This window comes from Demequina sp., from assembly GCF_049841215.1.
Taxonomy (GTDB): domain Bacteria; phylum Actinomycetota; class Actinomycetes; order Actinomycetales; family Demequinaceae; genus Demequina.
The window spans coordinates 114,027-170,809 of sequence record NZ_JASGEO010000005.1; the positions used below are offsets into that span (position 1 = coordinate 114,027).

At 64.3% G+C, this 56,783-nt stretch carries 59 protein-coding genes (2 of these 59 cut by a window edge); 21 read left to right on the forward strand and 38 right to left on the reverse strand.

What is annotated here, in order from left to right:
- From QM618_RS01395 to QM618_RS01410, 4 genes are all read left to right on the forward strand, one after another.
- On the forward strand, positions 1–460 hold the 3' end of the coding sequence (locus QM618_RS01395; RefSeq protein ID WP_428093827.1) for a pyruvate carboxylase. 2,957 nt of this gene lie to the left of the window's left edge; the window shows 460 of its 3,417 coding nt (coding positions 2,958–3,417); its start codon lies off the left edge, out of view; its stop codon occupies positions 458–460.
- Between the two features lie 68 nt (positions 461–528).
- Positions 529–1,026 carry a flavodoxin domain-containing protein gene (locus QM618_RS01400; protein ID WP_428093831.1) on the forward strand — a complete coding sequence of 166 codons (498 nt, stop codon included), beginning with the start codon at positions 529–531 and terminating at the stop codon, positions 1,024–1,026.
- A complete protein-coding gene (locus QM618_RS01405) occupies positions 1,023–1,862 on the forward strand; it encodes an aminoglycoside phosphotransferase family protein (protein ID WP_428093834.1) in 840 nt (279 codons plus the stop codon). Before QM618_RS01400 ends, QM618_RS01405 begins: the two co-directional genes overlap by 4 nt.
- Positions 1,863–1,896: 34 nt before the next feature.
- Positions 1,897–2,451, forward strand: a complete 555-nt coding sequence (locus QM618_RS01410; RefSeq protein ID WP_428093837.1) for a cysteine hydrolase family protein — start codon at positions 1,897–1,899, stop codon at positions 2,449–2,451.
- Here the strand turns inward: QM618_RS01410 and QM618_RS01415 are convergent.
- Positions 2,448–2,894, reverse strand: a complete 447-nt coding sequence (locus QM618_RS01415) for an N-acetyltransferase family protein (RefSeq protein ID WP_428093841.1) — start codon at positions 2,892–2,894, stop codon at positions 2,448–2,450. The genes QM618_RS01410 and QM618_RS01415 overlap by 4 nt on opposite strands.
- Positions 2,895–2,970: 76 nt before the next feature.
- On the opposite strand from QM618_RS01415, the gene QM618_RS01420 reads away from it, so the two are divergent.
- Both QM618_RS01420 and QM618_RS01425 read left to right on the forward strand, forming a co-directional pair.
- Positions 2,971–4,155, forward strand: a complete 1,185-nt coding sequence (locus QM618_RS01420; RefSeq protein ID WP_428093845.1) for a benzoate/H(+) symporter BenE family transporter — start codon at positions 2,971–2,973, stop codon at positions 4,153–4,155.
- Positions 4,156–4,187: 32 nt separating this feature from the next.
- Positions 4,188–4,316, forward strand: a complete 129-nt coding sequence (locus QM618_RS01425; protein ID WP_428093849.1) for a hypothetical protein — start codon at positions 4,188–4,190, stop codon at positions 4,314–4,316.
- Positions 4,317–4,359: 43 nt separating this feature from the next.
- Here the strand turns inward: QM618_RS01425 and QM618_RS01430 are convergent, their stop codons facing one another.
- Positions 4,360–4,626, reverse strand: a complete 267-nt coding sequence (locus QM618_RS01430; protein WP_428093852.1) for a hypothetical protein — start codon at positions 4,624–4,626, stop codon at positions 4,360–4,362.
- A 423-nt stretch (positions 4,627–5,049) separates the two neighbouring features.
- On the opposite strand from QM618_RS01430, the gene QM618_RS01435 reads away from it, so the two are divergent.
- Positions 5,050–5,346, forward strand: coding sequence for a hypothetical protein (locus QM618_RS01435; protein ID WP_428093855.1), 297 nt, complete (start codon positions 5,050–5,052; stop codon positions 5,344–5,346).
- An 844-nt stretch (positions 5,347–6,190) separates the two neighbouring features.
- Here QM618_RS01435 and QM618_RS01440 read toward each other — a convergent pair.
- A complete protein-coding gene (locus QM618_RS01440; RefSeq protein ID WP_428093858.1) occupies positions 6,191–7,486 on the reverse strand; it encodes an SAVED domain-containing protein in 1,296 nt (431 codons plus the stop codon).
- An 89-nt stretch (positions 7,487–7,575) separates the two neighbouring features.
- Between QM618_RS01440 and QM618_RS01445 the strand changes: the two genes are divergently transcribed.
- From QM618_RS01445 to dgt, 7 genes are all read left to right on the forward strand, one after another.
- Positions 7,576–8,808, forward strand: coding sequence for a hypothetical protein (locus QM618_RS01445; protein ID WP_428093861.1), 1,233 nt, complete (start codon positions 7,576–7,578; stop codon positions 8,806–8,808).
- A gap of 159 nt (positions 8,809–8,967) precedes the next feature.
- A complete protein-coding gene (locus QM618_RS01450) occupies positions 8,968–9,942 on the forward strand; it encodes an SMODS domain-containing nucleotidyltransferase (RefSeq protein ID WP_428093864.1) in 975 nt (324 codons plus the stop codon).
- The gene (locus QM618_RS01455) at positions 9,932–11,338 is read left to right on the forward strand and encodes a ThiF family adenylyltransferase (RefSeq protein ID WP_428093868.1); all 1,407 of its coding nucleotides are present in this window, start codon (positions 9,932–9,934) and stop codon (positions 11,336–11,338) included. Before QM618_RS01450 ends, QM618_RS01455 begins: the two co-directional genes overlap by 11 nt.
- The gene (locus QM618_RS01460; protein ID WP_428093872.1) at positions 11,332–11,820 is read left to right on the forward strand and encodes a Mov34/MPN/PAD-1 family protein; all 489 of its coding nucleotides are present in this window, start codon (positions 11,332–11,334) and stop codon (positions 11,818–11,820) included. The genes QM618_RS01455 and QM618_RS01460 overlap by 7 nt, the downstream gene beginning before the upstream one ends.
- Positions 11,821–12,015: 195 nt before the next feature.
- Complete coding sequence (locus QM618_RS01465; protein ID WP_428093875.1) at positions 12,016–12,750, forward strand: DUF6602 domain-containing protein; 735 nt, start codon at positions 12,016–12,018, stop codon at positions 12,748–12,750.
- A 1,795-nt stretch (positions 12,751–14,545) separates the two neighbouring features.
- Positions 14,546–14,827, forward strand: coding sequence for a hypothetical protein (locus QM618_RS01470; protein ID WP_428093878.1), 282 nt, complete (start codon positions 14,546–14,548; stop codon positions 14,825–14,827).
- Positions 14,828–14,882: 55 nt separating this feature from the next.
- Complete coding sequence (gene dgt / locus QM618_RS01475; RefSeq protein WP_428093881.1) at positions 14,883–16,388, forward strand: dGTP triphosphohydrolase; 1,506 nt, start codon at positions 14,883–14,885, stop codon at positions 16,386–16,388.
- 399 nt (positions 16,389–16,787) lie between these two features.
- Here dgt and QM618_RS01480 read toward each other — a convergent pair whose 3' ends face one another.
- From QM618_RS01480 to QM618_RS01495, 4 genes are all read right to left on the reverse strand, one after another.
- On the reverse strand, positions 16,788–18,071 hold the full coding sequence (locus QM618_RS01480; protein WP_428093884.1) for a hypothetical protein: 1,284 nt from the start codon (positions 18,069–18,071) through the stop codon (positions 16,788–16,790).
- A gap of 429 nt (positions 18,072–18,500) precedes the next feature.
- Positions 18,501–19,007: a hypothetical protein gene (locus QM618_RS01485; RefSeq protein WP_428093887.1), complete on the reverse strand. Its 507-nt coding sequence runs from the start codon at positions 19,005–19,007 to the stop codon at positions 18,501–18,503.
- The gene (locus tag QM618_RS01490; RefSeq protein ID WP_428093890.1) at positions 19,004–19,558 is read right to left on the reverse strand and encodes an RNA polymerase sigma factor; all 555 of its coding nucleotides are present in this window, start codon (positions 19,556–19,558) and stop codon (positions 19,004–19,006) included. Before QM618_RS01490 ends, QM618_RS01485 begins: the two co-directional genes overlap by 4 nt.
- Positions 19,559–19,663: 105 nt before the next feature.
- Positions 19,664–20,221 (reverse strand): peptidase inhibitor family I36 protein, encoded by a 558-nt coding sequence (locus QM618_RS01495; protein WP_428093893.1) that lies wholly within the window; start codon positions 20,219–20,221, stop codon positions 19,664–19,666.
- 337 nt (positions 20,222–20,558) lie between these two features.
- Between QM618_RS01495 and QM618_RS01500 the strand changes: the two genes are divergently transcribed.
- From QM618_RS01500 to QM618_RS01520, 5 genes are all read left to right on the forward strand, one after another.
- The gene (locus QM618_RS01500; RefSeq protein ID WP_428093896.1) at positions 20,559–20,960 is read left to right on the forward strand and encodes a hypothetical protein; all 402 of its coding nucleotides are present in this window, start codon (positions 20,559–20,561) and stop codon (positions 20,958–20,960) included.
- Between the two features lie 112 nt (positions 20,961–21,072).
- Positions 21,073–21,675, forward strand: coding sequence for a hypothetical protein (locus QM618_RS01505; RefSeq protein ID WP_428093899.1), 603 nt, complete (start codon positions 21,073–21,075; stop codon positions 21,673–21,675).
- 146 nt (positions 21,676–21,821) lie between these two features.
- Complete coding sequence (locus tag QM618_RS01510) at positions 21,822–22,745, forward strand: peptidoglycan-binding domain-containing protein (protein ID WP_428093902.1); 924 nt, start codon at positions 21,822–21,824, stop codon at positions 22,743–22,745.
- Complete coding sequence (locus QM618_RS01515; RefSeq protein WP_428093910.1) at positions 22,736–23,389, forward strand: ABC transporter ATP-binding protein; 654 nt, start codon at positions 22,736–22,738, stop codon at positions 23,387–23,389. Before QM618_RS01510 ends, QM618_RS01515 begins: the two co-directional genes overlap by 10 nt.
- Before the next feature lie 680 nt (positions 23,390–24,069).
- On the forward strand, positions 24,070–24,435 hold the full coding sequence (locus QM618_RS01520; protein WP_428094486.1) for an FtsX-like permease family protein: 366 nt from the start codon (positions 24,070–24,072) through the stop codon (positions 24,433–24,435).
- Between the two features lie 116 nt (positions 24,436–24,551).
- On the opposite strand, the gene QM618_RS01525 is transcribed toward QM618_RS01520, so the two are convergent.
- From QM618_RS01525 to QM618_RS01580, 12 genes are all read right to left on the reverse strand, one after another.
- On the reverse strand, positions 24,552–24,815 hold the full coding sequence (locus tag QM618_RS01525; protein ID WP_428093914.1) for a hypothetical protein: 264 nt from the start codon (positions 24,813–24,815) through the stop codon (positions 24,552–24,554).
- A gap of 58 nt (positions 24,816–24,873) precedes the next feature.
- Positions 24,874–25,359 carry a type IV toxin-antitoxin system AbiEi family antitoxin domain-containing protein gene (locus QM618_RS01530; protein WP_428093917.1) on the reverse strand — a complete coding sequence of 162 codons (486 nt, stop codon included), beginning with the start codon at positions 25,357–25,359 and terminating at the stop codon, positions 24,874–24,876.
- A complete protein-coding gene (locus tag QM618_RS01535) occupies positions 25,359–25,937 on the reverse strand; it encodes an HAD domain-containing protein (protein ID WP_428093920.1) in 579 nt (192 codons plus the stop codon). The genes QM618_RS01530 and QM618_RS01535 overlap by 1 nt, the downstream gene beginning before the upstream one ends.
- Positions 25,934–26,347 (reverse strand): hypothetical protein, encoded by a 414-nt coding sequence (locus QM618_RS01540; RefSeq protein ID WP_428093923.1) that lies wholly within the window; start codon positions 26,345–26,347, stop codon positions 25,934–25,936. Before QM618_RS01540 ends, QM618_RS01535 begins: the two co-directional genes overlap by 4 nt.
- The gene (locus tag QM618_RS01545) at positions 26,344–26,859 is read right to left on the reverse strand and encodes a hypothetical protein (protein ID WP_428093926.1); all 516 of its coding nucleotides are present in this window, start codon (positions 26,857–26,859) and stop codon (positions 26,344–26,346) included. The genes QM618_RS01540 and QM618_RS01545 overlap by 4 nt, the downstream gene beginning before the upstream one ends.
- A 2-nt stretch (positions 26,860–26,861) precedes the next feature.
- Complete coding sequence (locus QM618_RS01550) at positions 26,862–27,320, reverse strand: hypothetical protein (protein WP_428093929.1); 459 nt, start codon at positions 27,318–27,320, stop codon at positions 26,862–26,864.
- 726 nt (positions 27,321–28,046) lie between these two features.
- Entirely contained in the window at positions 28,047–28,892 is an 846-nt protein-coding gene (locus QM618_RS01555) for a hypothetical protein (RefSeq protein WP_428093932.1), read from the reverse strand.
- The gene (locus tag QM618_RS01560) at positions 28,889–29,965 is read right to left on the reverse strand and encodes a TniB family NTP-binding protein (protein WP_428093935.1); all 1,077 of its coding nucleotides are present in this window, start codon (positions 29,963–29,965) and stop codon (positions 28,889–28,891) included. The genes QM618_RS01555 and QM618_RS01560 overlap by 4 nt, the downstream gene beginning before the upstream one ends.
- Positions 29,966–29,980: 15 nt before the next feature.
- Positions 29,981–31,966, reverse strand: a complete 1,986-nt coding sequence (locus tag QM618_RS01565; protein ID WP_428093939.1) for a Mu transposase C-terminal domain-containing protein — start codon at positions 31,964–31,966, stop codon at positions 29,981–29,983.
- Positions 31,963–32,748, reverse strand: coding sequence for a TnsA-like heteromeric transposase endonuclease subunit (locus QM618_RS01570; RefSeq protein WP_428093942.1), 786 nt, complete (start codon positions 32,746–32,748; stop codon positions 31,963–31,965). The genes QM618_RS01565 and QM618_RS01570 overlap by 4 nt, the downstream gene beginning before the upstream one ends.
- Positions 32,749–33,094: 346 nt before the next feature.
- Positions 33,095–35,443 carry an ATP-binding cassette domain-containing protein gene (locus QM618_RS01575; protein WP_428093945.1) on the reverse strand — a complete coding sequence of 783 codons (2,349 nt, stop codon included), beginning with the start codon at positions 35,441–35,443 and terminating at the stop codon, positions 33,095–33,097.
- The gene (locus tag QM618_RS01580) at positions 35,427–35,939 is read right to left on the reverse strand and encodes a MarR family winged helix-turn-helix transcriptional regulator (RefSeq protein ID WP_428093949.1); all 513 of its coding nucleotides are present in this window, start codon (positions 35,937–35,939) and stop codon (positions 35,427–35,429) included. The genes QM618_RS01575 and QM618_RS01580 overlap by 17 nt, the downstream gene beginning before the upstream one ends.
- A gap of 67 nt (positions 35,940–36,006) precedes the next feature.
- Between QM618_RS01580 and QM618_RS01585 the strand changes: the two genes are divergently transcribed.
- A complete protein-coding gene (locus QM618_RS01585) occupies positions 36,007–36,915 on the forward strand; it encodes an EamA family transporter (RefSeq protein WP_428093952.1) in 909 nt (302 codons plus the stop codon).
- Positions 36,916–36,919: 4 nt separating this feature from the next.
- Here QM618_RS01585 and QM618_RS01590 read toward each other — a convergent pair whose 3' ends face one another.
- Positions 36,920–37,681 (reverse strand): SDR family NAD(P)-dependent oxidoreductase, encoded by a 762-nt coding sequence (locus tag QM618_RS01590; protein WP_428093955.1) that lies wholly within the window; start codon positions 37,679–37,681, stop codon positions 36,920–36,922.
- Between the two features lie 172 nt (positions 37,682–37,853).
- Here QM618_RS01590 and QM618_RS01595 point away from each other — a divergent pair, with 172 nt between their 5' ends.
- Complete coding sequence (locus tag QM618_RS01595) at positions 37,854–38,189, forward strand: RNA polymerase-binding protein RbpA (RefSeq protein ID WP_428093958.1); 336 nt, start codon at positions 37,854–37,856, stop codon at positions 38,187–38,189.
- A gap of 4 nt (positions 38,190–38,193) precedes the next feature.
- Here QM618_RS01595 and QM618_RS01600 read toward each other — a convergent pair whose 3' ends face one another.
- From QM618_RS01600 to QM618_RS01685, 18 genes are all read right to left on the reverse strand, one after another.
- Entirely contained in the window at positions 38,194–38,919 is a 726-nt protein-coding gene (locus QM618_RS01600) for a polyprenol monophosphomannose synthase (protein WP_428093961.1), read from the reverse strand.
- On the reverse strand, positions 38,919–40,451 hold the full coding sequence (gene lnt / locus QM618_RS01605) for an apolipoprotein N-acyltransferase (RefSeq protein WP_428093964.1): 1,533 nt from the start codon (positions 40,449–40,451) through the stop codon (positions 38,919–38,921). Before lnt ends, QM618_RS01600 begins: the two co-directional genes overlap by 1 nt.
- A 27-nt stretch (positions 40,452–40,478) precedes the next feature.
- Positions 40,479–43,205: a DEAD/DEAH box helicase gene (locus QM618_RS01610; RefSeq protein WP_428093967.1), complete on the reverse strand. Its 2,727-nt coding sequence runs from the start codon at positions 43,203–43,205 to the stop codon at positions 40,479–40,481.
- Between the two features lie 269 nt (positions 43,206–43,474).
- Entirely contained in the window at positions 43,475–44,407 is a 933-nt protein-coding gene (locus tag QM618_RS01615; RefSeq protein ID WP_428093970.1) for a diacylglycerol/lipid kinase family protein, read from the reverse strand.
- Positions 44,408–45,178 (reverse strand): twin-arginine translocase subunit TatC, encoded by a 771-nt coding sequence (gene tatC / locus QM618_RS01620; protein ID WP_428093973.1) that lies wholly within the window; start codon positions 45,176–45,178, stop codon positions 44,408–44,410. It abuts the gene before it with no gap.
- Positions 45,179–45,206: 28 nt separating this feature from the next.
- Positions 45,207–45,416: a Sec-independent protein translocase subunit TatA gene (gene tatA, locus QM618_RS01625; protein WP_428093976.1), complete on the reverse strand. Its 210-nt coding sequence runs from the start codon at positions 45,414–45,416 to the stop codon at positions 45,207–45,209.
- Between the two features lie 30 nt (positions 45,417–45,446).
- Positions 45,447–46,364 carry a helix-turn-helix transcriptional regulator gene (locus tag QM618_RS01630; protein ID WP_428093979.1) on the reverse strand — a complete coding sequence of 306 codons (918 nt, stop codon included), beginning with the start codon at positions 46,362–46,364 and terminating at the stop codon, positions 45,447–45,449.
- The gene (locus tag QM618_RS01635) at positions 46,357–47,322 is read right to left on the reverse strand and encodes a helix-turn-helix transcriptional regulator (RefSeq protein ID WP_428093983.1); all 966 of its coding nucleotides are present in this window, start codon (positions 47,320–47,322) and stop codon (positions 46,357–46,359) included. Before QM618_RS01635 ends, QM618_RS01630 begins: the two co-directional genes overlap by 8 nt.
- A 15-nt stretch (positions 47,323–47,337) precedes the next feature.
- The gene (gene hisG / locus QM618_RS01640; protein WP_428093986.1) at positions 47,338–48,180 is read right to left on the reverse strand and encodes an ATP phosphoribosyltransferase; all 843 of its coding nucleotides are present in this window, start codon (positions 48,178–48,180) and stop codon (positions 47,338–47,340) included.
- A 24-nt stretch (positions 48,181–48,204) separates the two neighbouring features.
- Positions 48,205–48,468, reverse strand: a complete 264-nt coding sequence (locus QM618_RS01645; RefSeq protein ID WP_428093989.1) for a phosphoribosyl-ATP diphosphatase — start codon at positions 48,466–48,468, stop codon at positions 48,205–48,207.
- A 198-nt stretch (positions 48,469–48,666) separates the two neighbouring features.
- Entirely contained in the window at positions 48,667–49,131 is a 465-nt protein-coding gene (ribH, locus tag QM618_RS01650) for a 6,7-dimethyl-8-ribityllumazine synthase (RefSeq protein WP_428093992.1), read from the reverse strand.
- Positions 49,128–50,369 (reverse strand): 3,4-dihydroxy-2-butanone-4-phosphate synthase, encoded by a 1,242-nt coding sequence (gene ribB, locus QM618_RS01655; RefSeq protein ID WP_428093995.1) that lies wholly within the window; start codon positions 50,367–50,369, stop codon positions 49,128–49,130. The genes ribH and ribB overlap by 4 nt, the downstream gene beginning before the upstream one ends.
- Complete coding sequence (locus tag QM618_RS01660; protein ID WP_428093998.1) at positions 50,366–50,977, reverse strand: riboflavin synthase; 612 nt, start codon at positions 50,975–50,977, stop codon at positions 50,366–50,368. The genes ribB and QM618_RS01660 overlap by 4 nt, the downstream gene beginning before the upstream one ends.
- Positions 50,977–51,996 (reverse strand): bifunctional diaminohydroxyphosphoribosylaminopyrimidine deaminase/5-amino-6-(5-phosphoribosylamino)uracil reductase RibD, encoded by a 1,020-nt coding sequence (gene ribD, locus QM618_RS01665; protein WP_428094001.1) that lies wholly within the window; start codon positions 51,994–51,996, stop codon positions 50,977–50,979. Before ribD ends, QM618_RS01660 begins: the two co-directional genes overlap by 1 nt.
- Positions 51,989–52,648, reverse strand: a complete 660-nt coding sequence (gene rpe, locus QM618_RS01670; RefSeq protein WP_428094004.1) for a ribulose-phosphate 3-epimerase — start codon at positions 52,646–52,648, stop codon at positions 51,989–51,991. Before rpe ends, ribD begins: the two co-directional genes overlap by 8 nt.
- Before the next feature lie 9 nt (positions 52,649–52,657).
- Positions 52,658–54,010: an RsmB/NOP family class I SAM-dependent RNA methyltransferase gene (locus QM618_RS01675; RefSeq protein ID WP_428094009.1), complete on the reverse strand. Its 1,353-nt coding sequence runs from the start codon at positions 54,008–54,010 to the stop codon at positions 52,658–52,660.
- Positions 54,010–54,942 (reverse strand): methionyl-tRNA formyltransferase, encoded by a 933-nt coding sequence (gene fmt / locus QM618_RS01680; RefSeq protein ID WP_428094012.1) that lies wholly within the window; start codon positions 54,940–54,942, stop codon positions 54,010–54,012. The genes QM618_RS01675 and fmt overlap by 1 nt, the downstream gene beginning before the upstream one ends.
- Before the next feature lie 22 nt (positions 54,943–54,964).
- Positions 54,965–56,783, reverse strand: the 3' portion of a protein-coding gene (locus QM618_RS01685; RefSeq protein WP_428094489.1) for a primosomal protein N'. Its footprint extends 242 nt past the window's final position; 1,819 of the gene's 2,061 nt are visible here — the last part of the coding sequence; the start codon falls outside the window, past its right edge; it ends in the stop codon at positions 54,965–54,967.

The following is a 56,783-nucleotide window of genomic DNA, read 5'->3' on the forward strand; positions in this document are numbered from 1 at the left end:
CTCCGTTATCGACACGTTCCACTACCTCTACGGCCTCACCGTTGGCAGTGGGGAAGAGGTCACGGTGGACCTTGGGCCCGGCGTGCAGATGATCGCGACGCTCGAGGCGCTGGGCGAGCCGGACGACCACGCGGAACGCACCGCGATGTTCTCGTACAACGGCACCATTCGCCCCGTTCAGGTGCGCGACGAATCAGCCAAGGTGGAGGTGGTCTCTCGCGAGAAGGCCGACGCTAACACCCCTGGCAGTATCGGCGCACCGTTCTCTGGGGCCGTGTCTCCCGTGGTTGCGGTTGGCGACAAGGTCACCGTTGGGCAGGCCGTTGCGACGATCGAGGCGATGAAGATGGAGTCGTCGATCACGACCCCCATCGACGGCACCGTGACGCGCGTTGTGGTGAACAACGTGGAGACGCTCGCGGGCGGGGACCTGGTGCTCGAGGTGTCTGCGTCTTCCTGAGGGACCATCGTCCCCGGCGAATGCCTCGCCAGGGGCGCATGATGGGGGGAACCAAAGGAGGAGGCGTCATGAAGGTCTTGGTGACCGTAGGTTCCAAGTACGGAGCAACGCGCGAGGTTGGTGCAGCGGTGGCTGGCGTGCTGCGAGACAACGGCTTTGAGGTGGACTTCGCCGACGCATGCGACGTCGCATCCGTTCGCTTCTACGACGCCGCGATTATCGGCTCCGCTGTGTATGGAGGGCTGTGGCGCAAAGACGCGTCCGCGCTTGTGCGCGAGAATGCCCAGATGCTGCGTGGCCGTGATGTGTGGCTGTTCTCCGTGGGCATGACCCAGGTGACCAAGCCGGACCAGCCGCTTGATGAGGCCGAGGAGCTTGCGGTTGCCGCGGGAGCCATAGAGCACAAGCGGTTTGGCGGCACCATTCAGTTCGAGAAGCTGAACGTGGGGGAGAAGGCCCTTATTAAGGCGATCGCGCCGCCACCTGGCGACTTCCGCGACTTCGAGGACATTCGCGAGTGGGCGGAGACCATCGCCGAGCGGCTGAAGGAAGACGCGTTCGCTTGAGCGGTGGTCTGACGAGCGAGCAGGTGTCGCTGCTCGCAAAATCACTCCCCGGATATCGGATCGTCGCTGATCACTCGTGGGGCCTCATCGGCACAACCGTGCTTGAAGTAGCGGCCGCCGACCGACGCTACATCGTCAAGGCAGGCGACGGCGCAGACATTCACATAGCGCGTGAGACGCGTGCCCATCTGGAGTGGATGGCGCCGTTCGGTCAGGGGGAGGTGTCGCACCTGGTCTACGGCGAACCAAGTGAAAAGTTGCTGATTCTTGAGTATCTGCCGGGCGAACTTGTGCAGGGAAGCGGGGTCGAACGCGAACCGTGGGTGTACGAGTCTGCAGGGGCCTTACTCGCTCGGTTCCATGGTCAACGCAGTGTGCATGATGACGAGTACCCCACACGCTTGCTGGATCGCGCCGAACGGTGGCTTGCCGCACCCCAATCGACTCCCCACGCGTTGCGCGAAGCTGCTGCTCACGCGCTAGCCGCCGTCGCGTCGAACATTCCGACTCTCTTAGTGCCAACACACGGTGACTACTCCCCAAGGAATTGGCTGGTCCATGACGGACAGGTGAGCGTCATCGACTTTGGACGCGCCGATCTGCGGCCCGCCATGGCGGACCTCGTTCGGCTTAGTGCACGTTGCTTTCCTGAGCGGCCGGAACTCGAGAACGCGTTCATGGCCGGGTATGGCTCGGACCCCCGTGAACTGGCGGCGTGGCAAGCGATCACACTGTGCGAGGCGATAGGCACCATTGGCTGGGCACATATGGTCGGGGACTCAGGTTTCGAAGCCGAAGGCCTTCGCGAACTGGAACGCGCGCTGAGTATGTCCTAGTCGCGATGTCAGCCAGCAGCCGTAGGCTGGCCGCATGACTACTTTGGAGAACCGGCCCAACGGGGCCCTGCTTGTCGTTGACGTCCAGAAGGACGTGGTTGGCGGGGCGTATAACCGCGACGCTGTGGTCGCGAACATCGCCACGCTTGTGGACCGTGCCCGTGCGGCCGGCACGCCCGTGGTGTGGGTGCAGCACTCGGACAGCGAGGGTCTCGAGATTGGCAGCGACGGCTGGCAATACGTGGACGAACTTCCCATCGGCGACGACGAGCCGGTGGTTCACAAGATCCACGGCGACTCGTTCGAAGCGACAGACCTTGCGGACGTGCTTGAGCGCCTCGGCGTTGGGTCGCTGACGGTCGTGGGTGCGCAGTCAGACGCGTGCATCCGTAACACCATCCACGGCGCGTTTACCAGGGGTTACGATGTAACACTCGTGTCAGATGCCCACACCACTGAGGACCTCACGGAGTGGGGAGCACCGCCGCCAGAGCAGGTAATCTCCCACACCAACCTCTACTGGACCTTCACGAGCGGCGAGGGCAAGAGCGCCGACGTCAAGAAGACCGACGAGGTGGCGTTCGGCTAGTCCGCGAGCGGCTGCTCAAAGTGGATGAAGCCGGTGCGCTCGGCAACGCGATCGTAGAGAGCCTGCGCGGTGGTGTTGGTCTCGTGAGTGAGCCAGTACACCTTGTGCGCTCCTGACGCGCGGGCCGCCTCGTTGACGTGGTCGATGAGCGCGCGTCCCACGCCAAGTCCGCGGGCAGCGGGGGAGACGTACAGGTCTTCGAGGTAGCAGTAGTCCGTGAGAGACCACGTCGACGGGTGAAAGAGCCAGTGAACCAGGCCAACCGCCTCGCCGTTCTCACTCCATGCCATTGCTCCAAACACACCGTGCCCAGCGACGAGGCGAGAGAAGACGTCAGCCGTCACAGCGTCGGGCAGGCTTGACTCATAGAAGGTGACATAGGCGTCCCAGAGCGGGCGCCATGCCTCGTAGTCGCTGGCACTGACGGGGCGGATGGTCACCATGGCGCCATGCTAGCGGCGCGAACTCGGAGCCACGAGCTACCCACTGGCGCCGCGTACGCCCGCTACGTTGGTCACCATGTCTAGTCCCGAAAGCGTCGTGCGACCGGTCACCGCGGGTGTCGTCACCGCGCTGGTGGGTTTCACGAGCGCGTTCGTGGTGGTGCTGACGGGGCTCACCGCGGTTGGGGCAACCACCGCCCAAGCGTCGAGCGGATTGCTAGCCGTGAGCGCCACGATGGGGCTCGCCTCGATCATCTTGGCTCGGTGGTCGCGGCTACCCATCACGGTGGCGTGGTCCACCCCGGGCGCGGCGCTGCTTGCCTCCACCGGCGTCGTGGAGGGCGGCTGGAGCGCTGCCGTTGGCGCGTTCATCGTCGTTGGTGTGCTGATTGTGCTGACGGGCCTGTTGCCGCAGTTGGGCGCGCTCATCGCCAAGATCCCCACCTCGGTGGCGCAGGCGATGCTCGCTGGCATCCTGTTTCAGTTGTGCCTGGGCCCGGTGACCGGGCTCGCCGAGAATCCGCTCGACGTGGCGCCGGTGGTGATCGTGTGGCTGGTCGCGTTGCGATTTGTGCCCAGGTGGGCGGTGCCGCTCGCGTTTCTCACAGCTGCCGTTGTCATCGCCGTCGAAGTGGCCCGAGCGGGCGCTGACGTTCCACTTTCCTCACTGTCGCCGCAGGTGGAGCTCACGGCGCCAACGTTTACCGTGGCCTCGCTGGTCGGCATCGCGTTACCGTTATATCTGGTAACCATGGCATCGCAGAACGTTCCTGGGGTGTCCGTCATGTCCAGTCTTGGCTACACGGTGCCGTGGCGGCGCACCATGCTCGTCACGGGAGCGGGCACACTGGTGGGGGCGCCGGCCGGTGGACACGCGATCAATCTTGCCGCCATCAGCGCGGCGTTGGCTGCAGGCCCGGAAGCGGGGGAGAGCAAGGACCGACGCTGGATCGCCTCGGTGACCTCCGGCGCCGTGGTCATCGTGCTGGGTTTGGCGGCGAGCGCGTTTGGGATCCTCGTCAGCTTGGCGCCCGCGGGCGTGATCGCGGCCGTTGCTGGCTTGGCGCTGTTGGGTACTTTCGCGTCGTCGATCAAGGCGGCGATCGACGTGCCGGGGGAGCAGATTCCAGCGGCGCTCACGTTCGTCACTGCGGCGTCCGGCATCGCAATTCTTGGTGTGAGCGCGGCGTTCTGGGCGCTCGTGGTGGGCGTGGTGGCGCGGGCGGTGCTGCGGCGACCGCCAGTCGCAGAGAACGCGTAGCCTCCGATGTCGCTACACGTCATGCTGGAGTCATGGGTGACACTGAGCAAGACGAAGAGTTTCAGGATGTCCGCGCGGTCGACGCTGCGTGGCAAGAGACTGCGCGCCTCGGCGAGGAACCGATCCCGTGGGAAGACGTGAAACGCGCACTCGGGCTCTAGGTTTCAGCGTGCACGCGGCGCGACCGGCGCACCGCCCCAACGTCTACTGATTACGCTCAGGCAGCCTGTTGACGATGATCGAGCCGACGATGAGGAAGCTGCCGAGTGGGTAGCCGAGCTGAACGACGATGGACCACATGTGGAGGATGAAACTACTAAGCACGCCGCCGTGGTTCACATAAGTCGCCAGTGTGGTGTCGGTGAACGTCAGCAACACCGCGAGGGCGATGAAGACGCCTCCGAAAATCAGCATCGTGCGCGCAACCTCTGCGTTGGTCTTGCGGCCCGTGGTGGCTTCCACTGACGCCATGATTCACCCCTTGTCAGTCATGTGATGACACTGTATCGCCGTGTGCGGAGCAGTCCTGTCTCAAGTTATCTGGTCTGCCCCGCGCGCACGATGCCCAGGTAACTTGAGACACTACTGGTTCCAAAGTGTCTCAAGTATTCTGGTCTTTCCGTCGGACGTGTGCCTGCCGCGGTACCATCACCCACAAGCCAACCCTCCCACTGGGCGGTACGCCCTCTCGGGAAGTTGACTAGGCGTGTCGTGGCGTGTCGTGGCGTGTCGTGGCGAGTCGACTGAGTGTCACACCGTCGGCATAGCGTCCTGGCGACACGAACTCAATGTCCGAGTCCCTAGTGAAATCGGGCTACTCTGTAGGCGACGGGAGGGCGAGATCTGGTGAGTGCACGTGAGTTTGGCGAACGAACCGCGCGATACGAGGGTTCAGTGCGAATCCGTATCAACGGCACGCAGAAACATCGCAAGCACGTGGCCGACCGCCTTGTTGACTGCCTCAACGAAGTGATGCAAGAAAACTTCGCGGATGTTGAGGCGTACTCGATCGAAGTAGCCAAGGATGGCGCACGCGTCGTACTCACGTTGATCATGGATGCGCCCAACGAGGAGTCGCTCTATGCGGTCACCGACCGAGTCGTAAGTGACGCCATCGACAAGTGGAACGACACCAATCAGCGAGAGGCCGACGATTTGCGCCTGCTTGGCTCCGGTCTAGTTCCCGCATAGGCCTCGCCTTGGAAAATCAGGGGGGCGTTGATATTCGAACGTCGTGGCTAGCGCGGAGAGCAACACAAGTCACAGAAGTTCTCCAGGGTCGCGGCTCGACAGTCTTGTTGACCTTGAGTTCAATCGCTCTCGCGCTGATGGCAGTGTCTCTTTGGTGGGCATTCCCCGGAATATTGCTAGCAGGGGCGGCGATCGTCTTCGCGGTGCGCCTCAAGCCTTCGTACGCCAACCTTGTCGAACAGGTCCGCGCGTCCACGGAGGCGGAGAAGGCTACGTCGGATGCGTTACAGGTCGCGCTAGAGTCGATGCTGCGACGCGTCGCGACTCATTTGGAACTTAATGAGGCTCACCAAAGGATCTCCGTGTATTGCCACGTGGGTCATGAGTTCGTCATGCTGGCTCGGCATTCGCGAAGCCCACGGCTCGCGGCTCGAGGACGTTCTGTATACCCGGAGGACCAAGGAGTCATCGGCGAGGCGTGGGACCGTGGCTCGTGCACACAAATCAACTGGCCCGAAGAAAGAGACGTGTGGCTCGACACCCAACGCGACCTCGGTATTCCTGTTGAAGTCGCCCGCGCAATGAAGATGTGTTCTCGCAGCATGGTTGCCCGGCGCCTTGAGTGGGACGACACGCCTGTTGGAGTAATAGTCATGGAGAGCGAACACAGTCGCGGTGTTCAACGTGCAACCCTCGAACGAGCGGAGGGATCTCTTCTGCTGGACAGTCTCTCAGAGATCCTTCGGTCGGCCGCGCCCCGCTTGCCGGCCGTTGCCAACCATATTCGGGCGAGCACGTCGGAGTAGTCGGGCGTTCTCAGTGCGACGCCCTCGGCGGTCCCGCGTTAGGCGAGAAGCACCTCTTCAATCGCCCCGTTCGCCGCTGAAGCGCGGATCCGCAGCGTGGGCACATATCGAGCCCTGAAGTTGGTCCCGCCCCCACCTTCGGAGTCGTCCCATTCGTAGACGACACATCGCAGCGTGTTGGTGAGTCGGCCCACGAGCGACGCGAGAGGAAAGGGACACCGCAAGACTACGTGAACCAGCGCGTTGTTATTTGCGTAGGAGAGCCCGCGGATGTGCTGGGCTATCTCCTGCGCGACATCCCCAGCCTCCACCGGCCTAATACGCCGACCGTTGGCGCTAACGACGTGCCGCCATTCCACGAGTCCCGAGCCGGTTTCCTCGAGCAGCCGATCGAAGGCCGCGTCGCTGCGAACCGGATCCATGTCGACGTAGATTGCGACGTTTGGTCGGGCGGTGTTATCGGGTACGGAGCGACCGCCCTCTCGTTCAACCCGCAGGTGCGGTGCCGGGTGTTCGTCAGCAGCGGAGGAACTCGCCCACGGCGCTCCTTCCTGGTCGACGATCTCCATCACGCCCACACGCGAGGCCGGGATCGCGGCGCCGATGGCGAAAGCAACTGAGAGGTGGGCGCCTCCCCGAACTCTCACCCTGGTCGCACCCGACCTGGTGACTGCGTCGGGCAACAGACCAATGACGTCCTGCAGGTCCCGCAGACCTTCAGCGCTGGGCAGGCGTTCATGCGTGGAGGGCCTGATGCGAATGTCCAGTTCATCTCCGGTGCGGTCGTAGACCTGGGGCGTATTACGGGTCTGAACGCTCAGGCGGAACGTCTCATCAGAGTCTCTGACCCTCTCCCGTGACGAGGCGATCCGGTGCCAGACCATTCCACGAATGACTGCCAGGAGACCTGCACGGTCGGCGCTGTGCTGGTCGACATTGCGAAGAGATCCCGACGGACGTTCGAGGAGGCGGTCGGGTGCGTCGTAGTCTGTTCCGCCTTCCGCGGTAGTGACGGCGTTGGCGATGGCTAATGCGAACGCCACGTGCATCTCGTGGAGCGTGACCAGTCGTGGGGCCTCCACCTGTTTGACGATGCGACTGTTGGCGATGTCGGGTGTGACGACGAAGACCGCTCCGGAGATGCCGGCATCGATTGCCTGCTTGAGACGAGCGTCGGTATCCCCGGGAGGCAGATCGTCTCGGTCACGCCAAACCGGGATGCCCGCTGCGCGCAACAACCAAGCAAGTTCCGCAGTGATCTCTGTCCCGTCTGCTTGACGATACGAGATAAAGACGGGGTCAGCCGGGGCAGGGACGCCGGGTGTGGGTGCCATGCTGTCTCATTGTGCCTGCTTACCGCGTTGCTTGCCATGGTTCTGCGCGTGGGGCGCCGGGTGTGGGCGTGGCTCAATAGGGTGTGCACGTGACCAGTCAGAGCGACGTTGACCAGGCGTTCGGCCATGACTTCGCGGTCAAGGCACTCTTCCGCACATTCGAAGGGTTCGCCCAAACCGTGCACACCGACTTGCAAGTCGCGAGAATCGCAGCCGAGGGCGCGCTGAACGCCGACGACAGGTATGCGCACGCGGCACGGGTTATCCAGCGGCGTCGACCCGATCTCGGCGACACCCAAGCGCTCGCTCTCGTCACCGAGCCCCTGAGGCAACTGCTCGCCGCCGTAGACGCTGCGCAGGACCAACCGACCGAAGAGTCGCTGCTGCGCGTCTATGAATTGTTGGCGCGTATTGCTGAGCACGAGACCTTGCGTCCGCACCTAGCGGCGCCACTGAGCATCGCCGCCCAGCCGTCCGCATCTGATCGCGCACGCGCGGCGTTCCTAGTGCTCGCGATCGGCTTCTTCGAGCACGACCTCGGTGAGGTAGCGGTTGTCTTGGCATCGCTACCGCCGGGGCAAGCGGATCCCAGCGACGAGGACATGGCGGCTGCCGCCGACGCCATGTACTCGAAGATTGAGATGGAGGCTGCGGACAGGCGCCTTGACCTATTAGCGAAGGATTACGGCATTCGAGCCGCCGACCCCGCTCCAATCCTCGAACACCTTGCCCGTCGAAACACCCTCGCGCACACGCGTGGTCGCGCGACTGCCCGCTACTTCAACCGCTCGGGTTCCGCTGCTGACATGGTTGAGCAGAACGCCGTCTTGCGCGTCAGTGATCAGTACCTCGCCGGCGCCATTCAGGCCATCCAAACGACATTTGCGTCGGTCGTCCTGGAAGCCATCGACGCCTACGCACTAACGACCCGCGACGAGATTGTCGAAGGCGTGTTGGACTACGGGTACCGGCTCCTGACGGACGACCGCGACGCGCTGGCCTTCATCATGTTCGACTGGTGCATACGCCAACAAGTTAAGGATGTATCGATCGCTGACCGCGCGCGCGTGAACCGTTGGCTGGTGATCAAGCGCGCGGGCCGCTTGGACGAGATTGAGGAAGACGTCCGGGCATGGGATACGGGTGGACTCGCGCCCCTGTACCAGTTGGCGCGACATGCGCTGCTTGACAACCGCGATGAGATGTCGCGCGTCGCACAAGCGATGGTGGATGCCGAGCAGGCGACGTACGCCACACTCTCGGCACAACCCTTGTTCGCCTCGTTGCGCGTGGACTCCCAGCCGCCGTCTCCCGCGACCTGATGGCCCGTGTCGGCCCTGGCTAGTACGCTTTGGGAGTCACGACTCCTGGTCGTGAGCCGTGGCTTTCACTGCTCGAGATTGAGCGGAAGGACTCGGCCATCGCCCAGGGGCAAGGCTCCGCGCCGCGAAGCCTCGTGCACAACGAGCAGGGGGTACGTCATGGCTGACGGTTTCGATGGCGCGCTTGGAGTGATCAACCCTTCGCCAGGTGATCGAGCACAGGCAATCGAAGCGCATTTGTCAGTGCGCGCAACGCTCGAGAGAGACCCCCAACTCGTCGCATGGGGCATCGACTCAGTCCTCATCGGCTCGTACGCGCGTCGCGTATCCATCCATCGTGCCAAGGACGTGGACGTCTTCTGCAAACTACTCAGTCTCCCCGACGACATTCCGCCACAGCGTGTGATCAATGCCGTGTACGACCTCCTCGTCAAGCGCTACGGCAACGAGCACGTTGAACGTCAAGCGAGGTCGGTCAAGGTCACGCTTCCCAAATGGAACGGGCTTCACGTCGACGCTGTACCCGCGCGACCCTATGGAGACATCTGGCAGATCCCCGATCGAACGGACCCCGATGGTTGGCAGGAGACGAACCCAGAACGCCTCAACCGCCTGACCGAGGACATGAACGGGGTCATGAACGAGTTCTACGTCCCAACAGTGAAGTTGCTTCGACAAACCAAACGGGCGTTGATCCCCGACCAGCGGCCCGGCGGCCTCTACTTCGAGGCGGCCCTCTATCAGGCGTGCGAGCGTTCCGAGGTCGAGTACCAGTCCCAGCGGTTCGCATATGTCACCGCGCTAGAAGCGATCTCCGGCATGCTGTCTCGGCGTGACCCGATCAGGAACCCCACGTTGCCTGATAACTTCTACACGTTTCGAGTCACCGACGACGAATGGGAGTCGGCGGCGTCCGCCTTTGCCACAGCGGCGCGCCGAGCACGGGTTGCGCTCACGTCGTCGCGCTGCGACGCCGCGCGCATCTTCAACGCCCTTCTTGGAGAGAACTCGGACGGCACGACCGTGTACGCCATTCCGGCTGACTGTGACTCGTCGTCGAGCACCACAGTGACCACGCCAGGGGACTCTCGGGTGACGAGCGGCCATCAAAGGTTCGCGGTGGATGGACGTTGACCCGGCGTTTCTCGCCGCCCACGAGGACCTGGTCTATGAACTCGAGAACCTCGGGTTCGTAGAGAGGGAGCCGGGGCATTGGTGCGGCGCGCTCACGACGCCGACGGGTGACAACGACGTCGAGGTCCGATTCGAGTATCCATATCCGATGCGTCCGCCGCGGGTGAAAGTGCCGGCGTTCGAGTCGACCTGGCACCAAGAGGTCGACGGCGCGCTATGCCTGTGGTCTGAGTCCTCACCGGGACACTTTCCGTGGCTCGAGCCGGGCAAGTTGGTGGCAAAGGTCGTGGAGTGGATCGCAAATACGGAGGCCGGTTGGGCGGGCGGTACAGCCGACCTTGACCTGGAGCGGTACTGGACGCAGAGCACCCAATACCGCCTGCTGATACTGCCAGACATCGGCACCATTCCTGAGTGGATCCGCCTGGGGCATGACCAAAACCAGAAACTGCTCTCCTACAAAGGGAGTGATGCTCCGCGCCACGCGAAGTCCCGCGCCACGCGCCATCGGAATGGGTACGTTGTCGACATCGGGGAGCCTCCGCAGCCACCTCGCGATTGGGACGGTCTCGCGGCTTGCCTGCCGAACCCTGATGAGGTGCTAGAACTTCTTCAGTCGCGTCGGGTCGATGTGCTGGTCGTTCGCTATTCGTTGGCCGGCGAAGTCGGCGGGTTCGCGCTCGAAAACGCGGCGCAAGGCAGGTTGCAACCTTCGCTCCTTGGCCTGCCGGTAGCGCAAGACACCGAGGACGTACGGTTGCTCCGATCTGGTCACCTCGCTTCCGGTCTCGGAGACAAGACAGTCGCGGTTGTTGGCGTGGGGTCGGTCGGTTCCTTCGTGGCAGATGGCCTCGCCCGCGCAGGGGTGCGGAAACTCATTCTGATCGACGACGGCCGCCTCAGGCCCGGCCACTTGCCGCGCCACGCGGCGCGGGGACCGGTCGGGTGGCGCAAGGTCGATGCGATGGCAGCGATGCTCGAGCCCGAGATTGCGATTAACCGGGTGCCAACGCGTGTACTGGATCTCGACTCTGCGCGGAATCTCCTGGAAGTGGCTGACTGCGTCGTCGACGCTACCGCCAACGAGGTCACGACAGAGTTGCTCCGACTTGCCGCCGCCGAGCAAGGCAAGCAGTTCGTGTGCACGTACCTCGAGAACGACGGTCAGGACCTCATCGCCGACGTCATGCCCATCGAAAGCGGCGCCGCACACAAAAGCCCCCAGCGCCAGCCGCTGGCAGGCGCGGGAGTCGAGTCCGGGTGCGGAGATCTCGTGTCACCCACTGCACCGTACGCCGTCCAAGAAGCGGCGCTAATGGCCGTGCGGGTGACACTCCAGTTGCTCAGCGTCGAGGCCCCGCCGGCAAGGCGCATCGTGAGGGAGTATTCGTGGTGAGCAGTCGTCGCGGACTCGACATCTCCCACGACGTCGCCACCGAAATAAAGGCGGCAGCCGTCGGCGCGGTTCCCAACGAGACCGGCGGAATCCTGCTCGGCTGGCGGGCCGGTAGCGACGTCATCGTGGTCGGTTTCGCTGAGATTCCGCCACGCGACGTGCGAAGGGCCGCCTACGTGCTGGACGCGCGCGCTGCGAACGGTGCGCTGGAGAAGTTCCGTCGTCAAGCGCACGACTCGCGAGTAGGCTACGTCGGCTCTTGGCACAGCCATCCTCTGAATCTCCCGCCTAGTGCAACCGACCACGCAACCTTTCGTCGGGCGGCGCAGAGCACGAGCGCGCCCCTAGCATTCATCGTCGCCGTCGTGAACGGCGAGTCTGCGTCGCTACGCAAATTCTGGGTGGGCAGGAGATGTCGAAGCGCGAGGGATAGACGAATGTGCGACCTGAATGCGCGGGCGATCGACGTAGAGTCCGTCTAGTTGGCGTGGTCGGGTCGTGCTGCAAGGCACCTAACGGGGATGACGCTATGCAGGCGCGGCTGTTTTGTGTCACCACGAGTCGATATGGTGAGTGGCACTACCGATGGAGGGAGAGGCCATGGCTGCCAGAAGTTTTCTCGGCTTGGTGCCGGGCTCCATGGACCGTGATACTGCTACCGGGCGAGTCGGGGCGCGATGACGTCGGACTTTGACATCCGAGCGGCCTTCGCCGCGAAACAAGAGGTCTTGCTCGCATGTCTGGGGCTTCCCGGTAACTTCGTCACGCACCCAACCTTCAAAGGCGACGCGACGGAGGCCCATTGGATTCAAACTCTCCGCGACTTCCTGCCCGCTCGCTACGGGGTCGGAAGTGCGTTCGTCATCGACTCAAGCGGCAAGCGGAGTCAGCAAATCGATCTCGCGATCTACGACCGTCAGTACTCGCCTTTGTTCTTCACGCAGAAGGGCATTGATGTCCTGCCCGTTGAGAGCATCTACGCAGTGTTCGAGGTGAAGCCGACTGCCGACCTTACGCACGTTGAGTACGCTCAGGAGAAGATCGCCAGCGTCAAATCACTTCAGCGGACCTCCGTCGCGATCACGCACGCCGGCGGTACTTTTCCTCCACAGGATCCGGATTCCAAGCCGATTCTCGGCGGCCTCTTGACGACACGCTCGGAGTGGAAGCCCCTAGACGGAGTGGCCGCCCGCGCGGGACTGCTAAGTGACGCAGGCGGATGTCAGTTGGACTTCACGATCGCGGTCGACTCGGGAGCCGCGGAGAGGGTTGGAGACATCCTCGAGTACGCACCCGAAGGAACGCAGTTGATTTGGTTTGGACTTCGCCTATTGCGGCGCTTGGCCGCGATAGGAACGGTCGTCGCGTTGGATCTCGACGCCTACGCGCGACCGCTCGACTACGCCGATTGAGTTCCTATCCTGTCGCTCTTGCCGGACCCGGACCGGCGTGCCCAGCACTGAACCCCTCGGTGGGTCCCGTGGCGGCAAAACTCGTCCAAGGACTCGGCGACCATCACACCAGCGTCGCCTATCTACCTGCTGGACTTCGTGGTGAACAAGGATTGGCGATGACGTATCGCGCGGCGGCACGACCGCGGCTAGCAGATGAATCTGCGCGGAAATGGTCACGTTTCGAGATTTCCCGACATCTATTGGTAGGGCGTTGCTGACGCCGATTTTGCGAACGCGTGGGACTCGCGAGGAATGGCTCGGCAACCAGCACCGTGAAAGTCGACGACAGCGCGATTGGGTCGCCTCGCCCTAAGCACGAAGACGAGCCGATCTCTCTGTAAAACGTCGACAAGATCACAACATGTGGGGGTCATTGGCGATGTCGGACACAAGTATTAGTATGAGAGCACGGAAACACGACAAGCCCGGAGAAATCCTCCGGGCGGGCCGGGGGTCCGGGCTTGTCGGTACCTTTTCTTGCTGGAGCAGGTTCCGTCATCCTAACCCCATCGTCTACACGTGCTAGACGGCGCGCAAGGATTGGCCGGCTCTCGGTGCTCCGTACGACCCTCGAATGGGGTAGCACTATGAGTAAGCAGTTGAGGCCCGGACAGGCCGCTCCCGCATCCGGCCAGTACGAACAGATCGGCCCCCGCGGCGCCCAGACTGGCGTCGAGCGGACCGTCGTTCGCAATGAGCCGCTCCCTCCCACTCCGCGACCGAACATGACGTATCGGCTTGTGGACCGCACCAAGACTCGGGGCTGAGATGGGTGCGCGCGTTATCTACGTGCCGTGTCCGCGTTGTCACCGCCGCCTTGGACCCTTCTCAAGCGTCACGCCGGGAATGGCCAAGTGCGGGCATTGCGGCGCGGTGTTCCGCGTCCGGACCTGATTGAAGCCGTGGGGTGGTCAATCTCAGCGACCGCCCCACGGCGCCGCGGCATCAGTGCGGGCTGTGAAGCGCGGTGTTGGACCTGGCAATGCCGGCATCAGCGCCGTGACGTACTGAATGGTCGTGGGGTAGAGGCGGTTTCCCGTCCACGGCCGGGCTCCAACCGCTTGTTGCCGCGCTAGTGGGCCGCGGAGGGCGTCGCATCGCCGCCGTGCGAGCGACGGTACAGACAAGTCCGACGGGCGAGTACGAGCCAGCAAGCAATGGCCACACTCGAGAACGCTGCTGGAAGCCAGTGCTCAAGCAAGAGCGATGCCGCCGTCGCACACACAAACGCCACGAGGTTCGCCACGACGTCGTAGACGGGCGCAATAAATCCCTTGTTTATGACATGTGCGGCTGCGATTACGACGCCGCATGCGAAGGTTATTGAGAGAAGGAGGCCGACCACTGAGACAGGCTAGCGGTTCTCCAACTTCTGGTCTGCACGTCCGGTTGCGGCTCCAGGTGTTTGCCTAGCGCGGCTGGCGCTGAACGCTTGCGAGCCTCGCTCGCCTGCATCACCAGCGCACGCGGCCAGCATGATTCCGTCTCTTGGGAGAGTCTTCCGAGGAGTGGCGCCGCCTTGGGGCCGCGCGCAAGTGGGACACACCGCAGGTTGTCGCAGGGACTTGAACGGATAGGCGTGATGTTGCGCCGCTGCGCGCCCGGCGGGTTACGGCGTCGAAGTAGGTCGAATCCTCCGCTGACAGCGCTCACCCTAGTGCGACACGGACCACTAGTCCGTTCCCATGTCGGCTAGTGAGGGTAGAGTCACGTCTGTAGTCAGAAGTGGCTGACCGCAACTGGAGGATGACCCATGCCGGAGTTGCTCGAGAGAGTGGACGTTCGTACCCGAGATGCGCGCATCAACGCACTCGTGGGCGACCTGGTGGACATACTCAAGGCGCGAGGCGGAACAGGCCCCTGGCGCGATGTCTGTCAGGAACTCGCAACGACGCGCGACATGACGTTTGGGCAGGTCCAGTACGCCGTGGTTGCAGCGGAGAACTACCGGGTCATACGACTCGGGGACTGGGGCAAGGTCATGACTTTGCTGCGGCCCGAAGGAGTCACAATGCACCCGCGTCAGGGTGCCTAATCCGCGTTGATGTAAGAATCGCTGGCGCGAGAGCCGATTCAAACTGGGGGCAAGAGTGGCTCATGGCGAGCAGCAGCAATCTTCGTCGGACAAGTACGCGCGGCGGAGCGGGATACCGGCAGACCCCGACGACACCGACACCCGCACAGCCACGGAGCGTGATGTGGCGCGCCTGCACTACGCTCCCGCATTGCGCCGACTCGCCGGCGTGACGCAGGTTGTGTCGCCGGACCCGTTGCGCAGCCAGCGTCACACGCGCGAGTCGCATTCCCACAAGGTTGCCCTGCTCGCACGGGAGATTGGCGTCCACTTCGAGCGGCGCGCCTTGAAGGATAGGGATGTTGGGCACATCGTCGACGCCTTAGGCGGGCTAGATGTCGCGGCTTGCGAAGCGGCAGCGTTAGCGCACGATCTCGGCCATCCGCCTTTCGGCCATGCTGGCGAAGAGGCACTGAATCGGTTGCTGCGCCTCGTGGAACTCCCCGACGGATTCCAAGGCAACGCACAGACGTTTAGAATCGTCACACGTCTCGCGACGCACAAGCCCGGAACGCAAGAGTACGGTCTTGACCTCACGGCAGTGACTCTGGCCGCGATTCAGAAGTACCCGCGCGGGTGCCCGCCCAGTAGGCAGGCCGGGCAGTCAAAAAGGGCGACCAAGGCTTTGCACAAGTCACCGAAGTTCGGTTACTACGTCGACGACCGCGATGCGTTCGAGTTCGCCATGACTCGGCGGGGGATCCCGGTGAAGACCGAATCAGGCAAGTGCCCGATGCGATCGCTCGAGGCCGACGTTATGGACATCGCGGACGATTTTGCGTATGCCATTCATGACCTGGAGGACTTTCACCGTGAAGGAATCATCGATTTCTCCAGTGTGTGCGACGACCTCGCTGCCGCCGCCAAACGCATCCGAGAAAGTGCTTTGGATGAGGACAAGCACACCAACGCATTCCTTCATTGGGGCACCATCTTTGCTAAGGAGTACCCGGCATACTTCGATGCAGATATGTACGCAAACGCGCTCGGAGTTGTTCTCGACCGGTTCTCTGAAGATGAATTTCGTTCTCGCCATGATGGTTCCCCGGCCACGCAGGCCTTTGCGACAGGTCAACTCTCATGGCTCCTGGGGCAGTTGTACGAGGCGCTGTCGATCTCACAAACTCCGCCGAAGCGCATGAGCCACATTTACCTTGAAAGACCCGGTTGGCATCTGTTGCAGGTGCTGAAGACTGTGACGCGTCGATACGTGGTATCCACGGTGCAGATGGGAGTCATCCAGCAGATTCAGAGCGTCATGATGGAGGTTGTGTTTCGGGGGTTCGAAAGGTGGCTCAAGAGCGCCGGTGACCTCGACAGTCTTCCGCACCCGCTTTCTGACTGGATTCGCGATGGAGGCGAGCGACTGAAGAGCACCGTCAAGGGCGAACGCCACTCGCTCCTCCAGGCGCACTACCGCGCCATTTCAGATTTCATTTGCACCATGTCCGACGAGGAGTGCGTCCGCTGGTCGCAGAGGTTCGCTGGCGCTGCCTACCCGGGGCTAAGCGACACGGTGTGAAGTGTGGTTCGCCACGATCGCCGCTTGCTGCGTCAAAGGCATTGACGCCCGATCATCGAGTGGCTGGCAAACGGTGGTCGTCCTGCAGGAACCCCTTGGTGGTGCATCGAAGACGTGTGAAGGGTCTGTTTCGCGTCGGTGACGTACGTCGTGAAGATACGGGCCCCGCGTCACCGCGCCGCAACTAGCGCGCGGGCGGAGTCCGCACGATGTCCACAACATGCTCCACGAGCGCCGGCGAAGTGCGGTGGAGTGGGACGACCAAGAGAACAGAAAGCGGCCCGCGAGTCTCAGTGAGACCGCGGGCCGCTGATTGTCTTCGACTAGATGTCTGAAGTGCTCATTACACTCCTCCTTGCTAGTGCTGCAAGATTAGTGGCCCTAGGTGGCTTCGGCAAGTCAATCGGGTTGCGGCGCGCCGGGGAACAGGTTTCGCTCGTAGTTGCGAACGTCCTCGAACAGTGGCCACGCGATCCAGAACCGGTGTTCTAGTTCGCCGGTCTCGAGCATCGACTTGATCGCGACATATGCCTCTTCGATCTGGTCAGTGATGATCAACTTGGCAACTTTGTACTGGCGCTCGAGCGCGCTCACGTCCCAGTCAGTCACCAGCCGGGCGCATTCGTCGAGTCGACCCAGCCTCTTCATGGCCAAGAGATAGTTTGCTCGCACGATGTTGGCCGAGGTCTGGTCAATGAACTTCGCGTCGACGTAGCGCCCGCAGACGAGGCGCACCGCGTCGAATCGCCGTGACATGAGCATCCGGAAGCCAAGGTTGACGAATCCCGCTTCCGACGACTTGTTCATGCCGACCTTCATTGCAACGTTGACCGCAACCTCGAAAGCCAGGCTAAAGAGTTCATCCGCGAGCCGGTTCAGATAGTTCGCATCAACACCGAGGTAGGAGCCTTGGGGCAAGCAGTCGATCCCGTTGTCGGAGCAGCGCGCGATGTACTCGCGTGTCGCCCTACTTCCGCCATGGACCACTGTGTGACGGCGGAGGTTGCCTTCGAGAACGACTTTGGATATCACGATCGGCTTGGTCTGAAACTTGTCCTCGAAGAAGCCAAGCCACTTACTCATCTCGCCTCGCAGTTGCGTGTCGACAACGTCCTCAATCAGATCGTCTCGAAGAGCATCAAGTGAGGCTGCGCTGGCAACTTGGCTCCATCGGACCGAGGTCTTGTCATTCAAGACTGGACGAGGATCGTGATGGATGATCAACCGCATGATCTCGGCGATGTGGACTTCGAAGCCCGCGATGAGATTCACGAGTATTGACGTTCGCATGCGTTCAGAACTCGGCTTGAACGCCGACATGCGCATTAGGTCGCTCAACGCAGGTCCGTCGAGATCCGGCGAGGTCTTTCGCGCGAACTCATACACTTCCCCAATAAGACCGCGGAAACTATCGAAGTCCCCGTCCTCGCCGCGACTCTCCCGGAGCGCAGCGACGCCGGCCATCAACTCACGTGCCTGTTCGGCGGGAACTTCGGGATGCATCTTGGCGAACTCGGCGAGCGCCCCTTCAAACGTGTCATCGAGTTCTGCTTGGTTCTTCTCCACATACGCGAGAATTCGCAGGTCATCAACCTGACTTGCGGAGTACTCCTCAAGGGCAGTCCTCAAGACGAGCAGTGTCATCTCTGCTTGGGTGACGTCAAGGACCCGCTCTTCACTCATACGGTTTCCATTTCGTTGTCTGGATAACTCGGTACAACGATCCTCCGATTGCGGTCGCGGGCCGAGAACTATGGGGGCCGAGGGCGAACGGGCTCACGGATTCCTTCACGCTCGATGACTCCGGCGGCGCGGACGCGGCTCTCGTGCATCGGAACCATGCGGAGGCTTCGATGCAAAACAAAACTCCCACCGGCCAGCCGGGGGGTGGCGGGTCGGTGAGAGCGTCATAAGTATATGGAGAAGTTGACTCTGATGCCGCTGTACGACGAGTGGTGCGTCGCGGTTGGTGGGTGCAGACCGAAGCGCCCACGGGGGCCCGGCGCTTGCACGCCGGGCCCCCGTTCCCCCGAAAGGCATCCGGAGCCCCCCGAGAACCCCGGATCCCCCCGCTTATTGGTCTCACGCATCGGTCGGCGAGCGGCAGATCGCTCACTCCCATGGCGCGAGTCCAAGTTCATTGCAGAACTCCTTGTTGGTCGCCGATGACGTCTCCCGCGGGAATACCGCCGAGGAGCCGTCCGGGAGTTCACATGCGACGAGTTCAGGTACGTCAAAGGATGCGGAGTTTGGGTCGTCAGGGGGAGTGGGTTGGCCGACGAGTCCCGCGCGCCACAGTTCAGCACATTCAGTGGTCGGTTCGACTTCCGGCTGGCCTGTGTTCCCGTTGTCGTCAACCCACGGCGCGGATTGCACTTGCCCGTAGTCCGCATCTAGCGATGGTGCCTCGTAGCACCGCACTTCGTACTTGATTACGTTGCTAGCGGCGCGTACGACGAGGGCGGCGCCCGTTGCTGCGACGGCGGCTGCGACGACACCCGACACGATCCAAATCCGCTTGTTGCGGCGCTTGCGCTCGATTGGAATCTGGCGCGCGACGTTGTGTCTGATGGATCCGACGCGGCGCGCGATTTCTGCGTCGCTCAGTAGTTCGTTCATGTTTGTACCCCCTGGTTGTTGCCGTCGCGCCGTGCCCGCATGCTCTTGCGAGCCCGACTGATGCGTTGCGAGACGGTCGCGACCTGCAGTCCGAGGTCGTTGGCGACCTCTTGGTAGGAGCGGTCATCAAGTAGACATGCCTCAACTACGGTTCGCATATCGGGGGAGAGTTGCGCGATTCCGGCCGAGACCCAGGTGACCACTTCTTGGCTGAGCACCTGCTCAAGGGGAGAAGGTGCGGTGTCGACGAAGTCAGTCTCGCCGATATTGACAGTTGCCTTGCGTTTCCGACGTCGAAGGAGGTTGGAGGCGTGGTTCTTGCATGTAGCCAGCAGCCACGGCAAGGCCGAGTCGCCCACGATACGCACGTGGCGACGCTTGCGCCACGCCGTCACGAACGTATCCTGAACGACATCTTGAGCGTCGTCCGCGTCGTGGACGATGGCATACGCGTAACGCAACAGCGTCGGCCCATGCCGGTCTGCGAGGATGCCAAAGGCTTCTCCTTCACCGCTTGCGCGGTGGGCGAGAAGTTCGGCATCGCTGGCCACTCAAGACCTCCTTCGCTACTAGATGTCGCGGCGCGCGTAATCGTGACAAGAAAGCTCAGTGCGCCCCAGCGAGGCCTGGGGCGCACTGCGAACTGATGGACTTCGTCAACTCGTGGCGTACACCTGGTAGGACGACGCCTCGTCGTTCATGGAGCCGATGCTGCTCGAACTTGCGAACGGTCCGTACGTGGCGCCACCGTAGGCGGCGTCTTTATACAACTTGACCTTGCATGTTCCGTAGCCTTTAAAGGACGAGACGCGGTCATTCCACCCAGAAGGCATCGAGGACCCGTAGTAGTGGTACCCGACGCACAGCGTCGAGTTCGACGAGGTCACGTTGACGCTGGCACCACCGTAGGAAGCGTCCTCATAGAACGTTGCGATGTAGTACGACGCGTACGGCTCGATCGCGACTGCCTCGCTGGTGAGGCTCGATTTGGACTTGGGGCCAAGCGGTGCGGTCGCAATCGGCGCGACGCCGCTCGCGGCAACGAACTCCGCGTACGTATCGAAACAAGCAAACGCTCCAGTATCGGCATTCAGCCAACAGACTTGCTCGCCTTGAGTATCGGCAGCGGCCGGCGTCGCCATCAGGACAGCGGGCGCGATCGCGGCGGCGGCGAACGCGACGAGTCGCTTCGCTCGTGAACTTCCTTGTTGCATGGTTCATCCTCCTCAGTTTGACAGCGCGAACCTTTCGGTTGCGCGGGCGCGAGTCGCCCGCGAGCAGTATGAGGTTTCGCGCGCTGCTCGAGATACCCAATCACGCGTCGAGAGCGGCAAGGCGGTGTGAGATTCGCCGCACGGCTCTTCAGGCGCTCCGCCAGCATCGCGCGTATGTCCGAATGAGCCGATTCCTGACAATCTGTTGGCAATTCCACACTTTGAGCGATGGCGACAAAGTTGTGGTGGCCTCCAGTGGCTACCGCCCGTGGCAACTGGTAAATCTCGACGTGGCGGGCATCCGCCCGTCTCCGATATCAAGAGCAAGGGGGCAACAATGAAGAACCGACTACGTGCGCTTGGCGCACTGACCATTCTCGCGCTGGGGGTTGCAGTTGCGACGCCCGCATCTGCCGACCCGCCGGTCGGTTGCATCACCGCCGCTTATCTGCCACTGAGAGACGGTGACTACGTCAAGGCACGAACTGTGCTGACGTGCCCAAGTGGCTACGGACTGATCGCGTCTTACGCGGAGTCACGGGCGCAAGAGTCCGTGCTCGGCGTCTGGACCACTCGCAAGACGCAAAATGGTACGAGCACCACCACTACCAACACGGTCATCGCGTCGTACAACTGCAACGGCCACGGGACTGACTCGTACCGCACGCGAGGCGATGGGACGGACAATTTCACGCGCTCGTCAACCACGTTCTCCCCCAGCACCGGAATCACGTGCTGAGGTTGCCGATTCGTACGGCCTCGGCGTGTCACACTGGCACGCCGAGGACGTACGAGATATTTAGTGACCTAGACGCAATTCATCAGGGCGAGGTATCGAGGGGGCGCCAACCATGACACGACTGCAGTGCTACGCGGGTGTAGTGGGCATGTTCGTCGCGTTGGGTGCAATCGTTGGTTGCACGGCAACGGAGACGAACGGGCACGAGATAAATTCGTGGTCGGGTACGTCTCTCAACGACTACCAGCGCAAACTTGCAGCCGACGGTGAAGTCAGCGACGCGGAACTCCGTGACGCCTACGATCACGCAGCAGGCTGCGTCAAGAAGGACGGCTGGCAAGTGGCAGTGGTCAGCGCGAACTCCGGCGGATTTTCACTGACGGCCTCGTACGGCGTCGGTGACGACGCCAACGCCGCAGCGGCCAAGACAGACGAGTGCCTCGCCCAGTGGGTTGGCCCTCTCGACCAAATCTACCAGGCATCTCACTTGGCCCAGGGGGCCGAGCGGGAAGCCCAGTTCGAGAAGTGGAAGAGTTGCATGACCTCTTCGGGAGGACGAGTCGACGGAGTGAGCCTGGGTCAAGACCAGAAGGCGATGATGACGGCGCTCACCGCCGACAACGGCCCTTACGAAGAGTGGGACAACGCGTGGGCCCTCTGTGTTGACAAGTACTATTTCACTCTCTGGCCGGACGCCGCGGGTAGCGAAGGCTAATGCGCAGGCGCGCAAAATCGAGACCAGTCATCGTTGGGATACTGGGAATAGCCTTAGTGTTCGCACCGATCGCAGCGGCTGCGTACGTGGCGCATCGAGTCTCCGATGAAGTTGTGTCCGATAGCGCGCCCGACAGCGACAACGGGGTGCCAATCGAGACGACCTCGCTAACGATGAATGCAAGCGCGAAGGTCACTATTACGGCGCTCGCGCCCACGGTGGTCGCACCAGCGTCGGACCCCGGCACGATAAGTGCCGTTTACCTCAGAGCGGGCGACACCGTGGCAACCGGAGATCGGCTATACGGTCTTTCGGGTGTGACGCGCATCGCCTATCAGCCGACCTCCGAGGCGACGCTGTATCGCGACCTTTGCCGCGGCGACACTGGGCCCGATGTGAAGACCTTGCAGCGTCTGCTCAAGAGATTGACGCTCTTGGAAGGACGTGTGGATGGCCGGTTTGGCGCCGCCACTGAGAAGGGAGTTCAGCGGCTCAATGCTCGCATTCACGTTGGTAGATCCGATACGTGTTTCCACGTCGCCACCGTGACGCCCATTCCCCCAGGACATCCCATTGTCCAGAGCATCGGGCTTGAGCCGGGTTGGACGGGCACTATTGGCGAGGACTGGGTTACATGGGCTCCCGAAGTGTCGGGAGTACTCATCCAGGCGGAGGACGCGTCCAGGCTTCCTGACGGCGACTACTCGCTGCGGGTGAACGGGCACGTATTTGATGTCCGACTCGACGCCGGCGAGTTTACGGCACTGCATCCTGAAGACTTCGCGGTCCTCGGCCTCAGTCAGGACGGTTCACCGTTGACCGGTGCGCTTGAGTCTGCGGAGCCGGTGGACGTCCAGATTCTCCCTGCAAGTGCCGTCGTCGTCGCCGATGATGGCAAGGCTTGCTTGATGCTTCGAAGTCAAGAAGGTGGCGTGCCTAAATTCGTAGAGATTGTGCCGTTCCCCCTCGGGCTCGCGGAACAAGTCGCGATCGCTCCGCGCGAGGACCTGGAAGGCCGTGATGCGCTCATTCCGACCTCCGCGAGCCCGACAGTTCGCACATGTCACTAGTCCTCGACGCGGTTACGTTTAGGTATTCTAACCGGGGCCCGTGGGTGCTCACCGGAGTGAACCTCCAACTCGAAGCCGGTCAAACGTGTGCGCTAATGGCACCGTCCGGCGAGGGCAAATCCACCTTGTTGTCGATTGCCGCAGGGATGCTCCAGCCAACGGGCGGTACGGTGTCGGTAGGTCGTGACGCTCGCAACGGGCGGCCGGATGGCAATGAGAGCAACGACATCACCTGGATCTTCCAGGGTCCCTCTGTGCTCTCCCGGCGCACGGCGCTGGACAACGTCGCGTTGCCGCTGGTTGCCCGGGGTGCGACACATGCAGACGCGGCGCCAGTTGCGCGTGCTGCGCTATCGCGAGTTGGCCTCGCCGACTATGGCGGTCAGCAGGTGCGACACCTCTCAGGCGGGCAGGCACAGCGAGTCGCGATTGCGCGTGCACTGGTGACCCGCCCCGCAGTCGTGCTTGCGGACGAACCTACGGCAAGTCTCGATTACGACACCGGCCGAGCAGTCTGCGAGACCCTCTTCACGGAGATGAAAGAGGCAGCCGTTCTCATGGCCACGCACGATCTGCGCATTGCACAGTTGGCGGATACGATCGTGACCCTCCAACGTGGCAAGGTTATTTGGGGCACCACATGAGACCCACGAGCGCGATCCTCGAAGCCGCTCGCAACATGCGCCATCGGGCGCCAGTGGCTGCGTTAAGTGTTGGCATTGCCACAGCCGCCCTCGTCTGCGCGACAGCGCTGGTCGGTAACGGCGCCGCGAGAATGGACCGGGAGGAAGTTCTCGCAGGGCGGGATGTCGTGGTCGCCACCGCCTCGACAGAGAGCGGACTCTCTGTCAGACGTTGCGAAGCGCTAAACAACCGGGATTTCGTGGTGGCGGCCGGCGGTCAATACCTTTCCAGCGGACCCTCTTGGACCGCACTGGATGGCGGCGTGATTCCCACGACCGCGGTTTCGCCTGGTGCCTTTCGCGTTTGGATGGGAGACGCTGCGCCGACGTCTCCAGCGGTCGGTAGTGATGTCGCCTCAGTACATCAAATGTCGGGTCAAGGTCTGCTAGTCCTACGAGACGGCCATTTAGTGCGCTTGCGAGACAGAGTGCCGGAAAGCGTTCCGCTGTCCGCACTTCAGTCCAGCATCGCAGTTCCGAGCGCAAACTCGGGCGCGCTCGCAGAATGCTGGATTGCCGCGGCTCCCGGCCAGGTGGAGGCTGTCGAAGAGGCGGCGCGCGTCGCGTTCGCTGGGTCTCCAGTTGCGATCGGTCGTTTCCTAAACGACGGCACCTACGGTCTCTCGTCTCACCGCTACTGGATGCAGTTCGCCTCAGCCCTTCCTTGGCTTATTGCGGCGGTCGTGGCGGCCGCGGTCCTAGCAACCACTCTGCTCGCCAGGCGCAGGGAGATGGCTGTCTACCGGCTCAGTGGGTCGAATCGCCGCGCCACTGCGGGCGTGCTATGCGTCGAGTCTTTGGCACCGACCATTTGGGCAATACCTCTCGGGGTGGCGTGGGGCTTGGTGGCCGCGTTTGCATTGGCAGGCGGACCGCTCGATGCACGGTCTGTCGCCGTCTCCTTGGGTTACGCAGGCGCAGCATGGCTTGCTTACGCTGGATTTGCGGTCGGAATTTCCTATCTAGCACCGGTCTCCAACCCCTTCAGGGTCCTCAAGGATTCCTAACCTTCTCGAGGTCCAGCAAGTGGTTCGCAGCCTGGGAGAAGCGAGGCTTTGGACTCGCTCGCATCCATCAAGCCTCGGAACCCCGCCCGTATTTCCGCGCGATCGGTCTTCGAGAGTCATCTGACTAGAGCCCCACACACGCAGGGCCTGCACTTCGACAGCCGACCAACGGCACCGCGAGAGCGACTAGCATCGATCTGGTCGGTGTCCTCATAATTGCCGGGGGCCACGAGCGTCGTCTGTTCGTGCTTCACCAGCGTTGACTCAAGACGATCCCACATGAGGCCATCGGCGGCGCCCTGCCCGATGCCCATATCGCCGACCTGGATGATGGTGTCGATGCCCATGGTGGCGAACTCACGCAGGGCGTTGCGGATCACGCTCTCCCGGCCGTGGGTGCGCCGAGGAGGCCGACGAGTGTTGTGCGTTCGCGGGCGGTCATCTATCCGGGCCTTTGCCTGTGGCCATCGACGAAGGGAGGTCGCGGAGCAATTGGCGCAGCGTTGCGTTGGTCTGCATCGCCATCAGCATGAGGACGCCGACCTGCGTGTCGTCTGCGGGCCGCCACCGCGCGAGAGCCGCTGGTCCAGCCTCATGCCCCATGTAGCGCTTCAGCCGATACGCGTCGACGATGGCGCGCTCTGCGGAGTAGATGAAGACCGGGAAGCCATCGCCCTCCGCGTGCTCCTCGCGGCCAACCTCGAAGGACCGCCCGCCGAACGCGTGCCAGGCAATGCCATCAAGGCGGGCGCGGACGGGCACATGGATGCCCCGCGGTGCAGCCAGATCCATGGGCTGCTCAGGCACGGCGTCGCCAAGCCCGTGGTACGCGAGCGCGCTTGTCATGCACACGGCTGTGAGCAGGTACAGATCGGGGTGGAGCGCGTCCAGTCGGCGCAGAGCGGCGTAGGGGTCGTCAGTCATCAGTCGGGCCTCTCGCCGCTAGTGATCCACGTGAGGATCGCCTCGACGTGCTCTGGGAGTAGGCCCGAACCGCTTATCGGGCACACCATGAACAGCGAATCGGTGTGCATCCACTCGAGGCGATTCTCCGGCGCCGATTGACCCCTAACGGATCTGTGAGCGGCGATCTCGTCGTCGATCCAGACGACCCGATACCCGGCTGCGAGAGCCTCGCGCGCCGCCACCGCCTTCCACCAGCCGCGCCTGTGAGGCTCTCTGTTGCCGGCCTGGTCTGCGAAAGGCCAATCCTCTCCGATACCGACAAGCGGACCAAAGAGGTCGGACGCTTGCGTGCGCCAGGTGGTGCACCACATCATCTCTACGCCAGGGAGTGCCTCGATGCGGCGCAGAGCGCGGATAGCCTCACGCGACCAGACGATCGGCAGCGCAGACATGAAGCCGTCCACGCGGACACCTCGTCGCCGCCACGACGCCGCTGACCACTCATAGGGAAGGGTGCCACGGCCGGGTGCTTCGACGTTGAGCACTCCGTCGATGTCGAGGAGGACGCGGACGGGCTTCGGTGCCGACCCGCTCACGGCTCGGGCCACTCTGTCGCAAGTCCGATCCCGGTGAGCAGTCCCTGGGTCCACCACAAAGGGAGTTGCGCTGAGCGGCGCGGCAGGAAGCGGAGCCTGTGGACACGGCCCACTCGTAGCCGCCAGTCGACGTAGTCATCCCAGTTGACCTGTTCCTCACGGACGTAGGGGACTCCTCGCTCGTCCCTCCCACTTGGCCAGGAGGTTACTAGCAGGAGGTGCAGCCATCTGTCGTCGAGGTCGCTGTAGGGGTCGGACGGCGGTCCACCGTACGCCCGGAACAGCCGCGGCGCATCAACTTCCCGCGCGTCCACGTAATAAACGGTGCGGCGCGCCGAGTACAGCGCGTAGACCCCTGGGTCAGTGAGCAGGTCGACGTCCGTCAGCGCGCTTTCGGCAGCCCCGGTCATGGGCGGGACTCCTTCGGCGTCCACCGCTCCCTGATGGTCCACTCGCCCCCGTGTGGCATCTCATTGAGGCGCACGATCGTCTCGCATGTGCGTGAGATGAACAGCGGGATGGGTCCGCGGATGTCGGTCGCCCCTGAGATGTACGTCCACCGGTGGCGGCACCCCACGCTGACGACGTTCGGCACCATGTTGCTGAGCGCCCACATCTCTCCCTCGTCGTCTGGGTCGAGCAGGAACGCCGGGATGGCGGTCACGCTGGTGAGGGGCAGCCACTGGTCGTCGTCTTGCTTCACCAGCGTGTGCCCTACGCCGCGGGCGCGGTAAAGCATCGGCGACTCAGGGGTGCGAGTGTCCAAGTAGTAGACCGACGCAGAGTCGCTGTAGACCGCGTACAGTCCAGGCTCGTCGAGCCGGACGTCTGGCAGGTACGGCTCTGGCAGTGTCCAGGTGCGCGGCCGTACCCCGATGCTGGCGAGCCACTGGGTTGGCGTAGGCCACTCGATCTCGTCCACCACTACGCCCCTGGCGGATGTGGCACGCGCGCTTCGACAGTGCGTTCACCCTCGGGAGGCATCTCATCCAGGCGTTCGATGCGCTCAAGCACCCGCTGAATCCTCCAGAAGTCGGTGGTGTCGAGATAGCCGCCAGGCACGCGGAAGTCGAACTGGTGGCGGCGGCCGACGATCAGTTTCCAGTACTCAGAGTCCTTGAGCCCGCGACGCTGTGGCACCGCCTTGCCATCAATGTCCACCGACACGCAGATCGACTCCAGCGAGGTGAGTCTGACCCACGTGTCGTCGTGGGGGTAGGAGGCGGAGCCAACCGCGCCATGCGCGCGATACATCTCAGGGACGTATGGTCCTCGCGCGTCGACGTAGTAGACGGTGGACGAGGATGAGAGCAGTCGATACAGGCCGGGTTGTGTCGGCAGATCGACGACGGCGATGGGGGAGTCTTTGGTGTCTTGGGTCATGTCACTCACCTAGGTTCCGGATGTGCTCTTGAGACAAGCCTGAACCCTCAACCCTTGCTAGAGGAAGTATTATCATTCCTGCTAGATGCGTAATTGTGTGGTAGTTTTGATCAGGTCAATCGCGGCGTCCCGGCGGCCAAACTCGACCGCTGACCTGTTGCGCTGCGGTAGCCTCGCGTGCCGAGAAGACTTGGAATTCTTTCGCCGTCGACGCAACTTCCGCACACCGGCGAGACACCACGTTGCAAGTCGCGCCACATCGCGGTGCAGTTCGCGCATGCGGCGATCACGCAAAGGACCATCATCGCAGCGGGAGCACTGCTTTGCGATGGCGGGAGAGGCTCTCGGCTAAGACTGCAACCCCGCTGTCATCGGCACTCGGAAAGTTCCTGGTGCGACAGCCCGAAAGAGCACGAGCCAGCGCGGTGCTACTAGGTCGGCACGCTTCGCACGCCCTGGGAGTTGGCTTCCTCGGGTCGGCGCGAACTCACTCGGAGCATCTCGGACCGACCCTTTGCCAGGTGGTTGGCTATGCAGTTTGGAAATCCGGGGCGAAAGTGCGCGATCCGACGTGACGGTGTTCGGCCAGTGCTAGCGGCCCGGCCCAGGCCGTCCAACGGTCGTCAGGGGAGTGGTGCGGTCGTCAAGCCCCGGTCCATGTTGTTCACGATTTCCACCCAACGTGCGCGCACACGACTTGTCTCCAACCACGTGGACGCGCCACGGCTAGGACGCTGTTGCATGCGCCAGTGCGAAGCGGAGTATGCCGTACTCGTCTTGCTCATATGTGTCCGTACCGTCGCGGTAGGGTCGGCGCAATTCGGTGATCCGCGACAACGCAGTGTCAACCTCGCGATGCGCCGCCCACCCTCGGGCACCCCGGACGTCAGCGAGCGCCGCGTCGAAGGCTACGCGCGCCACTTCATGGCGCTCGTGGATGTCGAACTCTGGACTTGTGGCGGGTCCCACAATGTCTGGCCGGCACAGCATTCGAGCAATCGCGACCTGTTCGGCGTAGACCAGCGGGTGAACCTCTTCGACACCACTGACTTGGCGCCGGGCCTCGACCACATCTCCAGGCACTCCAGCAACCGCCGCATGTAGCGCAATCTGCATGATCGGGGCGTCGTACAGCACCCCGGAAGGCGCGATCTTCCGTCGGAAGAAACGCTCCGCTCTCCACGCCGCTTCTAGGTGCATTACCGAAGGTTCCGATGTCGACAGCCAGCGATGATGCTTGACGCACACAAGGCCGACCTGGGGCATGCGGCCATAGACCACTTCGCCGTGGGTGCACAAGAGACACAACTTCCTCACGCGCACGGGGTGGCGCTCAACGGACACAGCGCTGGCGAACGCATGCGGCGACAACACTCCGAGGTCTCGCCACACTTGGAGGCGAAGACGTCCGCGCTTGGGGCCCAACGATGACACGGCTCCTTCGGACTTGAGAGCGTGCTCGATGTCACTGACGGTGGTGTAGTTCCTTGCGGCGAGCCGCCGGGCATACGAGTCCACGTCTTCCCCTGCGAAGACGCGCACTCGCAATGGCAACGGCTGGACAGTAGTCACGCCGCCGCCTGTGGTCCTGTGCCCGATCTCGTGGCGACAGGTTGTCCCTTGCGTGGCTTCTTGAGGCTCTCGTTGAGATTTCGCTGGGCGCGGAAGTCGATCATTGCCGCTTCGACTCGCGCCTGATCGACGAACTCCACACCGTCTAGGATTGCGGCAACTTGGGCTGCTCTCAGAATCGACCTGAGAGATCCGAGCACGCCACCGCTCGCACCGTAGAGCCACTCGTAGGCCCCGCCAAGAGATCCCACAACGTGTTCGGCCAGGGGAAACCACTCTTCAAACTGCATGACCAGTTCATCCCAGCGATCCCGGTCCAACTGAGTGCCATGGGGGAGCGGCTCCATATGGACGACGGACAACCGGCCATTGATCTGCTCCTGCATGGGACCAGCAAGAAGATCGGACTTCTCCAACTCAACGCCCACATACATGAAAACAGCGGGCAGGGTCTCCGAGAATGCCTTCAACATGTTCGCGGCGGCCATGCCGGCAGACGCCCGCGTGCTCAGATTCTGTATCTCATCGAGAATGATGAGGGTGGTGCCAAGTTCGGAGATCACTCGGGTGACCTGGCCCATGAGCGCATCCGTTGACACGCGACTACCCACGGGCAGTCCGAGGGTACGAGCGAAAGCACTCATCAGTTGACGAGGGGTGGACTCCGGCGGCGTCGATACGTACAGCACCGGCGCAAAGTTTGTGTCATGAGCGCGATCGTGCACCGTACGTTGAGTCCGCTCGTGGCTGCGGCCGAGGTACATCGCCGCAGTGGACTTGCCCAACCTTTGAACGCCAGACACTGCAAGCCCCTGCCGCGCAGTGAACTGGTCGCCAACGGCCATGCCCAGGCAAAGGCGTAATTCCCGCGAGAGTTTGTCGAGGTCGGGCGTACGGAGCACCATCGCCTCATTCACTGCTTGAAGCCGCGCGTTATCGTAGGTCTCTCTTTCGCCTGCGGGGAGCGCGTCGCGCTCGGCCACCGAGAGAATTTCGACCTCATGCCGCTCGTAGGCGACAAAGTTGCGCCAATCCGCAAGGGTCTTCGGTACCGCCTTGGGTGTCGTGCCCATGACTGCCTCCTCGGCTCACATGAGGCGCTCGGGCAGATCCCTTCCGCGGCGACGGTCGGCCACCTCCGGAGTTGGCGTTTCCTCGTCGAGATCGTCATCTTCAACGACCCTGAGTTCGGGAACGCTAGAGCCAGAACGGTGCCGCGCGGCCTTCCGTTCTCGCCGCGTGACACCGATACCGCTCTGGATCCTGAGAACCTCTTCCAGCACCATAGCCTCAGAATCACGGCCAATTTTCTGTCTCACCGCAGCCACCGCTGCAGCGAGGACGGCCGCAGAGAACGGTGCAAGGGTCTTACCTGCGAGCCGCCAGGGAACCTCGATCCAGCGCTCCTCGAACGGGTCCCGGAAGTAGATCGCGTTCATGCGGGCTGGGTCATACCTGACTTCCCAGCGATCTCCGAGTTGTCCTCCCTGTCTCGAACGCACGCCGCGGAACTTGTGAATCTCCGGGCTGTCGTAGTGCAGGTTCTCGTGGTTGATGCCGTACTGCTGAACAGTCCGCGCCACCATCGGCAGCAACGACATGTAGTCGTCGCGAGTGAGCGCAACCGCGGGTGTCGGCGCAACTGTCGACAATGCGGCGTACATCTCGTTCGGCGAGAGCGCCTGTTTGGGCATGCCCGGGACAACGAGCCCCTTGCGTGGTCTGCGTTGCCACTCCAATACCAGCCACTGGTCCAGGATCGACTGCACCTGGTCCAGTGTCCAGAATGCCTCCTTGCTCGGATCGACGCCGCGACGTGTCGTGTTGCGGCCGACGTATCCACTCAGGTACTGGATGAGGCCCGTGTGGACCGCACCGAACTGACGCTCTACGTGGGGCTTTGCAGTCGGCGTCCCGGGTGGGACGGCCGTCACGGAGATCTGCAGGCGCTCGCACGCACGTTGGAACGTCTTGCCGGTAAAAACCTTGCCGCGGTCGATAGAGATCGAGTCCGGGTAGATGACCGGGCGTGCGGCGATGTGGCGGCGTAGTTCTTCGTCAGGCTCAATCATGCCGGCAGGCAAGATGGAGCGAGAGAGTTCCATCTCGGCGGACCAGCCTGGGCGCATCGGTAGGGGAGTGAGCGCCCGTATAAGAACAAGTGCTGCGACATCGACACCTTTGGTGCTCTCAGGAAGGAGGACGGCCGCACACACGGTGCGCGTGGCAACGTCGATCATCGACGTCAATTCAGGACGGCCCGTCGTTCCGTCTGGGAAGAGCACCATCAGGTCAAGTTTCATTGAGTCAATCTCCACCAGTTCGCCAGGTCGATCGGGATTGCTCCGTCTGTGCGTGCGTGCGGGTCTCTTCGCGAGACTTCGGCGCGTCGTTGCGTCTCCAAAAGTGTGCTTGCCACGGTCCGCGTCGGCGACAAGCCGGTACATGGTCGCGCGAGACGGAACATCCAAGCCCAATTGACGCGCCCGATAGGAAGCGAGCGTGATCACTCGTGAACGTGTGCCCGTACTGTCGTCGGTCTGTTCGTCAACGACCTGTTCGATGACCGACACGAGAGCGGGGGATTGGAAGCCCCCGATAGAGCCCTGGCGCATCTTGCGGCCATCGACAATCGCCCGTAACCCCTCGCTCTTGTATCCAGTCGCGTAGCGACGCAACGATCGCGCGGTGATCGGATTCCCCGCCTGCGCCAACTCCACCGCCTTCGTGTCGATGCGCTCCGCCATCGTGAGTGTGTCGGCGTACTGCGGACGTTTGAGGGCGGCATCGTCGCGCAACCCAAATGCAATGTCTTTGATGTGTGGCTCAAGCCATTCGGTGCGCTCGCGCGTCGAGTCGTCGAGCCGGTCGAGCACAGCCAGATCCTCAAGAGCCGGCATGCGAGCGGGTGCATCCGGCTCATAAGAGTCGGACCCGAGCAGTTCGCTCACCCCAACGTGCCTGATCACATTTGTGCTCAGCGACTTCAGCGCAAGCACAGCGCCATCCACCGCAATCAACTGGTAGGAGTCGCCCTCATAACTGAGGTAGTCGAACAGGCGAACGGTTCTCATGGCGACACAACCCGGGCTCGAGGCAGGGAAGGGGCAGTCAGAACGGTGTGTTCGTCTAGGGGCGCATCAAGGTTCACGCTGACGGCACCTCGCCACATCTCGTGGAAGAGGTTCCCCTTGATGACGTCCGGCGACGCTTTGGTCATCCACCTGAGTTTGTTCAATGCGTCCGCAATCGTCGTGGGCGTCGCGCACACCTCGGCGATGAGTGGCTCGAGGTCCGCACTCGGTTGGTAGCGATCCTGTCGGAAGCCGCTGAGGAAGAGTGTGTTCGCGCGGCGGGGCTCTGGGAGACCGGTGAAGATCTCGTAGTGCCAGCCGATCTGGGTGCAGACCTCCCGCGTCATATCGAACTGCCGCGCGCTGCGTTCAACACCGCCAACCCACTTCACGTCGACAACCAGCCCATCACCGGACGCAAGGCGACAGAAGTAGTCAGGCACATGATCGCGGTGTCCACGCGTTCCACGCGGCCACGTGAGAATGAATGGTTGCCACTGCATCGCCGTGATCTCTAGGTCCATGTCCGCCGAGATCAAGTACTCGCGTTCGAGGAAAGACTCGTAGCGGATGTGACCACGAGCGGTCGACGACCAATAGACGCCCTCGTAGTAGGTCTTGCCCTGCCACTGCGGCGACTCACGCACGGGAAGCATCGTCTCGATCGCGACCGACGACAGGCCGCTCGACACCTTCGCCACGACGCAGTCGTCCTTGGACGGCCTGTATTCAAGCAGTGTCTCGCCGACGAGCGCCAGACGCGCTGCGTTGCCGTCCCGCATGATGACCACCCCCGGCCAGACCAGAAACATTGAGACAGTCCGACGATATCAGCAGAAGACCAGTTAAGTTGCGAAACAGACCAGATTCATTGAGACAGGACAGGAGCGGGGAGGGTTCGACGGGCCAAATCCAGGCGTAATGTCATAATGGACATTATCGGCGTTACGGGGATCAGCGCCGATCTCAGCCATCACACCGCCTTGTTGTAGTCACTCTGGCGCCTGTTTCGTAGTTCCAGCACCCCAGACTTCGCCCCAGGAACGCACATCGTTGCCTTACAGAGGGGCGATTCAGCAAACCGTTCCTCTGGAACGCAGCACCTGGGCCAAGAACTCGGCGTGCAGATTACGCGCCCACATATGACGCGAGATGCTCACCCGTAAGCGTTGATTTCCCAGCCACCAGTTCAGCAGGCGTTCCCTCAAACACCACCAGCCCGCCATCGTGGCCCGCACCAGGTCCAAGATCGATAATCCAGTCTGCATGCGCCATTACGGCCTGATGGTGCTCAATCACGATTACAGATTTCCCAGAATCTACGAGCCGGTCAAGCAATCCCAACAGTCGCTCAACATCCGCAAGGTGCAACCCCGACGTCGGCTCGTCGAGCACATACACGTCGCCCTTGCCCGCCATCGACACGGCAAGCTTGAGGCGCTGCCGTTCGCCCCCAGACAGCGTCGTAAGCGGCTGCCCCAACTTGACATAATCCAGTCCCACGTCCCCAAGGCGAGCCACGATCGCGTACGCCGGAGGGAGACGTGCAGGGCCGTCGGGCCCAAAGAACTCGGCGGCGGCCCTCACCGACAGGTCCAGTACGTCGGCAATATTCAAGCCGCCAACCTTGAATTCCAGGACTTCCGCCTGGAAGCGCCGTCCCTCACAGGCCTCGCACACCGACTCAAACGTCTCGAGGAACCCCAGCTCCGTGAAGATCACGCCCGCGCCGTTGCAGACCGGGCACGCACCCTCGGAGTTGGCGCTGAACAGCGCGGGCTTGACCCCATTGACCCGCGCAAACTCCTTACGGATGGGCTCCAGGAGCCCTGTGTAGGTGGCCGGGCTCGAGCGCCGCGAGCCCCTAATCGCGCTCTGGTCAACGGCCACCACGCCGTCCCGCCCCGCAACGTACCCGTGAATGAGCGAGCTCTTTCCGGACCCGGCTACGCCCGTCACCGCCACCAGCACACCTAGTGGGATGTCTACGGAGACGTTGCGAAGGTTGTGTTCGCTCGCTCCAGTAATGCTCAATCGGCCCGACGGCTCGCGCACCTCATCCTTGAGCCTCGCCTTGTCGTTGAGGTGCGTGCCCGTCAGGGTGTCGGCGTCGGCGAGGGCTTCAACGGTGCCCTCGAAGACCACCTCTCCCCCGCCGCTGCCGGCTCCAGGCCCAAGGTCGACGATGTGGTCGGCGATCGCGATGGTCTCTGGCTTGTGCTCCACCACGAGCACCGTGTTTCCTTTGTCCCGCAGCCGAAGTAACAGGGAGTTCATGCGCTGGATGTCGTGCGGATGCAGGCCGATGGTGGGCTCATCGAACACGTAGGTCACGTCCGTGAGCGCCGATCCAAGGTGACGGATCATCTTGGTGCGCTGCGATTCGCCCCCAGACAGCGTTCCAGATGGGCGATCCAGCGACAGATACCCGAGGCCAATCTCCACGAAGGACTCCAAGAGCTGCGCAAGGTTGGCGAGGAGCGGGCCCACCTCCGGAGCGTCGAGCCCGTTCACCCACTGCACCAGGTCCGTGATCTGCATGGCGCACGCATCCGCAATGGACACGCCCTCGATGCGCGACGCGCGCGCGTGCTCCGCGAGCCGAGTGCCGCCGCACTCCGGGCACGTCTGGAACGTGACCGCTCGCTCAACAAAAGCCCTGATGTGGGGCTGCATCGCGTCCACATCCTTGTTGAGCATGGACTTCTGGATCTTTGGGATGAGGCCCTCGTACGTCATGTTCATGGACTCGTACTTGACCTTGGTGGGTGCGCTGTACAAAAACAGCTCGCGCTGCTTCTTGGTGAAGTCCTTGATGGGCACGTCCATCGGCACCACGGCCCCAAAGATCTTCACGTACCACCCGTCGGCCGTGTAGCCAGGGATGGTGAGCGCGCCGTCGGCGAGCGACTTTGTCTCGTCGAAGAGCTGCGCAAGGTCCAGGTCCGAGACCGCGCCCATGCCCTCGCAGCGCGGGCACATCCCCCCAAGCTGCGAGTACTCGCGCTTGGTGGCCAGCGAGGCCCCGCCCTTGGCCACCTTGACCGAGCCCACGCCCGTCGCGGAAGGCACATTGAACGAGAACGCTTGGGGCGATCCCACGTGCGGCACTCCCAGCCGCGAGAACAGGATCCTCAGCAGCGCATTCGCGTCGGTCACCGTTCCCACCGTGGAGCGCGAGTTCGCTCCCATCCGCTCCTGATCCACGATGATCGCGGTGGTGAGCCCTTCCAAGAGGTCCACGTCCGGCCGCGCCATCGCGCCCATGAATCCCTGCACGAACGCGGGGTACGTCTCGTTGATCATGCGCTGCGACTCTGCGGCGATGGTGTCGAATACCAGGGAGCTCTTGCCGGATCCCGATACACCCGTGAACACCGTGAGGCGCCGCTTGGGCAGGTCCACGCTCACGTCGCGGAGGTTGTTTTCTCGCGCGCCCCGCACGCGGATCACATCATGGTCATCGGCCCTCGTCATCGAAACCCTCCACGTCATCCACGAGCTCACCAAAGGCCGTAAGGCCGCGCCTAAGCGCCTCCAACTCCTCCGGAGCGAGTCCCGACAGTATCTCCAATTCGTTTGCCGCATGCGCGTCGTGTGCCGCAGCCTGCACGTCGCGACCAGCCGCTGTGAGGCACACCCAGAACACCCGACCGTCCTCCTCGTCGCGCCTTCGCGACACGAAACCGCGCTCTTCAAGCACCTTGAGTCGGTGCGTGGTGGTGCCCGACGAGATGATGAGCGCTCGGTCAAGGTCGCCCGGCGTTAGCTCATACGGAGCTCCTGCGCGCCGCAGCGATGACAACACGTCGAACTCCCACCCTTGCAGGCCAAACTCCGCGAACACCGCGTCAAGCTTTACTTGCACCACGGACGCAAGGCGCGACACGCGCCCGATCACCTCGAGCGCCGACACATCGAGGTCCGGCCTCTCCCTCCCCCATTGCTTCATGATTCGGGCGACGCTGTCCATGAGCCCAACTTATCTTGACTTCGAGATAAATGGAATATATCTTGATATCAAGATAGTTGACACCGCTATGAAGACCTCCCGCATCCTCGCCGTCACGGCCATCGCCCCAATCATCTGGGGCACCACGTACTTGGTGACGAGCGAGATCCTCCCGGAGGGCCGCCCCTTCCTAGCAGGCGTCCTCCGCGCGCTTCCTGCGGGCCTCATCCTGCTCGCGGTCACCCGCTCGCTCCCCCGCGGCGCCTGGTGGTGGAAGTCGCTCGTGCTTGGCACGCTCAACATCGGCGCCTTCTTCGCCTTCCTTTTCATTTCCGCCTACCGCCTCCCCGGCGGCGTGTCCGCAACCCTCGGCGCGATTCACCCTCTCCTCGTGGCACTCCTCACGGTGGTTGTACTCCACGAGGCCGTCAGCCGCCGCGCCCTCAGCGCCGCTGGCATCGGCCTCGTCGGCGTCGCCATGCTCGTGCTCACGCCCGACGCTGCACTCGACGGGGTGGGGGTGCTCGCGGGCCTCGCGGGTGGGCTGAGCACCGCCTTCGGCGTGATCCTCACCAAGAAATGGGGACGGCCAACCTCACTGCTGGCTTTCACGGGTTGGCAGCTCATCGCGGGTGGCCTCGTGCTGATCGTGCCGATGCTCGCGTTCGAGGGCCTACCGGCCCGCCTCACGGCGACCAACGTGGCGGGTTACGCCTGGCTCGCCATCGCGGGAGGCGCCGTGAGTTACTTCCTGTGGTTCCGCGGCATCCTCGCGCTTCACCCAACGCGAGTCACGCTATTGGGCTTCCTCGCCCCGCTCGTGGCCACGATTCTTGGGTGGGCCGTTCTTGACCAAACTCTCGCGCCTTTGCAGTGGCTTGGCGCCGTAGCAATCCTTGGCGCCGTGCTCCTCGGCAACACGGCGCCAAAGCGCGCTCAAAGGAGGTCCGACGCTAAGGCGAGCGAAGATACCCAACTCGCCCCAGCGTCGGCCTGACGAACTAGTGGCTGATGAAGCCGCCGTCGATAACCAACTCAATCCCGGTCACGAACGCGGACTCGTCTGACGCGAGGTACAGGTAGCCGTACGCGATGTCGATGGGCATGCCCATGTAGGGCGGCAGCGGAGTGTCCGTGCTTCCCATCGCGGCGGTTGCCTCCTCGCGCGTGGCGAACCCCATGCTGCTCACCATGCCCGTGAATACGCCTCCCGGGTGCACGGAGTTGAAGCGGATGTTCTCCGCCGCATGCCACTGTGCGCAGTGCTTGGTGAACGAGCGCACCGCGCCCTTGGACGCGCTGTACGCGGCGCCGTGACCATCGCCGTTGCCGCCAACGATCGCCGCAATCGACGCGCAGTTGACCACGGAACCGCCGCCGGCGGCCTTCATGTGCGGCAGCACGGCCTTGGTGCCAAGAAACACACCCGTGAGGTTGATCCCCAACAGCCGGTTCCAGCCGTCGAGGTCCTCTTCCTCTACGCCCTTGGGCACAAATATCCCTGCGTTATTGATGAGCACGTCGACGCCGCCAAACGCGTCGAGCGTGGACGAGATGACACCGTCCCACGAATCCGAATCCGCGACGTCGTGGTGAACGGAGATGATGTTGCCCTCAAGCGGCGCCACGGCGTCGGGCAGCCCGGGCACGATGTCCGTGGCGACAACATTGGCGCCTTCACGAGCAAACAACTCCACAGCTGCGAGTCCCATGCCACTCGCCGCGCCCGTGATGATCGCGGTCTTTCCTTCTACTCTTCCCATCTCAGAACATCCCTTCATTGCGATGCCTCCCCTCTCCCTGGCTTACGCCTCGCAATACACGATGTCCCCGGACCAAAGTCCCCGTGCTGAGGCACTCGGAACAAAGCGACACCCGCGCTCGTTCCACCGACAGCGGGTGCCACAAGCGCCCAAGAAATCGAGGGAGGCTGACATGGCTGATCGAGCATTGCGCGGCATGCGACTGGGGACCCAGAGCATGGAGACCGCTGCCCACGCCGAATTGGCGGAGCGCGTCGAAGTTCACTACGACTGCCCCAACGGGCACGTGCTGAGCTTCCCGTTCTCCGTCGAGGCCGACGTCCCCCTCTCGTGGGAATGCCATTGCGGCGCCCTCGCCCTGCTTCGCGACGGGGACCGTCCGGAGATGAAGGAAGAGCGCCAGGCGCGCACGCACTGGGACATGCTCCTTGAGCGTCGCACCATTCCTGAGCTCGAGGAACTCCTCGAAGAGCGACTTGAGTTGCTGCGCGCCGGCCGCGCCGGCTAACCAGTTACGCCTTTCGCGTCAGTTGCGCCCACCGGCACTGGACGCCCCATACGGTGACCTTGACAAGCGCTTCGCGGATGATCGCTCCGCTCATCTTTGAGACCCCAAGTTCGCGCTCAACAAACGTGATGGGCACTTCCACCACGCTTCCCCCTCCGCGAATGACGCGCCAGGTCATGTCCACCTGGAAGCAGTATCCCTGCGACTCAACCTCGCCAAGGTCGAGTGCCGCGAGCATGGGCGCGCGGTACGCGCGGAAGCCGGCCGTGGCGTCGTGCACCTTGATTCCCATTGCAAGACGCACGTAGCGATTGGCGTTGACGGACAAGAACTTGCGCCGCCACGGCCAGTTCACTACGGACCCGCCCTTGACCCAGCGTGAACCGATCACCAGGTCCGCCCCGTCCGCCGCGGCGAGCAACCTTGGCAGATCCACGGCGCGATGTGACCCGTCAGCATCCATCTCCACAATGACGTCGTAGCCTCGCTCTAGTCCCCACGCGAAGCCCGCGATGTATGCGGCGCCCAACCCGGCTTTACCTGGCCGGTGCAGAACGTGCACGTGGGAATCCTCGGCGGCCACAGCGTCGGCCCACTCGCCCGTGCCGTCCGGCGAATTGTCGTCGGCGACGAGGATGTGAACTTCCGGAGTGGCGGCACGCACGGCGGCGAGCTGCACCGGGAGGGCCTCGCGCTCGTTGTAGGTGGGAATGATGACGAGAGTGCTCATCACCACTCGTACTTGTCGGCTAGTCGCTTGCGCATGGCGAAGAACGGAATCAGGGCGCCCAGGGCGAGGATGACCCAGCGCTCCACGCCACCCAGGTACGACGCTGGGGTCATGGATGTGCGCAGTGGCACCTCGGCGGCCATCGACTCTTGCGTGAACAGTTCGGTCTGATTGGTGACTCGGCCGTCCGGCAAGACGATCGCGCTCACACCCACCGTGGAGGCCTGAATGGCGGTGCGTCCGTACTCAATCGCGCGGAGCTTCGTCATCGCGAGTTGCTGCGTGGACTCCGCGGTCATGCCGAAGCTGGCGTTGTTGGTCTGCACGATGATGATCTCGCCGCCGTCGCGCACGGATTGGCGCACAATCTCGTCGTAGACCACCTCGAAGCAGATGATGGTGGACAGCGTCACGCTGCGGCCGAGCACGGGCGCCTGGAGGTCCATCGTCGCAGGGCCCTCGCCCGGCAGCACGTCCTTGGTGACGCGGTCTACAGCGTCAGAGAAGTGCCTGGCAAAGCCGCGAATAGGGATGTACTCCGCGAACGGCGCCGGGCGCTGCTTGCGGTACTCGTCAAGCACCGTGCCGTTCTTTGACCACAACAGTGAGACGTTGTAGCGCCCCTCTTCTGGCGTGAGGTCTTGGGTTCCGAACAGCAGCGGGGCGTCGGCGGCGACTGCGGCGGCCGTGACCATGTCGTACGTCGCGGGGTCAACCCTGGGGTCGTAGTCGGCGGAGTTCTCGGGCCAGATCATGACGTCATACGGCCCTGGAGCCGTGGCAACCAGCCGCTCAGTCTCGTCGAGGTGGTTCTGGGTGACCTCGCGCGCTTGCTGGAACGCGTCAAGGCCGGCGTTGGGAACATTGCCTTGAACAACCCCCACGCTGAGCTTTCCCGCCTCGGCCTGCCCACTTAGGGGCACAAAGATGCCCGCCATACCCAGCCCAATGGCTACCACGGGGCACACGGCAACGAAACCCCAGCGTCGGGCCCTTCCAGCCTCGATCGCGAGCGCAAGCACGGCACCCGTCAGCACCACCGCAAGTGTGACAAGCAGTGCCCCGCCCGCCCACGCGAGGTTAAGGAACGGGGATGACGACTGCGAGAAGGCAACCCTGCCCCACGGGAAGCCGCCGAAGGGAAGGATCGAGCGCAGCTCCTCCGTTGCCCCAAAGAGCACTGCGAAGGCGAGCGGTTGCGCCCACGCCCGCGCATTCACGAGCATCGCTGACCGCCGCACGCTTGCCCACGCGCCGCCGAACAGCCCATAGAACAGGCCACTCGCGAGCGACAGCGCAATCCACGGCACGGGGCCAACGGCGGAGTTCGCCCACCACGTGTGCGGGAGCATGAACGCCGTGCCGTAGGCCCAGCCAATGAGCACGCCGGCCCACGCGCCGCAACGGCCAAGCGCGAACCACAGCACCACGATGGCGGCGATCGCGAAGGGCCAGATGTTGGTGTCGGGGAAGGCGAGCGCCATGAGCAGGCCCGCCAGCACGGCGAGCCCCATGTTCCTCAGCAGACGCATTCCCAAAGCCTACTTTTCGCGCGTGACTCAGTACGCCACGACGCCCCGGCGCATCGCCGTAATCGCCTGCCGGGCAGCATTGCGCACGTTCTGCGATGCGGTGGCGTCGGCTATCTGGTCCAAGGCGTCGATCACCTGTTTGCACCACCGCACCATGTCACCCGGCGCAATCTCGCTGCCTTGTAAGACGGTGGCGAGAGAGCGGCCCTGCGCCCAGCCGTGAATGGGCCCAACGATTCCCCATTGCGGGCTGGGCAGTTCCGGAAGGCCGCGAGCCGTGTGGAGGTCATCCATGCGCGACCACACCCGTGTGGTCTCGTTGAGCGCCTGGCCAAGCACGCCTTGCGGCCCTCCGGGCACTCGCGGAGTCCGATTCTCGTCCTCACGGCGTCCGTTGTAGAGCAGCGTCGACACCGCTGCAGCGAGAGCGGGAGGATGCAGCTGCTCCCACACGCCCTTGCGCAGGCACTCGGCAATGACCAGGTCGTTTTCCGCGTAGAGCTTGCGCATTGTTTCGCCTGCGGGGGTTGGAGTGAAGTCTTCCGTCAGGTAGCCCAGTTCCGTGAGAACGGTGAGGCGCTTGTCGAAGATTCGCGAGATGGATCCCGTGGCGCGCTCAATCTCGCCCACCATGCGGTCCTTGTCCCGCATGCCGCGGAAGTACCGCTCAGCCCACCGCGCGTGCGCCTCGCGGTCGGGGCACGAGTGACACGGGTGCGCTCGCAGTTGGGCCGTGAGGGCATCGATTCCCACGTCGTTGGCGCGCGCGGCGGCCTTGCGCTCTCGCTGGTAACTGCCCGACGCTGCGGTCACCGTTGCCGCGAGTTCTCGCCTTTGACGGGCGTTGCGTGAGTCATGACCCTTGGGCACCTTGACGGCACCAACCACATCAATTCCGTGATGAAGCTCGCTGATCGCGAGCCGGAAGGTGCGGGCGTTGTCCGTTACAACGGTTGGGCGCGGCGCGTCCGGATTGGCGTCCGGCTCCACCACCACGGCGAGCCCTGCACGGCGGCCACCCCCGATGCGCACCACGTCACCCCTACGCAAGCCAGCGAGCGTGGCCGCTGTTGCCTGCCGTCGGGCCCTTCCGGACGCTTTGGCGGCGTCCTTCTGCGCGCGGTTGATGCGTTCCCGCAACAACGCATACTCCATGAAGTCGCCCTTGTCGCAGTGCGCCGCCTGGCGGTAGCCCTGGAGGGCGCTGTCTAGCTCACGGGCCCGCCGTGCCTTGCCCACCACGGCCTGATCCGCCTGGTACTGGGCGAAACTAAGTTCCAGTACTTCCCGCGCGCGCTCCGTGCCCATCTGGGACACAAGGTTGATGGTCATGTTGTAGGAAGGCTGGAACGAGCTGATCAGCGGGTAGGTGCGGCGGCTCGCGAGGCGTCCAAGCTGGCCGATGTCGAAGCCGGGGTGCTCCACAACCACCGCGTGGCCCTCCACGTCGATGCCGCGGCGGCCCGCACGCCCGGTGAGCTGGGTGTACTCCCCTGCCGTGAGGTCCTGGTGTGCCTTGCCGTCCCACTTGACGAGCTTCTCGAGCACCACGGAGCGCGCGGGCATGTTGATGCCGAGCGCTAGCGTTTCCGTGGCGTAGACCACCTTGATGAGGCCTTGCGCGAAGAGCTCCTCTACTACCTCCTTGAACAGCGGGATCAGCCCTGCGTGGTGGGCCGCAAGGCCGGCCTCGAGACGCTCGCGCCAGGCCGTGAAGCCCAGCGCGCCGAGGTCCTCCGCAGGCATGGCCGAGCAGCGCTCGTCGACTATCTCGCGAATGAGGTCTCGCTCAGGCCCGCTCGTGAGGCGCAGTCCCGCGGCGAAGACCTGGTCAACGGCGTCCTCGCAACCGGCGCGGCTGAACACGAACACGATGCACGGCAGCAGGCCGTTGCGGTCCAATTGCTCCACCACGGCGAACCGTGGGGGTGCTCTGCGGGGACGGGGGCGGCTACTGCCTCGTGCGGGGCGGTAGCCAGCCCGCCTCAGTTCCGGCAGGGTCTCGTGACGCTGGCGGCGCGTGACCGCAACGAGCTCGGGGTTGAGCGCGGGGTTAGGGCCGGGGTCTAGGGGGTCCACTCCAGGCGAGTAGAGGTCAAAGAGCCCCTCGCGGATGAGCACGTGGGGCCACAACGGCACCGGTCGGTGCTCGGAGACGATCACTCGCGTGTCGCCGCGCACCTCGCGCAGCCACGCCCCAAACTCCTCAGCATTCGAGACGGTCGCCGAGAGCGCAACGATCGCGGTGCGTTCCTCGAGGTGAATGATCACCTCTTCCCACACCGAGCCGCGATACCGGTCCGCGAGGTAGTGCACCTCATCGAGCACCACGAAGGCCAGCCGGTCAAGATCAGAGGAGCCCGCGTAGATCATGTTGCGCAGCACTTCCGTGGTCATCACCACGATGTCGGCATGCGGGTTGATGGACGTATCTCCGGTGAGGAGGCCAACTGCCTCAGTGCCGTACACCGCCCGGAGATCCTGGTACTTCTGATTGCTGAGCGCCTTGATGGGGGTGGTGTAGAACGCCTTCTCGCCGCGCTCATACGCGTGGCGCACGGCGAACTCACCAACGAGAGTCTTACCCGCACCGGTGGGCGCTGCGACGAGCACGGAGTGGCCGTCAGCGACGGCCTCGCACGCCTCGCGCTGGAACGGATCCAGGGGGAAGCTGAGTGCCTGCTCAAAGTCCATGAGGTCGCCACGGCTCCGGCGCTGCTTCGCGGCAGCGAATCGCTCCGCGGGTGTGGACATGGCTCCAGGCTACTTGCCAACGCACACTCCCCCGCCCACCTCTCGCATGTGTGCGTCAGCACCGGATTCTGGCGCGTCGCGGCTCCTGTGTGTGTCTCACCGTCATCCGAAGGTGGTCAGGAGCACGTCTGGCGGACATCTGGTGTCGACCGAGTCACTGTCCGACGGCGGCAGGCGTGCATCCGGGAAGACGCTGAGACACACACGGGGCAGGTGACTGCCTCGAAAGTGGTGCTGACGCACACATACACGAGGGGTGGGCGGTGGGGCTAATCTGGGGAACCGCCGAGGACGCGCAGCGCGAGTGGCGCAACGTCCACCACAAGGGGCTCCGCGCCAACGAGCTCGCCATCGGCGAAAGCCACGGGCAAGGTTGCACCGCCCTGATGCTGCGCAATGGTGACACTCGTGGTCTGCACGGTCCGGATGCGCGGATCACCCTTGTGGGAACCGTTGCGCAACTTGGGGAAGATCTGCAGGATCTCTCGCCGCGTCAAAGGCTCCGTCACTACGGCCTCAAGCAGGCCGTCGGTCATCGATGAACCCGGAGAGATCACGAGCCCACCACCAAATACCGGGGTGTTTGCCACAGCAACGAGAGTGCAGCGCGTGACCTCCGGGGTGGAGTCACCGATCGTCACCGTGAGTCCGTAGGGCCGGTAGCGCGGAATCTCCCTGAAGGTAGCGACCTTGTACTTGAGCGGTCCCCTAGGAAAGGTGAGCCGCGAACCGTAGGCGGCAACGGCGGCATCGATGCCCGCGCTCAGCACGGCAAGGAAGTAACGCGGCGACGAAGGGTGGTCCACCGAGGGCCCAGTGAGCCGTCCAACGTCCACCGCGGTGACATCCCCACGCAGCCCCGCCTCGATGCGCTGGGCGGCCGCTCGCATGTTGTGAATCGGCAGCTTCAGCGTGGACGCGACGTCGTTTCCGGACCCCGCGGCCATCACACCAAGCGGCAGCGCGTGCTCTGCGCACACCTGGGCCCCAAGGTGCACCATGCCGTCCCCGCCAACCACGATCAGCGCGTCAAGAGCGTCGCGATGCTCTATCGCCGCCTCATAGGACGCCGCCCACGAGCCTCGCGAGAGGTCGCGAACGCGGTGGCCAAGCCGCGCCAACTCCGCGGCAGCCTCCGCTCCCCATTTGGCTCCCCTGCCCGACGCCGCTGTCGGGTTGGTGATGAGGCCAAGTTCTGCCACCTAGGCTCCTGCGCCTTCCGCGGCAGCCTCTTCCGCCGCAAGCGCCGCCTTGCGTCGCTTGCGTGAGCGTTCGAAGAGTTTGGCGACGCCTACGGCCGCGAAGAACAGGCCCACCATGGGAATCGCCATGATGATCATCGTGATCGCGTCCGGGGTGGGCGTCATGATCGCGGTGAACAGGAAGATCAGCATCACGGCCCAGCGCCACCCGCGCAGCCACGTGGACGACTTCACGAGCCCCGCGGCGGTGAGCGCCACCATGATCACGGGGAAGATGAAGGCGATGCCGAACGCGAGCACAAGCCGCATGGCGAAGCTCATGAACAGTTGCGCGTCGAGGTAGTTGGAGCCCTCCTCCGGGGTGAAACCCAGCAGGATCTCCGCGGCGCGGGGGTACACCCACAGCGACAGCGCGACGCCAGCAAGGAACAGTGGAATCGCGGCGCCAAGGAAGCCAATCGTGTAGCGCTTCTCGCGCTTGCGCAGGCCCGGCGCGATGAAAGCCCACAACTGGTAGAGCCACCACGGCGACGAGATGATCACGCCGATCACGAGCGACATCTTGACCTGCATGTCGAGCGCGGTCGCGAGACCGCCAAAGTTGATCTTCGCGTCTTGGCCGGATTCTTCCGTTGCCCTCACGATTGGGGCCGCAAGGAAGTCAAACGCGTACGGGTACAGGAACCAACCGGCGACGGCGCCAATGAGGATGCCTATAGACGCAAGGATGAGACGGTTGCGAAACTCCTTTAGGTGCTCGCGGAGGGGCATCCGCGCATCCTCAGCGCGGCGTGATGCCCTAGTCGTCACGAGCCTCCTTGGAGGTGTTCTTCTCACCCTCTACGGCGGGAGCGGCCGCGTCATCCTTCGTGTCCGAACGAAGGTTCTGCGTCTCCTCCTTGAGGATGTTGAGAGACTTGCCGATGCTTCGCGCAAACTCAGGGAGCTTGGGCGCGCCAAACAGCAGCAGCACTACAACGACGAAAACCACTACGTGCCAAGGCTTCATGCCGGCTACCTCCTCAAACTCCGGTTCAGTCTACTCGCCGTGGACGGCCGCAACGGATTGCGCTTGGCGCGTCACCTCACGCCGTAGCGACTCTGGCTCCACCGAGATCAGCGAGGTTGCGATGCTGAGCAGCCTGCCAGCGAACCACGGCTCGTTCGTCACGCCAAGGGTTGCGGTCACGAGTTCGCCATCATCGCTCAGTTGCACGCCTGGAATGTCCTCGAGCACCCATCTGCCGCCACGGCGCAGCGTGACGGTCGCCTCGTACTGCCGCGCAAGGCTAAAGCCTTCACTGCCCGACGCTGGGGTTACCACCTCATCGTCCGTCACCTTGGCACTGACGATGCGATCGATGCGCAGGGTGCGATAGTCACCTGCACGCCTACACCAGCACTCGAGGTACGGGGCCCCATCGATAGTGACGATGCGGTGCGGCTCCACGTCCCGCTGGGTGCGGCGATCGGCCGCGTCAATGTAGTCGAGCCGTGCGACGACCCCCTGCTGAACCGCGATGGCGAGCGTCTGCACTACCTTGCTCGAAGCGTCGGGCGTGCCGAGGACCGTCACCGTTTCCTCGCCCAAGGCTTCCGTGATCTTGGCCAGGGCGCTTTCTGCAGCCCGCGGGGCTACTCCGGCCCCAACGATTGCGGATAGCGCCGCGACGAGCGCCACGCCCTCGCGCGGCGCAAGCCGCACCTGCGTGGCGCCTTGGGTATTGGTGATCTTGGCGACTCCCGCATCGAACGAGTCATAGTCGAAGTCGATGAGGTCATTCGCGAATCCGCCTGGCCGACCCACGATCCATAGCTGCTCGATGTCCTTAGCGATCTGCGCGCTGGTGACGCTAAAGTGGTCGGCGAGCTCCTCGAACCCGGTGGCGCCGTTGTCCTCGAGATACGCGACGATGCCAAGCAACCGGGCAACGCGGGCGCGAGAGTTCTCACTCATGGGTCGCCTCCAGTGCCGCGCTTGCGTAGCGCCGCACATCATCAACGAGCTGTTGCGGAGCGACAGCCCTGGCAGCGCCCGCAAGCGCGAGCACATCGGCCCGAATCGCGTCGAGGTGACGATACGGAACCTCAACGAGGTCCCACTCGCCGTCGGCACCCGTCACGGTCCCGGCCAATCGCAAGGCGTGACCGGCCTCCGGACGCAGCGCCACGGTTGCGGTGCCGACAACCGCGCCGGGAGTGAGCGAACCCAACGGGATGTCGTGCGGCGGCTCATACGCTCCCGCGTCGCCCACGGCCTTCACCGTGCCAAGGATGCGGCTCAAGCGGAAGGTGCGGGAAGCGTCGGCCCCATGGTCACGGCCAACGAGGTACTCGGTGCCGTTGACCACGAGGATGCGCCACGGGTCCACGGTGCGGACGGCGGGGGCGGAGGACGACGAGGCGTACTCGAACTTCACGGACCTGCGCTCATGGAGGGCCTCCGCAAGGGTTCCCAACGCGGCCCTCGCGCCCGTGGCCCTCGCGCCGAATGGAAGCTCCGGCACCGCCTCGTGCTGGATGCGGCTCGCAACCTTGGTGACGGCCTGGCGCGCATCGGTGCCGAGCGCCGCGTCTCGCCAGTAGTCGACGGCGAGGTTGACCACCGCTAGCTCGGCGGCGTCGAGATTGATGGGTTGCATCGTCGCGGCAGAGGGGTCGATGCGATAGCCAATGTCTCCGCCGTTCGCGGCGTCCACGACCGTCTGCAAGGGCACGCCGAGGCGGCGCAGATCTTCCTTGTCCCGCTCGAACATGCGCTCAAACGCGGCGTCCGCCTTGGTGTCCTCGCCCTGCATGCGCTGGTCGTAGCCGTATACGGTGGAGCGGATCTGCTGCTTCGTCATGCGCGCGCGGGTGGACGTCAGCGCGATAAAGAGATTGAGCAGCCGTTCCTCTGGGACCACGCGATCCATGAGCCGTCGCCGAACCTAGACCCGCACGGCAAGCAGTTCGGTGGTGAGAATCGCGCGCGCACCCACCGCATAGAGGTCATCCATGATGTGGTTCATCTCGCTGCGCGGCACCATGACGCGCACCGCGTGCCACTCGGAGCCGTGCAGCGGTGTGACCGTTGGCGCCTCAAAACCGGGAGTGACCGCGATCGCCGCCTCGAGCTTGTCGTTGGGAACGTCGTAGTCCACGAGCACGTACTGGCGCGCCATGAGCACGCCCCTGAGGCGACCGGTAAGGGTAGCGATCTCTTCCGCGGGCGCCTCCGGTGCGGTAATCAGGATCGCCTCAGACTTGAGAATGGGGTCGCCAAAGACCTCAAGCCCTGCAGCCTTGAGCGTGGACCCGGTCTCGACAACGTCGGCAACAACGTCTGCCACGCCAAGGCGCACGGACGATTCCACGGCGCCGTCGAGGCGCACAACCGTGGCCTCCACCCCAAAGGACCGCAAGTGGTTCTTCACCAGGTGGGGGTAACTGGTGGCCACGCGCAGGCCCTGCACCTGTTCCACCGTCGTAGCGGTCCCCACGGGGGCCGCGTAGCGGAACGTCGAGCCCGCGAATCCGAGCTCGAGGTGCTCCGCTGCGGTGGCACCGGAGTCCAGCAAAAGGTCGCGGCCCGTGATTCCCGCGTGCACGGTGCCAGCTCCCACGTAGACCGCGACGTCGCGCGGGCGCAAGAAGAAGAACTCGACGTCGTTGCGGGAGTCTACGAGCACCAGGTCGCGATCGCTGGTGCGCTGCTTGTAGCCGGCCTCCTTGAGGAGCCGGCTAGCGGGCTCGGACAGCGAGCCCTTGTTTGGTACGGCGATGCGGAGCACGTTTCTCCTGGTAATCGTTGTGGTCTACAGGTAGCGGCCGACGTCTTCGAGCGTCAAGCCCTTCGCGATCATCATGACCTGCGCGTGATAGAGCAACTGCGAGATCTCCTCCGCGGCCGCCTCATCGGATTCGTACTCGGCGGCCATCCACGCTTCCGCGGCCTCCTCGACGAGCTTCTTGCCGATGGCATGCACGCCCGCATCCAGCAGGCGCACGGTTCCCGAACCCTCGGGACGCTCGGCGGCGCGGGCGCTCAGCTCCGCGAACAGCTCGTCAAAGGTTTTCACGCGCTCAACCCTACCGAACGCTGAGCCTGAGAATGAGAACGCCGCAACCCCAGCGTCGGTCAGTGACAAACAAGGGTGGTTGGTACTTATGTGACACGTGATCTTCAATAGCGCCGCAGCGACGCCACACGAGTCACACGTGTCACTTTCACCCTTGTTTGTCTATGCCCGACGGCGTGGCCGGGTTGCGCGGAGACGCTAGAGCGAGCGCAGCGTAAGTGCGGTGGTGAGCGCGGCCTCGACGGCCTCCGCTCCCTTGTCCTCGCGAGAGCCTGGCAGTCCCGCGCGGTCGAGTGCCTGGGCGTCGTCGTCGCACGTCAGCACGCCAAATCCAACCGGGACCAAGTGCTCGCGCGCCACATCCGTGAGCCCAAGCGTCACGGACTGACACACGTACTCGAAGTGCGGCGTTGCACCCTTGATCACCACGCCAAGGGCGGCGATCGCGTCGGCGCCGTTGCGGGCGAGCGCCTCGGCGATCACGGTAAGTTCAACAGCCCCCGCAACGCGCGTCACGCGATACCCGGCCCCGGCGGCCTCTGCCGCGCGAATTGCGCCTGCTACCAGGCCGTCCATGACCTCGGTGTGCCACTGCGAGGCGACGATCTCTACGGTCAGGCCCGCCGCGTCTACCGAAAGCTCCGGTGCTCCAGCGCCGCTCATGCGCCCTCCTCCATGATGTGACCCATGCGCTCTGCCTTGGTGCGGCGGTACGCCTCGTTCTCCGGATGAGCGCCCACATGGTGCGGCAAGCGCTCCACAACGTTGATGCCGCTCGCCCTCAGCCCCTCAACCTTCGCGGGGTTGTTGGTCAGCAGGCGCACCTCGTCATAGCCGAGGTCCGCGAGGATCGCGGCCGCAGCCCCGTACTCGCGCCTGTCGATGGGAAGGCCAAGATCGGTGTTGGCGTCCACGGTGTCACGCCCCTGGTCTTGCAAGGCGTAGGCCTTGATTTTGGCGACAATCCCGATGCCGCGACCCTCATGTCCCGTGAGGTAGATAACCGCACCACCCTCGGCAGCGACGCGCTCGATGGCCGCGTCCAACTGAGGGCCGCAATCGCACCGCAGCGAGCCGAAGGCATCGCCCGTGAGGCACTCCGAGTGCACGCGGACCACGGGCGTGGCGCCGGCAGGAACCGGAGCGATGAGCGCGACGTGCTCGTGGCCCGTGCGCGCATCCCGATACCCTCGAACCGTCACCTCGCCATGCTTGGTGGGAAGGCGCGCCTCTCCCTCCGCGAGCACGCGATCGGGTTGCGGGGCAGACGGCGCGGGAAGGTCGTTCTTGTGACGGCGGTACGCGATGAGGTCGGCAATGGTCATGAGAACCAGCCCCTCCTTGGAGGCGAGAGCGGAAGCATCGCCTTGGCGCATCATGGTGCCGTCGTCGTTCACGAGCTCCGCGATGACGCCCACGGGCTCTAGTCCGGCAAGCCGGCACAGATCGACGCACGCCTCCGTGTGACCAGGACGGTGCAGGACCCCACCTGCAACAGCGCGGAGGGGCAGAACATGCCCGGGACGGATGAACTCGTCGGGAGATGCCCCGCTCTTGGCCAAGATTTGCAGCGTGCGGTGCCGGTCAGCTGCCGAAATACCAGTGGTGATACCACTCGCGGCATCCACAGAAACGGTGTAGGCGGTGCGGCGCGGATCCTGCGAATTGGGAACCATGAGGGGCAAGTGGAGGCTGTCGGCCTTCTCCCCTGGCATGGGCGCGCACAAGTAACCGCTCGAGTGCCGAATGCCCCACGCCACCCACTCCACCGTGGTGGTCTGGGCGGACATGATGAAGTCCGCCTCGTTCTCGCGGTCACGCGAGTCCGCGACGAGCACGGGTTTGCCGGCCCGCAGATCCTCGAGGGCGCGCTCGACAAGCGCGATCGCATCGCCGCTCACTGCGCCGTCCCCCCGGTAGCCCGCTCCCCCAACATCCGCTCCACGTACTTGCCCACAACGTCCACCTCTACATTGATGACGGCGCCAACAGGCAGTTCGCCAAGGTTGGTCTCCGCGAGCGTCGTGGGAATGAGCGACACGGTGACCTGATCGTCCACGAGCTCGGCCACCGTCAGCGACACCCCGTTCAGCGCTATCGATCCCTTGCGCACCACGTAGCGCGCGTACTCGGGGGCAATCCGGAACGTGAGGTCGGTCCAATCGGGCTGAGAGTCCTTCGCCACCAGCTCGGCGGTCCCATCGACGTGACCTTGCATGATGTGCCCGCCGAGCCGAGCGTCAGCACGCAGCGCGCGCTCCAGATTGACTCGCGCGCCCACCTCAAGCGCGCCAATGGATGTGGTCTCGAGCGTCACGCGCATCACGTCGGCAACCCACTCGTCACCGGAGTGCTTAGCGACCGTAAGGCACACCCCATTAACCGCGATCGACTCGCCAAACTCGAGGTCGCCGCCCCATCCGGGAGTCGCAATGGTCAACTGCGACTGCGCGCCATGCTCCGCGATAGCGGTCACGGTGCCTACGGCCTCGACAAGCCCGGTGAACATCAGGTCTCCTTCGTGAAAACAGCGGTGACCAGCGTATCCACGCCAAGGCGGGTCACGGTCACGTCCCTGCCTCTCAACGCGTCCGCCATGGTGCCGATTCCCAGCCCGGACACCGCACTTGGCCCCTCGCCTAAGATCGCGGGCGCTATGTACGCGTGCACCTCGTCCACGAGGCCCGCGGCAAGGAACGCGCTTGTCACCGTGGCTCCGCCCTCGACGAGCACCACGCGGCATTCGCGCTCCCACGCCTTTTCCAGCCCGACGCTGGGGTCACGTGAGCTCACACGCGCGGCATTGGCGTCGCGCCAGACCTTTGCGCCCGGTGTGTCGCGCTCGCCCATCACGAGTCGCAGCGGCTGATGCGGTTCCGCGACGCCCGCTGGGCGCGCGCTCAACTCGGGATCGTCAATGGCGACCGTTCCCGTGCCCACGATGATCGCGTCAACGGCTGCCCGTACCTGGTGGGCGTGCTCGCGGGCCTCCTCGCCGGTGATCCAGAAGCTGGTGCCGTCGGCCGCGGCGGTGCGGCCATCGAGCGTAGAGGCCCACTTCGCGATCACGTAGGGCCGCTGGCGCGCCATCGCCACAAGCCAGCGCCGGTTCAACTCTTGCGCGGCGTCGTGCGGAGCGAACTCCACCTCCAACCCCCGAGAGCGCAGGTACTCGGCGCCACCGGCGGCGGTGGGATTGGGGTCCTTGACCGCGTAGACGACGCGGGCGATGCCCGCATCGGCGAGAGCGACGGCACACGGGCCCGTGCGTCCCGTGTGGTTGCACGGCTCAAGAGTCACGTAGGCCGTGGCGCCCTCAACGGAAATTCCCGCCGCGGCCGCCTGCGCCAGAGCGTCGGCCTCTGCATGGGCCGTGCCTGTCCCCTTGTGGTGACCCTGGGCGAGGATCGCGTCCGCACCCTCACCAGCGTCGGGCAGCGCGATGACGCACCCCACGCGCGGGTTAGGGCCGTGCGCGGGCCCAAGCGCGGCCAACGACACCGCGCGGTCCATGAAGGCCTTAGTCACGCGCTGCCCGTTCGGCAAGGTCACGCAGCGCGCGCACCTCCGCGTTGCGATCGTGGGCGTGGTAGATCGCCGATCCGGCAACGAACGTGTCTCCGCCCGCCTTGGCGACCGTGCCGATCGTGTCGCGAGCGATACCGCCGTCCACCTGCAGCCACACGTCCGCGCCAGAAGCGTCCACGGCCGCGCGCAGCGTCTCAAACTTGCTCATCTGGTCCGCCATAAACGCCTGACCGCCAAAACCAGGTTCCACTGTCATGACGAGCACCATGTCCACCTCGTCGAGCAGGTCCAGGGCGCGCTCCACGGGCGTACCAGGCTTGATGGCAACCGACGCGCGTGCCCCAGCCGCCCGCAACTCACGGGCCACTTGCCGCGGATTCGTGGCCGCTTCGTAGTGGAACGTCACGGAGAAGGCACCGGCGTCCGCGTATTGCACGGCCCAACGATCCGGGTCCTCGATCATCAGGTGCACGTCGATGGGCATGGGCGCCACCTGGCAGATCCGTGCCACCACGGGAAGCCCAAGCGTGAGGTTAGGCACGAAGTGGCCGTCCATCACGTCCACGTGAAGGATGTCGGCGTCGCTCACCTCGCGGATGTCGCGCTCAAGGTTGGCGAAGTCGGCGGAGAGGATCGACGGGGCAATGCGCATGGCTCGACCCTACCCGCGGGGCCGTTCGAGGATCGCGAGGTACATCGCGTCCGTGCCATGCACGTGCGGCCACAGCTGCACGTGTGGGCCCGGTCCCCAGCTGCGGCGCGGCGTGCCCGTCAGCTCCGCGACCGCGGGGCGGGCGTCTACGAGTTCAAGGCCATGCGCGGCGGCCACGACGTCCCGCGTCTCCGCGAGCACCGGCGAGCACGTCACATACGCGACGACGCCTCCAGGCTTGACCGCGGCGGCGGCCGCAGCGAGAAGTTCCGCTTGCAGCTCCGCGAGAGCCGCCACGTCGGCGGGTTCGCGACGCCAGCGCGCCTCTGGCCGTCGCCGTAGCGCGCCAAGCCCCGTACACGGAGCATCCAGCAGCACGCGGTCGTAGGCGTTTGCCGCGAGGTTTCGTGAGTCCGCCGTCGTGACCGTTACCACCCCCTCCGGAAGCGCCCTGACCGCGTTGCGCACCAACTGTGCGCGGTGTTCGTGGATCTCGTTCGCGTCCACCGTTGCGCCGTGCTGCGCGGCGAGCGCTCCAAGCAGAGCGGCCTTGCCACCGGGCCCGGCGCACATATCGAGCCACGTCTCCCCCGGCGCCACCTCACGGTGCGCAACGAGCGCGCCCGCAACCACTTGGCTTCCCTCGTCCTGCACGGCCGCGGTGCCCGACGCTACCTCTGGTATCGCTCCAGGGTCGCCTCCCGCGAGGGTCACGCCCCACGGTGACAGCGGCGCGGGGGTGCCAGGCAGTGCGTCCCTCTCCGCGAGTCCCGGCCGTGCAACGAGGGTCACCGCGGCGGGCTCATTGTCAGCAGCGAGCAGCGCCTCTAGTTCCGGCGCCCGCGAGTCCTCGGCAAGCGCGGCCGCGAGTTCATTGACCACCCACAACGGATGCGAGTGGCGCAAGGCGAGGTCTTCGCGGCTGGCACTTGGAGCGACGAGGGCCGCCCATTCGGCTGGCTCCCTCTCCACGATCCGTCGCATCACAGCATTCACCAGGGGCGCAACGCGCGGACCGCCATGCCGTCTGGCCAGATCTACCGTTTCCGAGACCGCGGCATGCGCGGGCACGCGCATCGACAGCGCCTGATGGGCGCCCAGCCACAGCGACCACCGCACGGGGTTGTCGAGCGAAGAAGGATCCCTGCGGGCAGCATGGGCGATCACCGCGTCGTAGTAGCCGCGCATGCGCAGCGCGCCGTACGCGAGCTCCGTCGCAAAGCCCGCATCGCGACCGCTGAGCCGCAATGCAGAAAGAATCCCTGGCATCGCAAGATTTGCGTAGGCGTCGTCGGCATCGACGTCTCTGACGCACCGGAAGGCCGCCTCGCGAGCCGCGTCGATCGCTGTGCCCGGCGACATCAGGCCTCTCCCAACACCGCGGCATCGCCGAGCCGTGCGCCGCGCCACCAGTCGCGCGCGTCCATGGCCTTTCGGCCAGCGGGAGCGATCCACGTCAGCGCCACGGGGTGCGTTCCGGTGCCCACCACAACCTCATCGGCGCGCGCAGCCACCTGACCAGGGGGCAAACCCGGCCCCGTGCGCAGCCTCACGGGGCCAACTTTGGCGACCGTGCCGTCGGGCAGTGTTGTCCAGGCGCCGGGCGCTGGGGTGACGCCCCGAACCTGCCTGTCGATGATGTGTGCGGGCAGCTCCCAGTTCACGTAGGCGTCCTCACGCGAGAGCTTGTGGGCGTAGCTCACCCCATCCTCTGGCTGCGCCATGGGGGCCGCGTAGCCGCCAACGAGCGCCTCAAGCGAGTGCACGAGCAGCCCAGCGCCCAGGTCTGCGAGGCGCTCAAGCAGAACGCCGGCTGTGTCATCGTGCCGGACGCGCTCGGTGAGCGTCCCGATCACGGGTCCCGTGTCCAGGCCCTGCTCAATCACGAACGTGGACGCGCCGGTGACGTCGTCCCCCGCCATGATCGCGCGCTGAACGGGCGCCGCACCTCGCCACGTTGGCAGCACCGAGAAGTGCAGGTTGACCCAGCCGTGGGAGGTGGCGCCAAGCAGGGCGGGCCGCAGAATCTGGCCGTAGGCCACGACGGCGGCGACATCCGCATTGAGGGCCGTGATCGTTGCCACGGTGGAGGGGTCCGACGCTGAGGCCGGGGTGAGGACGTTCAGTTCAAGTTCGCGCGCGGCCAGGTTCACGGGGCTGGGCACCAGCCCCTTGCCGCGCTTGCCGGGCGCGTCCGGTTGCGTGAGGACAGCAACCACGTCATGCCCTGCGGCGATGATCGCCTGCAACGCGGGAACAGCAATCTGCGGGGTGCCCGCGAACACTACGCGCATGGCACCCATCCTACGAGGCGCATCACAACGCGAGCGGCCCGTCTATCCGCATGCGGAAGCCCTCTTCACCGTCCTTGCTCAGTTCAACCTGCCGCGCGCGCAAGGCGTCGATTATGGCCTGCGCGCTTCGTCGCGTCACAAGCATGAGCGCACCGTCCTTGGTGGGGCTCACCTGCGCGTCGTGGTGGCGGTTAAGACGCTCGCCTTCCACGGAGACGCTCAGCGCGAGCGTGATGGCGGCCTGCGTTCCGGTGAGCTGGATGCTGCGCCGCGCTGGGGGAAGGTCCAGGGCGTCGCGTTCCGCGAGAGTCTCTTGACCCGCCGCGAGCGGGTCCCATGTCTCGAGCGCGCGGCGTGCCACATCCGGCAGGGCTCCCACCAAGAACACCCGGCCGCCTGCTCCGCGCTCGCGCACGAGCGCCGCGACGCTGAGCCACCAGCGCACCGCGCGAACCTCAGCGCCCAGCTCCCCGCTCGCCGGCGCTTCGGCACCAATGACCACGGCCGCAGCGTAGCCTCCCGGCGTTGCTGGCACGGCCCCAGGCGTGGCGACGACGAAGCCTTGGGTGACCGCGCCGTCGGGCAGCACTCCCGTAGCTCCCGAACTCACGGCCACAGCAACGTCCTTCGCCATCGCCTGCACCTGCTCGGCGATGCGCTCAACGCCTTGGCGAACCTGTTTGATGCGGTCCCCGTGGCACTGTGCGCAATGCCAATGCGGCTGCTCCGCACCGCAGTCCCTGCACACGAGCGGGCCGGTAACGTGGTCCTGGCGCAGCGTGCCGCCACACGGCTCCCCGTCCACCGTGGCCCTGCACGCGGCCCACTCGCCGCACGCCGCGCACGCGACCGCGCGCACGTAGCCCGTTCGCGGCACCACGATCGCGACAGGGCCCTCCGCCACGGCCCTGCGGGCGGCGCGCCATACCGTGCCCGGCATCCAGTGCCAGCCAGAGGCGCCCTCCGCGATGCGCTTGTCGTCACCGATGACTTCGACGGCGGGCACCGCAGAGCGTACGGTGGCGCGATCCGGAGCGACCAGTTCCGCCCACCCGTGTTCGGCGAGGGCGAGCGCCTCGACCGTTGGGACATACGACGCGAGCAGCATGCCAGCGCCCTCAAGATCCGCTCGCCACGCCGCGACGGAGCGGGCGTTGTAGTACGGGGCGTGGGGGTCGTCGTACGTGGGCGAGCCGTCATCCCATACGGCAACAAAGCCCAGCGACGGCACCGGTTGCAGCGCAACAGGCCTGGTACCAAGCACTATTCGCGCAAGTCCGCTCATTGCGGCCAAGTAGGAGCCGTACCGCGCATTTGCGCCGTCATCGGCGTCAAGCACAGCGACCTCTCCCCCGGCCCTGACGTTCCACCGGCGAAGGCCAAGGCGGGCAAGTTCGGCCTCCACGGCGGCGAGCGCCCTGGCATCGGGAACCACCAGGATCGCGGACTGCTCGCTGCGGGCGGCGTGTACGGCGGCCGCGGCAAGGGCCGTGACTGGAGTACCCGCTGCCCTGCCCGGCTCCGGAAGTGCCTGCCACACCACGCGCGCGCCGCGGGCGAGCTCGTGCACGTCGATCCCTGACTGTGGCTGCGCAGCAGCTGCCGCATCGGTATAGCGGCTCTCGACGCCCGCGGGGCCCGTCCAGTCGCGATCCTCGAGGCTCGCCACGCGCGGCGGCGCCATGAGGCGCAGCACGTCCCACAACGAGCCGCCGTAGCGTCGCGCTACCGCTTGCGCGAGCTCGATGGCGCGCGCGGTGTACGAAGGAACGCCCCCGGCCGAATGGATGGGGCTCAGTTTGCCCTCGAAGTCGCTTCCTTCCGTGATCGCGACTACGACG

Coding starts and splice junctions, on each gene's coding strand:
- QM618_RS01660 (WP_428093998.1), bottom strand. CDS start 50,977: ATGTTCACCGGGCTTGTCGAGGCCGTAGGCACCGTGACCGCTATCGCG.
- QM618_RS01505 (WP_428093899.1), top strand. CDS start 21,073: ATGACACGACTGCAGTGCTACGCGGGTGTAGTGGGCATGTTCGTCGCG.
- rpe (WP_428094004.1), bottom strand. CDS start 52,648: ATGCGCATTGCCCCGTCGATCCTCTCCGCCGACTTCGCCAACCTTGAG.
- lnt (WP_428093964.1), bottom strand. CDS start 40,451: ATGCGTCTGCTGAGGAACATGGGGCTCGCCGTGCTGGCGGGCCTGCTC.
- QM618_RS01590 (WP_428093955.1), bottom strand. CDS start 37,681: ATGGGAAGAGTAGAAGGAAAGACCGCGATCATCACGGGCGCGGCGAGT.
- QM618_RS01600 (WP_428093961.1), bottom strand. CDS start 38,919: ATGAGCACTCTCGTCATCATTCCCACCTACAACGAGCGCGAGGCCCTC.
- QM618_RS01480 (WP_428093884.1), bottom strand. CDS start 18,071: ATGAGTGAAGAGCGGGTCCTTGACGTCACCCAAGCAGAGATGACACTG.
- QM618_RS01415 (WP_428093841.1), bottom strand. CDS start 2,894: ATGGTGACCATCCGCCCCGTCAGTGCCAGCGACTACGAGGCATGGCGC.
- QM618_RS01530 (WP_428093917.1), bottom strand. CDS start 25,359: ATGACTGACGACCCCTACGCCGCTCTGCGCCGACTGGACGCGCTCCAC.
- QM618_RS01675 (WP_428094009.1), bottom strand. CDS start 54,010: ATGTCGCCGGGCACAGCGATCGACGCGGCTCGCGAGGCGGCCTTCCGG.
- QM618_RS01580 (WP_428093949.1), bottom strand. CDS start 35,939: ATGGACAGCGTCGCCCGAATCATGAAGCAATGGGGGAGGGAGAGGCCG.
- ribH (WP_428093992.1), bottom strand. CDS start 49,131: ATGAGCGGCGCTGGAGCACCGGAGCTTTCGGTAGACGCGGCGGGCCTG.
- QM618_RS01485 (WP_428093887.1), bottom strand. CDS start 19,007: ATGAACGAACTACTGAGCGACGCAGAAATCGCGCGCCGCGTCGGATCC.
- tatC (WP_428093973.1), bottom strand. CDS start 45,178: ATGCCCCTCCGCGAGCACCTAAAGGAGTTTCGCAACCGTCTCATCCTT.
- QM618_RS01585 (WP_428093952.1), top strand. CDS start 36,007: ATGAAGACCTCCCGCATCCTCGCCGTCACGGCCATCGCCCCAATCATC.
- QM618_RS01570 (WP_428093942.1), bottom strand. CDS start 32,748: ATGCGGGACGGCAACGCAGCGCGTCTGGCGCTCGTCGGCGAGACACTG.
- QM618_RS01610 (WP_428093967.1), bottom strand. CDS start 43,205: ATGTCCACACCCGCGGAGCGATTCGCTGCCGCGAAGCAGCGCCGGAGC.
- QM618_RS01440 (WP_428093858.1), bottom strand. CDS start 7,486: ATGGCACCCACACCCGGCGTCCCTGCCCCGGCTGACCCCGTCTTTATC.
- QM618_RS01515 (WP_428093910.1), top strand. CDS start 22,736: ATGTCACTAGTCCTCGACGCGGTTACGTTTAGGTATTCTAACCGGGGC.
- QM618_RS01595 (WP_428093958.1), top strand. CDS start 37,854: ATGGCTGATCGAGCATTGCGCGGCATGCGACTGGGGACCCAGAGCATG.
- QM618_RS01420 (WP_428093845.1), top strand. CDS start 2,971: ATGTCTAGTCCCGAAAGCGTCGTGCGACCGGTCACCGCGGGTGTCGTC.
- fmt (WP_428094012.1), bottom strand. CDS start 54,942: ATGCGCGTAGTGTTCGCGGGCACCCCGCAGATTGCTGTTCCCGCGTTG.
- QM618_RS01560 (WP_428093935.1), bottom strand. CDS start 29,965: ATGGGCACGACACCCAAGGCGGTACCGAAGACCCTTGCGGATTGGCGC.
- QM618_RS01550 (WP_428093929.1), bottom strand. CDS start 27,320: ATGACCCAAGACACCAAAGACTCCCCCATCGCCGTCGTCGATCTGCCG.
- QM618_RS01425 (WP_428093849.1), top strand. CDS start 4,188: ATGGGTGACACTGAGCAAGACGAAGAGTTTCAGGATGTCCGCGCGGTC.
- QM618_RS01430 (WP_428093852.1), bottom strand. CDS start 4,626: ATGGCGTCAGTGGAAGCCACCACGGGCCGCAAGACCAACGCAGAGGTT.
- tatA (WP_428093976.1), bottom strand. CDS start 45,416: ATGAAGCCTTGGCACGTAGTGGTTTTCGTCGTTGTAGTGCTGCTGCTG.
- QM618_RS01565 (WP_428093939.1), bottom strand. CDS start 31,966: ATGAGAACCGTTCGCCTGTTCGACTACCTCAGTTATGAGGGCGACTCC.
- QM618_RS01400 (WP_428093831.1), top strand. CDS start 529: ATGAAGGTCTTGGTGACCGTAGGTTCCAAGTACGGAGCAACGCGCGAG.
- QM618_RS01635 (WP_428093983.1), bottom strand. CDS start 47,322: ATGGATCGCGTGGTCCCAGAGGAACGGCTGCTCAATCTCTTTATCGCG.
- QM618_RS01630 (WP_428093979.1), bottom strand. CDS start 46,364: ATGAGTGAGAACTCTCGCGCCCGCGTTGCCCGGTTGCTTGGCATCGTC.
- QM618_RS01520 (WP_428094486.1), top strand. CDS start 24,070: ATGCAGTTCGCCTCAGCCCTTCCTTGGCTTATTGCGGCGGTCGTGGCG.
- QM618_RS01465 (WP_428093875.1), top strand. CDS start 12,016: ATGACGTCGGACTTTGACATCCGAGCGGCCTTCGCCGCGAAACAAGAG.
- QM618_RS01470 (WP_428093878.1), top strand. CDS start 14,546: ATGCCGGAGTTGCTCGAGAGAGTGGACGTTCGTACCCGAGATGCGCGC.
- QM618_RS01455 (WP_428093868.1), top strand. CDS start 9,932: ATGGACGTTGACCCGGCGTTTCTCGCCGCCCACGAGGACCTGGTCTAT.
- QM618_RS01575 (WP_428093945.1), bottom strand. CDS start 35,443: ATGACGAGGGCCGATGACCATGATGTGATCCGCGTGCGGGGCGCGCGA.
- QM618_RS01495 (WP_428093893.1), bottom strand. CDS start 20,221: ATGCAACAAGGAAGTTCACGAGCGAAGCGACTCGTCGCGTTCGCCGCC.
- QM618_RS01410 (WP_428093837.1), top strand. CDS start 1,897: ATGACTACTTTGGAGAACCGGCCCAACGGGGCCCTGCTTGTCGTTGAC.
- QM618_RS01500 (WP_428093896.1), top strand. CDS start 20,559: ATGAAGAACCGACTACGTGCGCTTGGCGCACTGACCATTCTCGCGCTG.
- QM618_RS01450 (WP_428093864.1), top strand. CDS start 8,968: ATGGCTGACGGTTTCGATGGCGCGCTTGGAGTGATCAACCCTTCGCCA.
- QM618_RS01540 (WP_428093923.1), bottom strand. CDS start 26,347: ATGACCGGGGCTGCCGAAAGCGCGCTGACGGACGTCGACCTGCTCACT.